The sequence below is a fragment of the Chitinophaga sp. genome (genome assembly GCF_039596155.1).
Taxonomy (GTDB): Bacteria; Bacteroidota; Bacteroidia; order Chitinophagales; family Chitinophagaceae; genus Chitinophaga.
Genome location: NZ_JBCNKF010000031.1, coordinates 57672 through 106838, shown reverse-complemented (window position 1 = coordinate 106838; position 49167 = coordinate 57672). Strand labels below are relative to the sequence as shown.

The window sequence follows — 49167 nt, the reverse complement described above, 5'->3', positions numbered from 1 at the left end:
TGGGAGTAGAAATTCCATCAACTGTCTATAGCTCTGATCCAAGTTTGTTGCTTCTTTAATGAGTTGCAAAGCAACAAATTTTTAGCATTCCCCCCAAGAATTCAACTTGATCCAGAATATACCGGATGAATTGAAGCTGAAATAAAAAAGGAAACGCGGGACATATATATCCCGCGTTTCCTTTTTATTTCTTTTCCTCTATATAATCCTTTTTCAGGTAACAGTGGTTGCGCTTTACCCGCTCAGGCAGGACAGAACTGATCCTGTAAACCAGCCATTCTGTTGCTGGTGTTGTCAAGGTGTAGGAATTGAATGGTAAGATTTGAGCGGGAAACGGGACTCGAACCCGCGGCCTTTAGTTTGGGAAACTAATGCTCTACCAACTGAGCTATTCCCGCTTCTATGCCAAATGTAATGATATTTTACAAAAGACCCTCTATCTTCTTCACAATCTCATCCCGATGCACATAAAACGTTTTCGGAAAATCCCAGCACCCCTCTTCATCCCACCTCTTCCTATCCTTAAAAAACTCCAGCAATTCCCTCAGATTTCCCTTATTCCTTGCATAAAACATCCTGTCCCCAACCGGAAACTGGTAATACAAATCCGCATTCACCACCGTCAACTTCCGATGGCTATACCCACAATGTTCACAGGAAGCTTTACCGGTGATTTTCCCGGGCTTGAACATATAACCCGTCATCTCACAGTCAGCAGCTAACAAAGCTTTATGGGAACAAGCAGGGCAGATGATATCTACATCTATTGGAAGAACACTCATAGCAATAAAAATGGGCAGCTGGTGAGGCTGCCCGTTTTAAATTCATTACTGTGCCATGCAAAATGATTCGTCACTCATTAGTAAGCTATTGACGACATAACGTAGTATCACATTAGTCCTTCAATCCATCATACAACGGAGTTTTTCTTCAACACGCTATCATTGACTCCAAAGGGAAAATTCCTTCCCCATGCATTAGCAATTTCATTTACTGGGCAATAGCAAATTTCTTTGCCAGCCAGCTATTCTTTAACGGCTGCAGCCAGTTTTCTTCTAATTCTTTTAATGTCAGCACTGTGTTGTTCAGGTAAATAGTATTTTCATCTATATACCCTTTCTCCAGTGCATAAGGCACCTGCATCATTGGCAGCAATTGCAGTTTTTCTTTCAACACAAAACCCAGCAACAACCTGTCAAAGAGATTCACGCTGTACTGACGCTCTATGCTCTTGATCACCCTCACCGAGCTATCTGTGCTGCAACCACTTACATGTGTATCAGTTTCATCCGCAATCACCAGGATCACCTGCTCAAACAACAGCTTCGCCCAGCCCTTCACAGGCGCACCATGTGCCTGCCAGTGAGCCGTGAATTGTTCCAGTTGTTCTGCAATCTCAGCCTGCTCTTTCTCAGAAAAAGGACGATTGCTCTGATATATCCACACCCGCGATGCAGGGTTAAAGTCAGTCGGTAGTATTTGTCGAATATCCATATCGCAAAATTACGAAATTCCTGATTTCATTAACTGACGAAAATCAGGTCTCACTATTTCAGAATTGTGCTGCTACGCCCCCGGCCGGTACAAATGTATTTGACAAAAAAACACGGTCAGGTAACCGTTCGGTACGTCAAAGCCGCTCAAATGCCATCGCCTGCACACACTTGTTTACTCCATTCCCTGCACGATCAACTCGGCTATATCCAACACTTTCACACTTTCCTCTTTCCCCTGTTCCTTCACCCCGTCCGTCAACATCGTCATACAAAACGGGCAATTCGCCGCTATCACACCTGCCCCCGTCTCCACCGCCTCTCTGCCCCGCTCAAAATTTATCCTTGTGTTCCCCTTCTCTTCCTCTTTAAACATCTGTGCACCACCTGCTCCGCAACACAGGCCATTACTCCTGCATCGTTTCATCTCCACCAGCTCCGCATCCAGCACTTCCAGCACCTTCCGCGGGGCCTCGTAGATCTCGTTCGCCCTTCCCAGGTAACACGAATCATGATAAGTAATCTTCCTGCCCTTAAAAGCACCGCCTTCCTTCATCCTGATCTTACCCTCGTCTATCAGCTGCTGCAAATAAGTAACATGATGCAATACCTCATAATTTCCCCCCAACTCCGGGTACTCATTTTTCAACGTATTAAAACAGTGAGGACAGGTAGTGACTATTTTCTGCACACCATAGTTATTCAATACCATAATGTTATTCTGCGCCATCATCTGGAATATAAACTCATTCCCCGCTCTCCGCGCCGGATCTCCCGTACAACTTTCCTCTTTCCCGAGGATCGCAAACCGTACCCCGATCTTTGTCAGTATTGTCGCAAACGCCTTTGTAATCTTCTGTGCACGCTGATCAAAACTACCAGCACAACCCACCCAGAAAAGGATCTCAGGTGTTTCACCACTGGCGAAGTATGTTGCCATCGTTTTTATTTCCATGGAATTTCTATTTATGCATTCATTTCAATTGCCCACTTATCCCGGTCATCAGGGCTGAATTTCCAGGGGGCCATGTTATTCTCAATGTTACTGAACATCATATTCCACTCCTGTGGCGCACTGCTCTCTTCCATTACCAGGTGTCTCCGCAGCTGCAATATGATATGTAAGGGATTTATACTCACCGGGCATTCCTGTACACAGGCATTACAGCTGGTACACGCCCGCAATTCTTCCTCACTGATATAATCACGAAGTAAGGTCTTACCTTCCGTATTTCCCAGTTTCCCGATTTCCTCCGCACGGTCACGGGTATCCATCATGATCTTGCGCGGGGAAAGTTTCTTCCCTGTCAGGTTTGCAGGACACGCTGCCGTACAGCGGCCACATTCCGTACAGCTATATGCATCCAGGATATTCTTCCAGGTCAGGTCCGGTACATCTTTTGCCCCGAATTTCGGCATCTCTGCCGCCGCAGGTGCTGTCGCCGCCAGTTCCGGTTGCAGCATCAGGGTGACTTCCTGCTGTACCGCCGGCATATTCTCCATCTTTCCCTTCGGACGAAGATCGCTGAAATAGGCATTCGGGAACGCCAGTATAATATGCAGGTGCTTGGAATATGGCAGGTAATTCAAAAACGCCAGGATACCCAGGATATGCAACCACCAGCAGCCCCGCTCTATTGCTTCCAGGGTAACCGGAGACAACCCGTCAAGTGCCCCCCTGAAAGCCCCGGATACCCAGAATGGCCCTACGTTCGCATGCAATGCCTGATCTGCGGCATTCATCGTCAGGAACAGCACCATCAGCACTATCTCCGTAAGCAGGATATAATTGGCATCTGACTTCGGCCAGCCATCCAGTTCATGCATCACAAGCCTGCGCACATGCACTACATTACGCCTGATCAGGAAAATGGCACAACCGGCAAGTACCAGTACTGCCAATACTTCAAAACAGCCAATCAATACCGGGTAGAAGGAGCCTAACAGCGGCATGAATAAGCGGTGCGTACCAAATATTCCATCCAGAATGATTTCAAGGATCTCCACATTAATGATCAGGAACCCCGCATATACAAAGAAATGCAGGATAGCTACCAACGGATTGCGGAACATTTTTTTCTGCCCAAAGGCCAGGAGAAACACATTTTTCCAACGTAGATCGGGGTGATCATTCAATGAAACATCTCTTCCAAGCAAAATATTAAGCCTGATCTGCCTGGCTTTGCGGTAAAAGAGGTACACAGCAATGGCGAAGGCAAATACAAACAGGATTTCCTGAATTATATGCATACATCAGATTTGAACTATTGCAATGTAACGAAAAAAGGTATATAGATATACCCCGGCTATAGGCAAACTATAATACTATATGTGCACCAGAATGATACTAAAAGGTCACTTCAATATCACCTCAATATCCCAAGGATATACAAGTGCCCTTCTGGTGTACTATTGGTGTACTATTAATGAGCCGATGGTAGTATCGTCACACTATCACCATTCTATCGTTACACTATCGGCAAAAAATCCCTACTTTTATCCCTTCAATTTATTTTGACATGGAATCAAAGAATGTGATCCTCACCCAGGATGTGATCGATAAAAAAATCAAACGCATTGCTTACGAAATATATGAGCATAACAGTGAAGAGCCGGAAATCATCCTGGCCGGGATCTGGGACAGAGGGACGATTCTCGCTGAAAAAATTGCGGCGATCCTGAAAGAGATCTCTCCCATTCGAATTAAAATGATTGAGCTGAAACTGGATAAACAACATCCGGATGCCGTGCAGATCTCCGAATCATTGGATTTCAATGGGAAAGTGATCGTATTGGTAGATGATGTGGCCAATTCAGGCAGGACCATGCTCTATGCCCTGAAGCCGCTGCTGGAATTTTTGCCGAAGAAAATTCAGACAGCTGTACTGGTAGACCGTAAACACAAGTCTTTCCCGCTGTCTGTGGACTTTGTGGGGTATTCTTTAGCGACTACACTGCAGGAGATGGTGATGGTCGATGTGGTAGGAGAGGAGATTCATTCTGCTTATTTACAATAATTTATAGGCCTCATCCCGGCAAACCTGGTGCTGGGACCATTGCCGGCAAACTGATTCAATGAAAAAAGCCTGTATCAATAAAGATACAGGCTTCTTTTATTCCGGTAACAGCCCGGAAAAAACGCAAAGGATGCAGTTTTATTCCGCTACTCCCTCTTGTTATTTATTTCAGTTGCATATCCTGGATGATCTGCTGGATCTTACCATCCAGCGCCTTCGTAGCCGCATCAAATCCTTCCGCGTTCTCCAGCTGTTGGTTTACGCTAAAGTAGAACTTGATCTTTGGCTCTGTACCTGAAGGACGGGCAGAAATCTTGCTGCCATCTTCCAGTACAAACTGCAGTACGTTAGACTTAGGCAGCGTGATGGGCTGTACGTCTCCGGTCTTCAGGTTCTTCACCTGCTGCAGCTGGTAGTCGTACGTAGTCACTACCGGTACACCGGCTATGGTAGCTGGTGGATTCTCACGGTAACCTTTCATCATCTCCGCAATTTCGTCGGCACCTTTCATGCCCTTCTTGGTGATAGAGATCAGGCTTTCCTTGTAATAACCATATTTTACATAGATGTCGATCAGCTGCTGATACAGGGTACGGCCCTGGCCTGCAGCTACCGCAGCCATTTCACAGATCAGTGCTACCGATGCAATCGCGTCCTTGTCACGTACATTGTCACCAATCATATAGCCATAAGACTCTTCACCACCGCATATGAACTGCTCCTTACCTTCCTTGGTACGGATCAGATCAGCGATCCACTTAAAACCGGTCAGTACATTGTAGCAGTTTACATTGTTCCTGGCAGCAAATACGTCAATCAGGTCTGAGGTTACGACGGTTTTACATACGTAATCCTTGTCGCCAGCCAGTCCCTTTGCACGACGGCCTTCTATTATATAATTGAAGAGCAGTACCGCAGTCTGGTTACCATTCAGGAGTATCCATTCTCCTTTCAGGTCTTTTACAGCAATACCTACGCGGTCAGAATCAGGGTCTGTACCCAGCAGGATAGCTGCATCCAGTTCTTTCGCTTTCTTCAGACCGATGCTCATCGCTTCGGATTCTTCCGGGTTAGGATACACTACAGTAGGGAAGTTACCGTTCGGCGTAGCCTGTTCTTCTACCACATGTACATTGGTAAAGCCAAAGCGTTTCAGTGTCTCAGGCACCAGGGTGATACCGGTACCATGAATTGGTGTATATACGATCTTGAGATCTTTCTGCGCAGCAATTGCTTCAGGCTGAATGCTCAGGCTCTTCAGCATCTGTATGTAAGCTTCGTCTATTTCTGCACCGATCTGATGAATGTTTGCTTCTCCACCTGACCACTTTACTTCGTCAACAGAGGTAATTTTCTCCACTTCGCGGATCACGTTTTTGTCGTGAGGCGGAATGAGCTGCGCGCCATCATTCCAGTAGGCTTTATAGCCGTTATATTCTTTAGGATTATGCGATGCTGTAAGTACGATACCCCCCTTACACTTCAGATGACGGATGGTAAACGAGAGCTCCGGTGTAGGGCGAAGACTTTCAAAAAGGTATACTTTGATACCGTTTGCAGCCATAACGTTGGCAGCCACTTCGGCAAAGAAACGGCTGTTATTGCGACTGTCGTGTGCAATCGCGATACTGATTTCATCCGTGAAAGCCTGTTTCAGGTAGTTGGCAAAACCCTGGGTAGACATACCTACCGTGTATTTGTTCATACGGTTGGTGCCTACGCCCATGATACCGCGGAGACCGCCGGTACCAAATTCAAGGTTACGGTAGAAGGCATCAGCCAGTTCATCGGGGTTGTCCTGTTGTAATTTTTTGATGGCAGATACCGTTTCCGCATCAAACTGGCCGCTCAGCCATTGTGATACCTTACTTTCAATTACATTATCCATAAAAATATTGGGTTTGTCTGAAAATTGTGTCAGATACAAGATTGTAAAATAAAGGATAAATCCTGAATTATGGACCTACAATTTGCGGCCCAATTGGACGGATATGCAATTATTGCACCATTCAACAGGTATGGGGATAAATAGAAATACCTATAGATTAGAGAAAATTGGGGGTATTAATTACTTTTGCGTGCATGAGGCGGTACGAAGATTCCTATAAACAAAAAGGATTACGCAAGCAACTGGTGGATAGTATTCTGCAAAAAGGCATCACAGACCAAAGTGTTTTAGCAGCTATCAACAATATTCCCCGGCATTATTTCCTTGATACAGCATTCGAAAGCATTGCTTATGAGGATAGGGCATTCCCTATAGGGGAGGGGCAAACCATATCTCAGCCTTATACAGTTGCTTACCAGACACAATTGCTGGAAGTAAAGCCATTCGAAAAAGTACTTGAAATAGGTACAGGTAGTGCCTATCAGGCTTGTGTACTGGCTGAACTAAAGGCGATGGTGTTCACCATTGAGCGCCAGAAACGCCTTTTTGACCTGGTAAAGCTCTTCCCATTTAAGTCCAAATACCCGAATCTCCGGTTCTTCTATGGCGATGGGTACGAAGGACTACCTACCTACGCGCCTTTTGATAAAGTGCTGGTGACCGCGGCAGCTCCTACGATTCCTGAGCGGCTCCTGCAGCAAATGAAGGTGGGCGGTAAAATGGTGATCCCTGTCGGCGGACAGGAAGTACAGCGCATGCTGCGCATTACTAAAGTGAGTGAAAGCGACTTTGAACAGGAAATGTTTGACAACTTTTCGTTTGTGCCAATGCTGGCAGGCAAAAAAGCCTGATGATGGGGTTTTATAACCTGTCGTGTTGTGGTTTTTTATCCTCAATTTCCGGCGTTTCTTCAGGATCGTCCTGTTTCTTCTTCCTTTTGAACAGGTTTGGATCCATCTTTCCAAAACGATAACGGATGTTCAACCTGATAAAGCGGGTCATCCTTTTACGGCTGTAATCCTGAATAAATGCTTCCGTCTCATAATGGGAGCTGTATTGCTGTGTATTCAGGATATCTGAGATATTCAGGGAAATAGCCAGTGCATTGTTCTTCAGCATTTCTTTCCGTACCCCCATGTCAATGCCGTTCATCGCCTTGAAGGTACCCTGTGGTTGCACACGGGGGGACCGGTAATGGGCATTCATCTGTATATTAAAACGGCCCGGCAGGCGGCAGTTGGAATTCACATTGATTCCCCATGAAAAATATTCATTACTGATAGTAGCACCGGTCAGTTTGCTATACTCCAGATTCAGGTTGCTGGATACATTCCAGCCTTTCAGGATGTGCAGGTTGTAAGTAAAATTTGCACCCCAGTCCTTGTCCGTTGCCAGGTTCATGGGTTTGGTGGTAGTGACCCCCGTAGTGGTGTCCAATACACTGATGCGGTCAATATCGTCATTGGCCTGTGAATAGTACACCCCTGTATTCAGGAAATCTTTTGAACCCGGATAATACCTTGAGTAATTCATTTCGAACTTATGGGTCAGGGAAGGGCGCAAAGCCGGGTTGCCGACACGGATATTTTGTGGGTCGGAATTGTTCACGTAGGGCAGAAGCTGGTCGAAATTGGGCCTGTCTATGCGGGTAGAATAGTTAAAGATCAGGCTTTGATCCTGGTTATGCGGCAGGTTATATTTCAGGAACAAACTCGGGAATACGTTGAAGAACTTATTGTTTACGGAGGTATCCTTGGTGTAGGAATAGCCATGGAGATAAGCCTGTTCCACACGGGTGCCTGCCATGTAGCCCAGGTTGCCGATGGCATTGGAAACATTGACGTAGGCGCCATAAATATCTTCCTTGTAATAATAGGTATTGGAAAGGATGCCGCTGGTTTCGTATTGCATCGTATTCCAGTCATACACCTGTGCATTATAATCGTTATTATTATTCCGCAATGTCGCCTTACCCCCGGTTTCGAACTTACCCTTTTTGCCAAATGGTGTGGTATAATCCGTTTGTATATTCCAGAACTTGTTCTGAGAGCGACCAGTATTGGCCTGCAAATCAGGATGAGCAGAGGTGTTATACCCCGTGAAGTAATTACTGTTGTTATTGCCCTTGTTATTACTAAAGCTCACGTAAGCTGTCCATTCTTCATTCTCGCGTTTCGTCGTATGCCGGAAGTTGAAGCTGGTGTTATTATTCGGATTCCTATTGCTGCTGGTGTTATGTCTATCCCCTGATTTCAGCGGATCTTTGGCCTGACCCAGGTAGTTCAGGGATATGTTGTCTTCGCTGTTGCCCTGACTGCTGCTGAAACCTTCGGAAAGCGTAAAGGTATTGTACTCATCCAGGTAGTAATCGAGTCCTATCCGGCCTCCATTCTGGTGACTGGTATTTTTATTATGGCTATCCTGTGTAAAGAACCAGGTGCCGGCGGTATCGGCAGTCAGGTTCTGACGATAGCTGTACCCCGATCCGGTAATAGATTCGTAGCGGCCGTTATAATTCCCGAAAAAGTTGAATTTTTTCAGGCGTAAGCTGGCATTGGCTGTACCATTCACCTGTCCTCTTGTTGCCACGCCGGCATTGAACATTACATTGTACCCGATTGCCTTGTCTTTTTTCAGTACAATATTGATTATCCCTCCACCACCATTGGCCTCAAATTTCGCAGAGGGATTGTTGATCACCTCCACCCTGTCTATCGTCTCTGCCGGAATCATTTGCAGTGCCGTTTTTGCATCTCCGAAAGGAGAGGGCTTGCCGTCTACATAGATGGTAACGCTTTTGCCACGGAGGGTAACGTTGTCGTCTATATCTACATCTACGCTGGGAATATTCTTTAATACATCAGTACCTGTACCTCCCTCGGCGGTAACGAAAGCGCCCGCATCGAAGACCTGCCGGTCTATTTGCATGGAAAAAGCAGGCTTTTCAGATTTCACCTCCACAGTAGCAAGCACTTTGCCGGTGGGGTGCAATTGTAAGGTACCGAGGGGTTTATTGGCAGTAATATTTTTGTAGAGTTTGTCGTATCCCATGAAGGTGATGCGGAGAATATACCGGCCGGGTTGTACTGCAGGAAATGAAAACGTGCCATCTGGTTGAGTATACATTCCCTTAAGCACGGAGGAATCCTTTTCCTGTAGGATGACTACAGAGGCATATTCTACAGGCTTGCCGGTGCTGGCGTCTACGGCTTTGCCCGAGAGACTGTTGGCTGATTGGGCGACTACAGATACATAACAGAGTGCCAGGACCACTGTTAAGATAAACGGGCAATACCGCATGGTTGATAAAAAAGTTGAGACCGTGACAAATATATTGGGAGTAGTGGGGAATAGGCGGGGGAATGTGATGAAAGGTGAGGATTCGGGGTGTGAGGGAGAAAAAGTTCTAAAAATATTTGGAAGTTGGGAATTCTTTTACTTATCTTTGCAATCCCAATTCAAACGGTGGTTGTAGCTCAGTTGGTTAGAGCACCAGATTGTGGTTCTGGGGGTCGTGGGTTCGAACCCCATCATCCACCCACCTTTAAAAAAGGACTTCTTGAAAAAGAAGTCCTTTTTTATTATATCAATTTCTTATGAGAAAAGAGTGATCAGCCAACAGCTCAATTATCGTTGTTTGATTTTCTCCAGATATTCCGTCTCATTTTCCTTCAACACCATATCATACCCCTTTCTATCCATAAATGCACGGGGATTATACCCGCTACCTGCCTTGTGCTTAACCTGAAGATCAAATTGGCTGGCATGTGATGCTAACCAGATATCAAATGACAGGCCTTTCATCGCCTGTAGGGTATACGCATAATCCTTTGCAATGCCCGGATAATTATGTAAACTGGAAAAAGGCTTATCAGTGACAATAGTAGGTATATTAGCGATCAATACCTTGTAGGACCTTGCTGAATCTTTTACCGTAAATAAAAAGCTACACGAGCCCTTTGTATGTCCGGGATGATGCAACATCACCAATTTGGTATTGCCAAGTGCGATCGTATCTCCATTCTGTAAAATCCTGTCCACTTTTATGGGTGCAAAAAGACAGTTGCTCCCACCATCTAAGTAATCCGATTGTCCGCCATCTGCAACCACCTGCGCATCTCCTTTGTCAATCATTAGCCTGGCCCCCGTCATTCTTTTTATTTCAGCCATCGCCCCCAGGTGGTCATAATGCGCCTGCGTATTTAGCAGGATCTTTACATCAGCAAGTTTGAATCCCAATGCTTCTATATTAGCCCTGATCATAGGTGCAGAGGACTGTAAACCTGTATTGATCAGTATATGGCCCTTCTCAGTCACAATGAGATAGCAAGCCAGTTCATAAGTGCCTACATAATAGAGGTTCCCGGCAATTCTAAAAGACGGGAAAGGCTTACTCCATTCCGGGTGATTATTCTTTGGTTCGACTACCTTTTGTGCAAAAGAAACAAACGCGAAAGATAGCAGGCATGTTACTAACAGTAACCGACATTTTAACAACATACAATTCGGCATTAAGTGAAGAGTGCTCAATATATGTTTAATAATTTAAACAGGCACCATGATTCCCGATATTCAAGTATATCGCCGGGCTGGCAATCCAATACCCTGCAAAATACCCCAACGAATTCCTGTCGAAAAAGCCTGTTCGCTGGTATTTTCTAAACAGGTTCTGTAAAAGAACGCCACAGTTAGAAAAATAAGATTGCTCAATATCTGGACGATGAACCAGCGCGCAGGAATTTTATCAGCATAAAGTGTAGGGGTAGGTGTGTGTTGTAAGAATGGTATGAACCATCGGATAGGATAAATTAATGCTTTCAGGGAAAAGAAATGGTAGCCAATAAATAAGGATGAAAAAATAATTTGCAAGTTTAAAAATATTATTATCTTCGCGCCCCGCACAGTTAGAAACGGTGTGAGAAAACGGTGGTTGTAGCTCAGTTGGTTAGAGCACCAGATTGTGGTTCTGGGGGTCGTGGGTTCGAACCCCATCATCCACCCACCCTAAAAAGGACTTCTTTAATAAGGAGTCCTTTTTGTTTTAGTAGACCCCTGTTTTGCGCCGGAAATGCTAATCTCAGGAAACGTCACTTCAAAGTCAATAAACCCGTTAATATTCCTCCCTCAGCGCATAAGGCCCGTAAATCATTCAGCCTTTATACTCATATACCAATAGTCACGGTACAGACAACTCTTCTCGTACTACAAGATAATATAAGAACAAAGGCTGCTATCTCCATTCTATTCTCTTTATTTACCTTTCATTTATAAATGCCTGCTGCAATATGTTAACCAGACCTATTCAAATCTTCCGAACCCGGCTATATCATCCGGACCTCTCTATATTCCAATTACAATTGTAGAAAAGTCATTACCCCGATAAATCATTCTCACCAGCAGATGAAGCAATCTTCCCCTCTAACCAAGGTGATCTTTCAAAGGGTATCACCACCAGGCGGCTCCACAGTGAGCCGCCTTTTATTTCAAACAAAAATTAGGTATACTTGTACGACAAAGGATGACCAATCAGCTACTATACGATGGAATGGACGAGAAAGCACTTTTTTTACAGGTAGCAGAAGGCGACGAAACTGCATTTACTATTATCTACCAGCATTTCATGCCTCTCCTGGCTGGTGCGATGATGCGCCTCCTTCAATCAGAAAAGGATGTGGAAGAAGCCTTACAGGAAGCATTCCTGCGGGTTTGGCTCAACAGGGACAGCATTCCCGGCATCACTAACCCCGGAGGCTGGGTACGACGAATAGTAATCAATGAATGTTACCGGCTGCTTAAAAAGAGAAAACTGCGTGACCGCCTGCAAGGAGATTTATCCTCCCTTGCAGCGGACGACTCCTTTGCTGACCAGTATAGTGCGATGCAACAGGTGGCGTTCAATGAAACCAAACGCATTATCCAGGAAGCAGTCGCTGAAATGTCTCCCCGGCAGGCTACTATTTATAATATGAGTCGTATACAGGGAAAAACGACCCGGGAAATTGCCGGCGCCCTGGATCTGAGTAATGATTATGTGAAAAAGACGCTGGCGACCGCTTTGGAAAAAGTTAGAAAAAAGCTGGTCGCAGCAGGGAAATTACTCCCCTCTGTGCTCTTGTGAATTAATTCCCTCTGTCCTCTTATGCCCCCCTTTCAACCATCCCTGAACGGGCAAAAAAAATATTTTCACCCCTATACCCCCCTTTTTCATTCCCGTGGGTCATTTATATATGGACCATCAAAGACTAGCTGATTTACTGAACCGATACGCCGACCATTCTATCACCATAGAAGAAACCGGGGAATTGCTTTCCTGGCTCGAAGCCAATCCCAATCATCCCATGGCGGAAGAAGTGGGAGAGGAGTTCCTGCTTGCCAACCAGCATGTGTCCACTAACCTGGAACCCTATCAATCTATCGCCAACAGCATCCTGGCCACAGACAGACCTGTCATCCGCAAAATTTATCCTATTAAACGCATACTTTCCTACGCTGCCGCTATTGCTTTATTAATTGGTGCATTATTATATAACCTGTTAAAAGAAGATCATCCTCCAGTTACCATTGCTCAAACGATCACGCCCGCCATTAACGGCGCGATCCTTACCCGCAGCAACGGGCAGCAGGTCAATCTCGATACGTTACAGACTACCAGCCTGGGTAAAGAAGACGGTACCGCCGTTAAATTAGATAAAGGATTACTGGCCTACGAAGGCGCCGGCAACAGCGGGAATATGGTCTACAATACCATCCAGACGCCCAATGGAAGAACTTTCCATGTCATCCTCCAGGATGGCACTAGCGTATGGTTGAATGCCGGTAGCTCCATTACTTACCCGGTTGCATTCAATGGTACATCAAGAGAAGTCAGCATCACCGGAGAGGTATATTTTGACGTAGCCCATGCAGCCACCCAGCCATTCAAAGTGAACATCGGCGACAAAGCATGGGTACAGGTACTTGGAACAGCATTTAATATCAATGCTTATAAAGACGAACCTTACATCGCCACCACCCTTGTTCAGGGCGCTGTAAAGACCGGCAATCAACAAAATGAAGCCATTCTTCATCCCGGCCAGCAGGCCATTGCCAACGCTGATGGTAGTTTGCTGTTAAAAGATGTGGAGACATCTGCCATCACCGCATGGCGCAATGGACTCTTCCATTTTGAAAACGCTTCCATCCCGGCAGTGATGCGCCAGCTAGCCCGCTGGTATGATGTAGAGGTACGCTACGAAGGTACACCACCTACCCGCACCTTCTCCGGCGAGATTGGCCGTGACCTTAGCCTGCAGCAGGTTTTAGATATTCTGAAAACAATGAGGATTCATTATACGATCAATCAAAGGGAAATTATTATTACAGAATAAAAAACCAACCATCTATTTATTTCATGCAACATTAAGAAGGGATAATACCAACAGTCAACTAAAATCAGTCCTGCCAGAAACAGGAACAAAGAATTGAATGAATAAAAAACCGGGGATTCAGATTGGACCCTGCCCCCGGTTCATATTCAGGCGATCTCTTAAGGAATTTCTACAGCTTAAAACTACCACCTAAACATTGCAAAAGTATGCAAATTAAGGCGTATTGCGGCTCCGTTTTTAAGGAGAGACCGCTGTTTTCAACCAAAATCATGTTAGTCATGAAACTAACAACTGTCCTCTTACTAGGCGCCTTCCTGCAACTGAGTGCCAATACAAACGCTCAGGTGATCAACTACACAGGAAAGTCTGTAAAACTGGAAAAAGTATTTGAAGCCATCAAAGAACAAACTGGCTACGTGTTCTTTTATGATGATGCTGATATTAAAAATGCCAACCCTGTAAACATACAGCTGAACGGCGCCACCGTAAGTAATGCGCTGCCACAGGTATTGCGGAACCAGCCATTTAATTTCAGTATACAGGGCAAGACAGTCGTTATCTCCCGCAAGGCAGACTTCTTCCCTATGGAAATGAAAAAGGACGGCCCTGTCACCGGGACCGTAATTGCTACTAATGGCCAGCCGCTCGCCGGTGCCACTGTAAGCATCAGGGGGAAGTCAGGAAATGTGCTCACCGATGGACAAGGGCATTTTTCAATCAATGCAACGAACAATGAAACGCTGATCATTTCGTATGTCGGTTACAGCCGTATTGAAATTCCTGTATCAAAACTGGATGGCCTAACAACTGGGAAGGCGGAAAAAACTATTGGTGGTAACTTCACCCGGATCGCTTCCGGTGAGTTACTGATTGGCCTCGAGCCGGTAGTAACATCGCTCGATGAAACGGTCGTTACAGGTTACCAGGTACTACGTAAGTCTAGTGTAGCTGGTTCTGTAAGTGCTGTGAAAGCTTCAGATCTATACCTGAATGGAGTGAACAGTATTGAGCAGGCATTACAGGGAAAGTTGCCAGGTGTAGTGATAACAAATTCCTCGGGTCTTACCGGCGTAAGACAGCAAACCCGTGTTCGTGGTACCTCCACCTTATTAGGTTCGCAGGAGCCTGTATGGGTCGTCGACGGAATTATTCAGCAGGACCCGTTACCTTTCAGAGCCGCAACGCTAAACTCCCTGGGAGACATTAATAAAGATAACTTCGATTACATCCGGAATTTTGTTGGGAACTCTATCGGCTGGCTCAACCCTAATGACATCGATGAAATCACCGTACTCAAAGATGCTTCCGCCACTGCTATCTATGGGGTGAGAGCGGCAAATGGCGTGATTGTCATCAATACCAAAAAAGGACAATCAGGACCTGCCACCATTACTTATTCAATCAATTCCAGCGTGAGTGACAAAGTAAATTATGACAGGCTTGAAATGATGAATTCTAAACAAAGAGTGGCGGTATCCAAAGAAATATACGCGCGTGGCCTGGTTTCGAACAATATCGATAACAATGTAGGATATGCAGGTGCGCTTTCCCAATACCTGAGTAAACAGATTACTGCAGCAGAATTCGATGCCAGGGTGGCTAGAATGGAGACCGTCAATACCGATTGGTTCAGGTTACTATTCCGGAATCCAATAAGCATGAACCATAACCTGAGCATCTCCGGTGGCAGCCAGAATACCCGCTACTATGCCAGTTTTGGATACAACATTACAAACGGTACTGCTATCGGCAACAGCAGTAAAGCCTATTCAGGCAATTTTAATATTACCTCCCGGCTCTCCTCTAAACTAAACGTTGGTTTACGACTTTCTGTGAGCAACCGGGTAATAAACGGTTTTTATATCGTTAGCCCGTACGATTATGCATCTGGTACCAGCAGGGCCATTGAAGCCTATACCACTGCCGGCGACCTGTCTTTTTATACAGCACCCAGCGGCTACCAATATAATATCCTCAATGAAAGAGATAATAGCGGTCTTCGTACCAGCACACTCTCCGCAAATACTACCATCGATGTAAACTATCAGGTCCTTCCCGGTCTGGTCTTCCAAAGTTTATTCGGATATAATACCAGCAGTACAAATGGAGAGTCTTATGCAACCGAGCGAACAGAATACATCGCGAAACTCAGGAAATTTGATTACGGTACGGCGAAACCGACCGATGCTGCTTACATCAATAGTCAACTACCGGTAGGTGGCGAACTGAATGATGATGACAACCGTACAGTGATGTGGAACTGGCGTAACAGTCTTTCCTATAGCCATGTCTTCGCAAAAAAACATGCATTGACAGCCATGGTAGGTCAGGAAGCGAACAGCAGCAGGGTGAACGGCCTTTCTGCCCGTACACTTGGTTTCATCTATGGCAGAGGTAAATCATTTGTTAACCTGCCGCTGACATACACCGCTAATAATACCGCTAATCCGCTGTTACAGGCCAATACACATCTGTATACCGACAACCTGGTGAATAACCTGGGCCTGTATGCAACTGTTAACTATGTGTACGACAATCGCTATGCCATCAATGCAAGTGTACGTTCTGATGCCTCTAACCGATTTGGCCAGTTCACCGGCGAAAAATTCAACCCTGTATGGGCAGGTGGTGTACGCTGGAATGCCGGCAGGGAAAAGTGGTTTGACCATAGCGGCTGGATGTCTGATATGAGTATCCGCTCCAGCTTCGGCTTTCAAAGAAATATCGTATCCAGCGTAAGCCCTGACCTGATCATCAAAACACCAACAGGTGCTGCGGGTAACTCTGTAGACCAGCAGACAGGCGAGTCCCTGCTCACACTGAGCAAACTTCCTTATGCAGACCTGCGTTGGGAAAAAAATACCTCTGTCAACCTGGGATTTGACCTCAGTATCTTCCGGGGCCGCGTACAAACCACTGTTGAATACTACTGGAAGAAAGGAAGGGACCTCATTACACTACTGCCCGTGCCGGTAGAATATGGTGTCGACAATATGCCAATAAATGGAGGATCGATGATTAACCGTGGTATAGAAGTCAGCGCTTCTTTTGTGCCTGTACGTACCCGTGATTTTACCTGGACAATGAGTGCCAGTACGTCTAAAAACTTTAACCAGATTAACAGGACCGGTACGCAGTTATCTTCGTTCCGCACCGCAGCCAGCGGAACTTTCTACAAACAGGGGTATCCTGTGACAGGGTTCTGGGCGTTTGACTACCAGGGAATTAATCCACAGAATGGTTTGCCCATCATTAATCTGGCAGTCCCTAAAGATGCGGATTCACTAAATGATCCTACCTCTTATATGCGCTATATGGGAAAAATGGATCCATTGGTGACCGCTGGTGTAGGCATGAGTTTCCGCTATAAAAGGCTCACACTCGCTACAGATCTGTACCTGCAGGTAGGCGGGAAAAAATTCCTGAAAGCGGCCTACCCACTGAACCCATTGTTGCCAAGAGAAAACGAAAATCTTTCTGCTGAACTATTGCAGCGATGGACACCTGACAATGTCGGCGCACAATTCCCGGGGCTGCCGGATAACAGGATCCCTTATACAAAACTACCGAATGGTAAGACTGCACTGGTGTATGATATGTACAACTATAGTTCAGCGCGTGTTGTCAATGCAAGTACGCTGAGATGCAATAACCTGTCGGTTGGATATATCATTCCCGAAACGGTATTGAAGAAACTGAAGTGTAAATCGATGAACGTATCCGGTGGCGTATCGCAGGTGTTTTCGATTGTAAGTAAAGACTACAAAGGAAGGGATGCTGAAGTTGCTACAGGAGCACAACCCCGTACCCGTACATACACTTTATCTGCCTCAGTTAGTTTTTAACCGTCAAACAGCACAAGCATGAAACAACTTATTATATACCTTTTTTCAATTTGTCTGCTGGCCAGTTCCTGTAAGAAATTTCTGAAGGAGTCCAGTCCGGATGAAATTAAACCGACAACTACCGACGATCTCTATGCACTGATGATCAGTGATGCTTATCCCTATATCTCCTCTATGGAAGATTTCTCTGATCTGCTAACGGATGACATTCGGAGTTATGGCATGCCACGTACTTCCGCAGGTGCCATCAATACTACCTATACCAGTTATTATACAAATGGACAGGGTGTTTTCAGGTTTGACCCGATGGAGCTGGATGGCTCGCAGGGTACCGCAGGAAAAGCATTAAATGCATGGACCAATTGCTATAATAAGATCAAGGGATGCAATATCATTATTGACTATGTCAATAATGTGTCCGGAACCACAAAAGATAAAAATGCTTTGGTGGGGCAATCGCTGCTACTGAGAGCATTTTATTATTTTAAGTTGGTGCAGTTATATTGTGCACCATATGGTGCTAATGCTGAAAATGTCCTGGGAGTACCATTAATCCTGTCTATGCAGGTAAGCGATGAGCATATCGGGCGCAGTACCCTGCAGCAGACATACGACCAGATAGAACAGGATCTTACCCAGGCAGCCGGCTTGCTGGCTGCCAACTATACTGCACCTAACGCATTCCGTGTAGGTAAGATAGCTGCCTATGCGTTGCTTTCACGTATGTACCTGTATAAAGGTAACTGGGACAGGACCATCGAATATGCTGAAAAAGTATTGGACGAACGTTCTATACTGACTGATATGAGCCTTGCCACTGGCAGCATGTCTATCTACGACCAGGCTACAAGTTCGGAAGTGATCTGGCAGTATGGATTCAATCCTACCAGCGCAATATCGTTTTTTCCTTCGCCGAATAGTTATACTGGTATACACGCACCTTATGAGGTGTCAGATGAATTAGCACAACAGTATGAAAGCAAGGACCTGCGCTTTAAATTTTATTTTTATAAAACAACGGTCTCCGGTGCTGAATACAAAACCCGCAGTGCAAAAATAGGTGTCAATAGCAAGTCGGGCGACAAAGGTATCCGTGTTGCTGAAATGTACCTGAATGCAGCAGAAGGACTGGCCAGGCGGTATCAGTCAGGCGGGAACGGTGCTGATCGTACTGCCGCACTACAATATCTCAATACGCTCAGACAGAACAGGTTCTCCGCTCCATATACAACTATCGATATCCAGGATGCTGACTCGCTGGTAAGGTTTACGCTTGCTGAAAGAAGAAGAGAGTTATCACTGGAAGAGACTTTCAGATGGGCTGATATCAAACGACTGGGATTGGCAGTCACGCACAATTTTATTGATGCAGACGGCAATAGTACAATTTATACCCTGCCTGCCAATAGCCCGCTATATGCGTTACCAATTCCAGCAACTGCTGTAGATAGAAACAATAAACTCATTCAAAATCCCCGTTAAAAATGAAGTTAACAATCTATATATTTCTTTTGTTGCTACTGGTTGCCTGCAACAAAAAAGAAGAAACGCTTACGCCGTCCGCCAGCCAGGCATACGCATTACCGCAGGGTAATCATGACTATGATACCACTATCATGGGCTATTATAATAAATACGGCAGCTACTTCCTGTACAAATTTTCTGACAGGGATGCGTATTGGACACCTACTGGCTGGAAGAATCTTCGTTATGATTCTTCCTTATCTGCGTGGACGGACGGCTTCAGGGTACAGCTGGCAGATGAAGCCTATGTAGGTGCGCAACTCGCAATCATCCAGCGCCTGTGGTTCAGATACTATTCAGATAAATTCCTGAAAAATTTCTTACCTGTCAAAGTGCTTTTGTGTTCAAAAATAGACTCCGCCATTTTTACTTATGATTTTTCAACTACACCCACTACGATCGTGGTGAAAACAAAAGATGTAGGTGCCTGGTATAGCTACGATAAAATCTGTGTGAACTTTGGAAGTGACAAAGTAATGAGCATGACACCGCAGGACTCCGGGTATATGACCTGGAAGCTCTCAATGGTTTTTATGAATGAAATATTTGCGATGAAACCAGTTACACCCACCGATGATTTTTTAAAGATCACGAGTTATACACCCCAGTTTACCAGCCAGCAGCAGGCCTATACGGCGGGGTCTATTACTACCTATTACAATGCATCTGCGCAGAATGACTGGAATAACTATATGCTGGCAATGGTCAGTTGCTCAGAAGAAGCGCTGAACAGGAAGGTCGCGGCCACCAGTTCCGCTTCCAATATAGGTATACTCAATCCCATCAAGGATACCAATGGGAAAATAAAAAAACGTTACGATATCGTCCGTAACTATTTCATCAATAACTATAATGTAGACCTGCAGGCCATCGGTAATGCCGCTATCCCGCAATGATTGAAGAAAGATGACCACTTTAAAGCAATTAATTCTCACCTGCATGTTACATGCAGCCCCCCTTGCTTTGTCTGCCCAGTCAGTGGATAGCATTCCTGCTGTGGAAAGCCTTATTAAACCCGGCACCGTGCAGCACAAGGGGATGTGTAATATTTTTGTACAGGATGGCAGGTATCTCATGGAAGTGCCCGATAGTATCTATGGAAGAGATATCCTGTCCGCTATCACTATTGTGCAGGGGGCAGCATTGGTAGAACGTCCGCCTGATAAAAAGTACGGGTATGCCGGTGACGCAGTGTTTGAAAGAGTGATCCGTTTTGAAAAAGCCGGCAAAAGACTCAATATTGTGCAACCTGTCTTCCAGAATGCCAATGATTCTACTACTATTTACTATAAGGTGGCTAACGACAAGATACTGCCGGTATTATTGTCGTTTCCTATAAAAGCCCAAAGCGACCATTCCGTGCTGATTGATTTCACAGATGTGCTCACAGGCGACGGTGATCTTTTTGCCCTGAAAGGCGCGAAGAAGGAACTGGGACTGGGAAGCATGGATGCAAATAAATCAGCTATCCTGAGCATCCGCTGTTTTCCCGGCAACATGAACTTTCGTTCCCTTCGTACCTATGGCCCGGGAGAGAATAAAACAAGTTCTGCATGGGAAGTAGGGGCGTCCTGGATTTTGTTACCTGAACAACCAATGCCCCAGCGGTTTGCAGACAACCGGGTAGGATATTTTACTGTGACCGTCCGTGACTACGATCATTATGCTGATCATCCCAGGGCAATACAGCTTGCGGCACGCTGGGACCTGCGTCCCAAAGCAGCAGATGAACAGCGCTACCTGGCTGGTGAACTCGTAGAACCTGAACATCCCATCGTGTTTTATATCGACAGGAATACACCTGCCTACCTGCTGCCTTATTTCATAAAAGGCGTAAATGCATGGCAGGCAGCATTTGAAAAGGCAGGTTTTAAAAATGCAATCTATGCGTTGCCTGAACCGACCAATCAGGATACCAGTTATGCCATGGAAGATGTGCGGTTTTCCTATATTTCCTACAAAGCTTCCCCAATCCCTAATGCCTATGGCCCCCATGTATGCGATCCCCGTTCCGGCCAGATCATCAGCAGCCGGGTAGCCGTCTTTCACAATGTAATGGATCTTGTGCAGCGTTGGTATTTTTCCATGTGCGCAGCAACTGATACTGCTGCACGGCGTTATCCACTCAGCCATGAAGTAATGGGCCGGCTGGTACAGGGAGTGATCACCCACGAAGTAGGACATACCCTTGGATTAAGACACAACTTTGGAGGAAGTGCATGGTATGAAGTTGATAGTATCCGCAAACCTGCTTATGTAGCAAAGTATGGATTTGGCGCTTCCATCATGGACTATATGAGATTTAACTACACGGCACAGCCGGAAGATCATATGCCGGATACATTACTGATGCCGGGTATTGGTGTGTATGACAAGTTTGCAATAGAATGGGGGTACCGATACCTGCCACAATTTACAACCCCCAAAGCGACTTCTGATTCACTGGAACATTGGGTGACGCAGCAACGAAAAGATATCCGTTTACGCTTTGGTACGGAAAGTGATCTCATGGACCCCCGCTATCAATCTGAAGATGTAGGCAGTGATCCCGTCAAAGCAAGCCGCCTTGCCATAAAAAACCTGCAGTTCACCATGCAGCATTTTGATGAATGGATGAAATCTTCAGAGAGTGATCCTGCACATTACAGGCAACAATACAGGAGCCTGCTGGGGCGCTACCACGATTATATCCTGCATGTATTCCGTGAAGTGAGCGGCAGGTACAATAACCGGGAAGCAAAGCCAGAAGAAGGACTACTGTCATACGAGACCTTACCCCGGGCCAGGCAGGAAGCAGCTTTTACCTTCCTGGAAGAATATATGTTGAATTATCCACAATGGTTATTCGATCCGGTGGTCATGCAAAAAGCATCATTTGAATTTGACAGGGATGGTATGGAGCCTTTCAATATATCTCTATCGAGACTGATAATGGCTTATACCCAGATAAGTGATAACCTGCTCGTACAACCGGATGGATTCAGCACAAAAGAGTTGTTTGAAAGATTATATACCGACATCTACAGTAAATCGCCCGTTACTACGTTCAACAGGGAACTGCAGCGTACTTTACTTATCAAGGCACTGGCCATCGTGGAAACACCCTCTGGTTTTGGCAACGACGTAAGTGTACAGCTGATGGGTATGATAGATAAAATAGCAGCAAAAAGTAAAAAGGAACTGCAGACTACCAGTGATCTCCTCATTAAAGCGCACTGGCAGTCACTGGCAGATATGATCAGGATTTGGGAAAAAGGAGACGCCTCCGCACTGGCAACAAGTAAATAAAAAATTATTGTAGTAATGAAAAGATATTTGATCACAGCATGTTTGCTACTATACGTCGCATTGGCTGCAGCGCAAAATAAATCACCACAGTCTTATAAAGTATTTTACAAAGATGGTATGAAAAAGATGGATGGAGATTATACTGTGTACCAGAAAGATAACCATTATTATCTCGAAATACCTGACGATGCATTGGGAAAAGATGTATTGGTAATGGGGTATATCAAGAGAGGATACTCTGCTGCAGTGTCAAAATCCTCCGGTATTATCAGGTTTAGTAAAGGCATTAACAATTCGCTGAATGTAGTTCGCATCCGCTTCAGTGAAGGGGCCAGTGGAGATATTAACGGTGATATGGAACAAGTGCTGAAAGCCTCCGGTTTGCAGCCTGTTAATTATGGCTATCCCGTGGTTGCTACCGGGAAGAAAGAACATAGTTATATCATCGATATTTCGCGCCAGCTATTGGAAGGTGGCGACTGGTTCCCTTTCCCGGATATTACATTCCTGAGCCATCCTGATCCGGAAAGGTCAGTAGTAGAAGATATTCAGACAAACGAAAAATCTGTGAGGTTTACTGTAGAGCGTTCGCAGACTGATTACAACAAAGACTTTCTGACTGGCAGGGATATGGACCTGGCCAATACTTACGAAGTAGAACTTTTGTTACAGCAGCTGCCTGATGAGAAGATGCCACGCAAACTGGCAGAAAAAGAATCGCCTTTCGAAACATTTACATTCATGGACTATGGCCGGGCGGCATATACTGCCCGGAAAACTTCTTTTATTCATAAATGGAATATCAATAATAAAATTGGCGTAGCGCTGGACCCCAATATCCCAGGTTTCTTCAGGAAATATATTGAGAAGGGCGTGCTGGCATGGAACGAAGCATTTGGTAGCGAAGTACTGAAAATTGTAAAGGACCAGGCGCTAAGCCCGGGCCGTATACTGATTAATTGGGGTAATACAAATACAACGCCTAAAATTGCAACGGTAGAACATCCTGAAACAGGTGAGATCCTGACCGCCAGGATCAATGTGACCGAAGCGGTAACCAGTCAGCTGATGCTTCGGTACCTGGTGCAATGTGGAATGATCGATAACAGGATTGTAAAGGATATCAGGAATGCAGCAGTGCAGGGAGAGATTATGCAATGGCTCATCACAAAAGCTGTAGGGGAGGCTTTAGGCCTCCGTGCGAACCTGAGTGGAAGTTATGCTTATACCACCACCCAGCTGCGTAACCCCGCCTGGATGAAAACGCATCGCTTTTCCGCCTCCATTATGGATGACCTCGAATTTAATTATGTAGTACAACCGGAAGATGGGATACCAGCGGCAGCATTAATGCCCGGTATAGGTGAAGCCGATATCGCTGCTATCAGGTGGGCATATGGAAACGGCCCGATGCCTGTTTTCCTGCCTGAGGACTCTTTAAGCCCCATTACACAACACTACGACCTGGCATCTGATAAAATCATGGCTGCTACACTGGCCATAAAAAACCTGCAACGCATTTTCCCGCTGCTTGACACCATCAGTACCCAGCTCGATGGCACAGAAGATCTTTTTTATAGCAATGGATCACTGTACGGAGCAGCATTAGTCAGCTATGAAAAATACTGTATGGATGTAGCCGCATTAATTGGTGGTGCATCCCGGAAGCCTGCAGGTATTGGAGTCGAAAAAATTAAAACCGATGCTGCTACTGAAAAACAGGCATTGGCATTCCTGCAGCAATATGCGTTCTCCGGCCCGGCCGACTGGATAAAGGTAAACGGTACTCCACAGGGCCGTATTGTGAGAGTACAGGAGGCATTTATCCATATGCAGATGAATATCCTCAAATCATTGATCGACATCCGAAAACTGGATGAGGTGGCAGATGTCAACGAGCTATTTGGTTTTATTGACAGGAATGTATTCCACGATTTCAATAAAGATAAAGTACTGACTACACAGGACCGCAACCTGCAGCTGACATTTGTATACAACCTCTCACAGGCTGCTTACAAAGCGAATATCAGTGGCGGCCTGAATGATGCAAATACGTTGCTGCATTTTTACTTTATTGAAACAATGAAAAAAATAGACGAGCTGGCGAATACCCATCCGGATATGTTATCGAGAGAAAACTTCCGACTGATGAAAATGAAGGCAGCAAGAGAATTTTTTACTAAGATAAAAGCCTGATGATGAAACAACTTATTTATTTCATACTATTCATACACGCTTTCTTCCCACTTACGGCGCAGAACCGGGAAATAGCCTTCGAACATGATGCATTGTCAACCCTGCTCGAAAGAGCAGGCAGGGAGCATAAACTGGTATTCGTAGATTGTTACACCACCTGGTGTGGTCCGTGTAAGGCAATGGCTGCAACTGTTTTTAAACAGGATACCGTAGCTGATTTCTTCAACAGCCAGTTAATTTCCTTAAAAATAGATATGGAAAAAGGCGAAGGGCCGGATATGGCAAAGAAATACAGGATATTAGCATATCCTTCTTACCTGCTGCTAAATGAAAAAGGTGAAATGGTGTACAAATTCATCGGCGCAATGCCTGCGAAGGAGTTTTTGAAGCGGGTATCGGAAGGTATGGATCCCGGAAACAGGATCGCATCGGTTTTCCGCAGGTATGAAGCCGGTGACCGTAGTCCCGGATTAATGAGGGAATACATCGTATTGTCTCTCGCTAATAGGGAAGTAAAACAGGGGAACCTGCTCAATGAAGAATATATGCGGTCATTGACAGCGAAAGAGAAACTGTTGCCGGAAAACTGGTTCCTCTTTGGTGAGAATAAATATGCACGTGACCTGTCAGATATGCACAGCCCGAATTTTAATTACCTGGTTGAACACTGGAAAGAATTTGCAGCAGCAAAGGGGCTCGATTCCGTCAATAGCAAAATATCGGCGGTTTTTTTCAATCTGACAAGCTATTGTCTCCGGGGATATTATCAGAAAAATATTGGGTATAAAAAGGATGACTTTGGTATTTATCGAAAGCAGATTAAAAATACCCGTGTACCCGATAAAAAAGATCTGCTGGTAATGATGGATATGGCGGAAGCGGCCTGTCTACGCGATACCATGCGTGTTACCAACCTGCTGGCCGACCACATTACCAGCTTCAGTAGTCCGAACATCAATATTGTATTTGACTACCTGTCACTCGTCCCTTCTTTTAAAAGAAAAGCATTTCCCCGCTGGGAAGAAATTATGAAAGATGCCGCTACTTATTCTAAAAATACTTTCCTGGTAAACCATGTTAAAACCTATTTTTAAATACTGCTGGCTACTATTACTAACCTACAGTCTGCATGCGCAGGATACTGCGGTGACGCCGGAAAGTAATACCAAAGATGCCTACTACGATGCACCCAACCTGGCCAGGCAGATAGGTACAATGACCGTTGTACCTTTCTTTGTAAATGATGCTGATCAATGTTGGTTTGGTGCTGATAAAAACTATTACCTGGTAGATTTTAAAACAGGAAAACGTCTTTGTATCTCTGATAAACAATACATAGGCGGGCTACTCGGCAAAGTGTTGCAACAGCCGGTGGACACGGCTGCTATCAGGGTAGATATGCCCGGTAAGGAGAACATGGGTGTCCATTACAAAAACGCTTATTTTGCATATAGTTTGGCGACCGGCAAACTAGCTCCTGCGAAGCAATCCGATTACGCCGGACACGACTGGCGGATTGGGTTATCTCCTGATAAAAAATGGCAGCTGTTTGCGAAGAACCATAACCTGTTTCTCCGTAAAAATACTGACAGTTCCGTATTGCAGCTATCCCATGACGGGCAGGTATATCACTCCTTCAATATCAATGAGAATGACAGCGATAGTACCCGCGAATCGACAACGGATGCCGTCTGGATAAAAGGAACTTCCAGGTTCTACATAGTCCGGAAAGACCGGCGTAAGGTCGGCACTATGACAGTGCTGTATAGTTTACACACTCCCCGGCCCAGGTTGGAAACCTATAAGTATGAACTGCCTGGCGACAAAGACGTCACCCAGTATCAATTGTATCTTGGCGACGCGGAGAAAGGTACTTTAATGCCTGTGAAGACCGGAACATGGAAAGACCAGGAGGTAGAAGTTGTGTATGGTGGCAGCAAGGTATATTTTCTCTGCAAAAAGCGTACAAGGGATGAGATTAAACTTTGTTCGGTAGATTGGGAAGGGAAGATAGAGGAGCTGATCCATGAGGTAAGCCGTCCTTTCATTAATGATGACTTGTTTTCTGTAACTATCCTTAACGATGGAAATGATATTCTATGGTGGTCGGACCGCAGTGGCTGGGGACATTATTATTTGTATGATGGTGCCGGTCTGCTGAAAGGCGCCATTACACAAGGTGAATGGACAGCAGGGAAATTATTGAAAGTAGATACCGCATCACGACAGCTGTATTGCTATGGTTATGGCAGGGAGGAAGGCTTCAACCCCAATTATTCCCTGTTATATAAAGTTCACCTGGATGGAAAAGGGATCCGTTTGCTCACCCCTGAAAATGCGCACCACGAAATCTTTATGGCTCCCGGAAATAAATACTTCGTTGACAACTATTCCCGCATAGACCTGGAGCCCCGCACCACTATCCGTAGCACGACTACCAACTGGCAGCGGGAGATCTGGAAACCCGATCTTTCCCGCCTGTATAATTATGGCTGGAAAAGACCTGAAATGTTTACCCTCAAAGCCGCCGATGGCATAACAGATCTTTATGGCCTGATGTGGAAGCCTTTTGATTTTGATAGTACCAAAAAGTACCCGGTTATATCACAGGTGTATCCCGGTCCGCAAACTGAAACAGTTTGGAATACATTTACTGTACTTGACAGGTATAACAATACAGCGCTTGCCCAAACAGGATGCATTGTGGTATGTATGGGACACAGGGGCAGTTCTCCCTATCGCAATAAAGCTTATCATACTTTTGGATATGGTAATCTTCGTGATTATGCTTTGGAAGATGACAGGCATGGAATCATTGAACTGGCTGCCAGATATCATTTTATTGATACCTCCCGTGTCGGTATCTTTGGTCATTCCGGCGGTGGTATGATGGCGGTCGCTGCAATTTGTACCTACCCTGATTTCTACAAGGTGGCAGTTGCTTCTTCCGGCAATCATGATAACAACATATATAACCGTACCTGGGGCGAAACTTTCCAGGGAATTGATTCCGGTTTTACTTTCAATGTAGCGGTGAACCAGCAGCTGGTGTCGAAATTGAAAGGACATTTATTATTAGTCACCGGCGAGGTGGATACAAACGTACATCCTGCAGCTACATATAGGATCGTAAATGCATTGATACTGGCAGGAAAAGATTTTGACATGTTGGTTTTGCCGGGCCAGAGTCATACATACGAAGAGCCTTATAAATCCTATTTTCAAAAGCGATTACGAGCATACTTTAAATTCCACTTATGAAAAGAAAAGGCGAGTCTGCAACGACTCGCCTTTTTCTGAATAGCTTATTCATCCGCTTTTACAAACTTCATACTGCTCGTGGTCCCATTCGCTTTCCTGAGAATAAGCAGGTAGACACCATTGGGTAGCTGGGATATCGCCAATGTGACACTTTTTTTCGTCAGCATATCGTCTCTTTTCAGGTAAGTCCTGCCATCCAGGCGATGGATCTCCATTGTCTTCCAGTTAGATAACTGGTCAACCGTAAGCGTGGTATTCGCCGGGTTGGGATAGAGCCGCGGGCCGGTAGTGATGCCGGGATCAGGGTCGACAGCAGTAATCACATCTACCTGGAAAGTGAGTGGATTACTGGACACCTGCGTGGCCGTCAGGCAACCCGTCATACTGCTGGTGAGCAGGCAAAGGAGCTTATCTCCTGTTTTCCCCGGCATATAACTAAGTGTGCTGCCGGTGTTGACATTTGCCCAGGAATGCTTACTGGTACTATCCATCCATTGATAGGAGGGAGCCGCACCACCGTTGGTGATAGTGGCGCTCAGTGTAGTGGATATGTATTGTCTCAGGGAAGTAATACCACTGATAGCGATCGTAGGCGTATAAGAGGTATCCACCTGGAGATAATGTACTTCAGCACTGTCATTACCGGCGATACATCTGAAACGGTATCCTGAATAGCTGGTTGAAGCGTTCGTCAACGTATAGGTCGGTGAAGTAGCACCACTGATATTTGTATACCCGCTACCCCTATTCTGCTGCCATTGATAAGCCGCAGCCGTAACAGTGGTTGTAAAGCTGACGTTTGTGCCCGCACATGCAGTGACGGTGTCTATCTTCGTATACGTAATATCCAGGAGGCTCAATGAAGCAAAGGTACTTCCTGCACCGACTCTTAAATAGATATCCAGTGAATCGACACCTGAAATACCTGCATAATTAATCGCCCTGTCATAATCCGGACTTGCACCGGTACCATATCTCGTTTCCACGCTTTTAGCTGCTGACCAGTCTTCACTGGCTAACCGGCTTTCCAGTATCCTGGGAGTTGTAGCGGCATCCAGTCTTGCTCCCCATAATTTGAAATTGTAGATCCTGTTTTTAGAGAGTCCTTTTATCCCAAGTACTACACCATCGGGATTGATTGTGTTATGCAGAAACATATTATCCACCAATGCGCTGGCGGGATAATCTCCCACGCCTGCGGTAAAGCCATTATTATTAACAGCTCTTGTCGTAGCAGATGTATTGTAAGTACCATCCGGCGCACCTGATATTTTCAAAGAAACAGTCGTTATACTATCGCTGGTGGTGACCAACCGGCTAATGGTGGCACCATCTCTGAAACCTGCCGATCCACCACTACCATACCAGTTATTCCAGTAATTGCCGGAAGCATCCGGAGAAGAAGTGGGCTGGCCCATGGCAGCGCCGGTAGGTAATACGGTATACACCCCATCACCCCCCAGATCTACCAATATCCTGTTTGGATTGCGTATACTTGTACCTGCCGGTGTATTGGTCGCTGCCAGTGATACAATATTAGAATAGCCCGAATAAGTGCCGTCAGTATACTTCGTTCTAACCCTGAAATACCGGGTGGTTGTAAACGTAACTGTGTACGTCTTCTTAACCATATCTGTCACAGTGTCAAAGCTTGTCCAGGTGCTGCCATCAGCAGAGATCTCAATCAGGTAATTTATCACACCTGTAATTGGCTGGAAGTATTGATTCCATCTGGCAAAAAGGCTGTCGGCAATAAACTGGTTGCCGTTGGCATTTAAATGTACACCGTCGCCGGCGTTATAGGCTGGATTGATCTCAGCATCGGTCGTAGCCGAAGGATTAACAACCGTACTGAAACCTTCTACATACCTGGTGGGCCATGCCGCCCGGATACTATCTGCCAGCACTTTCAATTGTGTTTGCTGGGCAGCATTGAAAGTAGACCTGGGTTGTGTAGTTTCCCAGAATACAGGGATTCCGTTACTGACTGCGAGGGCATCCAGGTACCGGAAGTTGGCCATGATAGCTGCATTGGTCAGTCCATTTGCCACATCGTTGGTAGGCAGTGAAATGAAAATAAAGTCCGGGTTACAATTCAGGGCACTATCAATATTGCTACCCTTAGTACCTCCCCTGGCAGCGGGCATCAGGTTCGTACTTGAATACCCCGCCACAGCCAGGTTGATCCAGGTAGGACCAGATGTATTGTTGGTCAGCCAGGTATTGATCTTATCACCCAGGCGATCAGGATAAGATAATGCATATCCTGCCAGTGTCGAAGAGCCCAGGCCTACTACCCGTGGGTTGTTTGCCAATGTTTTATTGTTTGTATTCCAACGCAGTGTAAAGGTATTGTCACTGTTCCTGTAGACTCCTGCATGCAAAGTAGTATCGTTGGCGTTTGCTGTGAGGCTGGTCATACATAATACCAGCACAAATAAATAGTATCGCATAGAAAGGAATAAAATTAGTCTATATGGGCAATAATATTGTAGTAATAGTTGGATGTAAGATTGTTGTAATGTTTCTGTCCTCCCGCAAAAAGCTGTAAATTCAATACCAGCCAAAATCTTTGTCATGCAAGTTATCAGGAATCTTGTTCAGGTCCTTTATTTTTTTCTCCCGTTAAGTGTAGCTGCACAATCTGTACAGATCATCACGAATCATGTGGGGTACGAGTATAATCTTCCCAAACATGCTATAATTAAGGCAGACGCCAAACAGGCTATCGATAAATTTGAATTGATTGCCGCTCATACAGGTCAGACAGTCTATGAGGGTGCCGCCATATACAGTGGTCCTGTCGATCAATGGAAACATTGGGTATTCTGGACGATAGATTTTACACCTTATACCAGTTATGGCGATTATTATATCCGGCTGCTGGCAGATGGGAAAGTAATTCAATCGTATCCTTTCAGTATTAATAAGAACGTATTGGAGCAGGCGACGGTTTCAGATGTGATCTATTATTTTAAAGGACAGCGGTGTACGGGACTCTTTGATGAGGCAGATCGGCATCTGGCTGTAGACGGTAAGGTCGTAGATGCGCATGGTGGCTGGTATGATGCAACCGGCGACTATGGCAAGCATTTGTCGCACCTGTCTTTTTCTACTTATTTCAATCCGCAACAGATTTCACTCACGGCTTATAGTCTCTTCAAAACATATACATTACTACAACAGAAGCCCGGTACTGACTATCGTCAATACCTGAGAAGAATACTGGACGAAGCTACTTATGGGGCAGATTACCTCGCACGCATGCAGGCAAAGAACGGGTCTTTTTATCGTTCTGTCGCTGCGCCGGGTCCTGGCAAACTGGCTAAGGACAGGCTGATCCGCGCGGAGGATAAAGGCTACCGGATCAAGCAGTCGAAAGAGCAGTCTTATAGTGGCACTGCGATGGATGAACATAACTGGCGCAGCTACCAGTGTAGTTATCGTTCCGGAGGAGGTTTATCTATAGCCGCGTTAGCCATGGCAGCCGTGATCGATTCTAATGATCAATATTTAAAAGCGGCAGTCAATGCATTTAACTTCCTGGAAAAGGAGAATGCCCGTATGACAAACGATGGTAAGGAAAACATCGTAGATGATTATTGTGCACTCACTGCAGCAACGGAGCTATACAAAGCAACAAAGGAGGAACGCTTTCTGAAAGCTGCCGGCAAACGTGCCCTGGCGTTAATGAAGCGACTTTCTGATACCGGATATTTCATTGCGGATGATAAGGATCGTCCTTTCTTTCATCCTTCTGATGCAGGATTGCCGGTGGTGAGTTTACTTCAGTATTATCAGATAGCCGACCCGGTTATGCAGCAGAAAATACGAAGTGCAGTGAAGAAGAATATGACATATGAGTTATCCATTACGCATGCGGTGAAAAATCCATTTGGGTATAGCCGGCAATACACGCAGGACACTGCCGGCATCAGGAAGTATACCTTTTTCTTTCCACACGGTAGTGAAGCAGCTCCATGGTGGCAGGGAGAGAATGCAAGGCTGGGAGCTATGGCAACAGCGGCGCGAATGGCAGCACAATTATTCAAAACGGATCAACCATTGCATGATAGTCTGGCATCATTTGCACTGGATCAGCTGAACTGGATACTGGGACTGAATCCATTTGATGCCTGTATGTTGCAGGGTACGGGACACAACAATCCCGCATATGGTTTCTTTGGTACGTTTGAATATACAAATGCGCCCGGTGGCATAGTAAATGGAATTACATCAGGATTGGAAAACGAGGCGGATATAGACTTCAATTTATCGTACGCAGTTACAGGAAAAGATTATGACTGGAGATGGGCGGAACAATGGTTGCCGCATGCAGCGTGGTATTTATATGCGATTGCGGTAAAGGAATAATAAAAAAATCCCGCCTTGTGGTAAGGCGGGATAGCTATTTTAAGCAGAAACTGATTCTTCTTTTTCTTTTGCAATCTTCACTTTCTCTTTTCTCATCACCCTTGAGTACAGGGATAATTTTGGATTCCAGATAAACAGCCAGATGAGCTTAGACCATGACTGATGTGACAGTAAAGAGTCGTAATAAGCAGGCGCTTTTTCTTTGATCTGTGGCAGTTTATTCCATGGAATGGAAGGAAAGTCGTGGTGTTCGTTATGGAAGCCCACATTGAATGCCACTTTATTCAAGGGACCATAGTAGCTGTAAGTTTCCTGAACGGGATCCAGCGTCAGGTAGTGTTCCTGTATCCAGCGGGCGCCCAGTGGGTGTAAACCTACAGAGAAGAAGAAGCTGGCCAGCATGAACACGAATGCTTTCGGACCGATGAGCATGATGATGGCGACATCGAAAGTCAGCTGAATGATCCAGTTCAAAACTACATAACGGTCGAACAGTTCGATGTTCAGACGGGCAGTACGGGTCACCTGGAATACTGGGAAGAACAGGAACCACATTGCTTTGTAGAGTGGATTGTTGCTAACCAGTTTAGCTTCCCAGAAGTCAGGCAGATCTGCATCCAGATCATGTTCACCCTGGTAAGCGTGATGCTTGAGATGATATTTCTGGAAAGATGCGGAGCTGGCAAAGATATGCGGCAGGTTGGCAATCATACCCGCCAGCATGTTGGGCAATTTACCTTTGAAGATAAGGCCGTGGCTGGATTCGTGGATCATTACCCACAGGGCATGGCTGATGAATGCACCTACCAGATAGGCAGCGCCAAAAACCAACCACCATGAGTGGTCATTGACCCAGTATGAGAGGGCAACCTGTGCGCCGACAAGTCCAAGAATGAGGAATATGGTGTATGGGTTTTTTCCTACGAGTTCCCTCATCTCCGGGTGTTCTTTAAGGATTTGTCTAACTCTCACATGGTGCGGATTCGGATCCGTACTCCAGGTAAAATCGGTAGGCTTGTTAGTCATGCGTTGTTTATGGATTTTTTGAATTTGTTTTAATGTTGTAGGTAATTCCGCCAGCTAATTCGCACTATAGGTCTCACATGATAGCTGCTTTGGCAAAGAAATACTTCATCGGGCAAAATATAAAAAATAATCTATATACTATTGATCTTAGTTCGCCGAAGGCCAAAATAATTGATTCTTTTTATTTTACAAGCAGACTCACACGAAAAATATGCATAGAAGACCGCTTGTTGACCTATTTTAACATTTCTCTGGAACGAATAGCCGGGTTTGCCTGCGGCTGTAAAATTTGAAATGGATAATTACTGATTTGGTGTCTTCCCAAAAATGGTTAGATTTGCATGCTTCCCATTTAATTCAACATACTACTCCCATTAATTAATTTATTGTAAAACAGCTATTTGTACCCTATTGCCGGGCACATGTGCAATTGTCATACGGCATTGTCATGCGAGCAGGCACAGGCGAAGTATGTGTAAAAATTTTTAATTAATTGATCAATTATATGGATAAGCTAAAACTGAAATTACAGGAGTACTATCAGCGTTGTCAGCAACCAGATTTGCGGACGAAGGCCGGCAGGGAGGAGGCCGGTGGTGCAGTTGTGCTGGAGATGGAAAATGATATTCTGCTACAGTTCGGCTTGCCCACATCCAAGCGTTTTGTGCAGATCTTACACGACTTTGCCAGTCACCGTCAGCTGAGTGATCAGCTGCTGGACTATGTAAGTAAGAAGCTGAGAGCGGCAGCCCGCAAATACCTGCTGGCCCCGGTGGTATCTGACATTGACCAGTTGCTGCAGGCCGCCGAACAAAAGCGTAGCCCGTATGACCTGCTGCCGGAACTGGGATACCCGGTCAACGATTTTTCGATCTTCCTGATCTCGGAAATATTATACCGACGCAATATGCCAGCTGAAGAAGTGCTGGAAGAACTGAAAAAAGCGCAGCACGGTGATGTATGGGACGACCTGCTGTCACTGGGCAATGTAGCGAACTATATGCAGCACGAACTGTACAATCGCCTCCGCATGCAGGACCTCCGCATGATGGATGATTACCTCCAGTCCGTTCGCCGGCAGCAAAAGGAAAAAGTGGCCAAGAAGGAAACGCCTGATGCCGAAGCATACACACCTAACTATCGCATGGTTAGCAAAATACTGGTGGAAGATATCGTGTTTGATGAACATGCTAATCCCAGCCTGATTGGTAAACTCAAAGCAGGCAGCCGCCTTAGCAAGATCACCATCAGTATGGAAATGTCTGCCCTGCACCAGGTCCTGGTGAGCGCAGGTGAAAAAGGTGCCCTCATCAGCAGCCAGCTGAAAAAGCAAAAGAAACACCCGCCGGTAATTGATATCCGCACAGAACTGGGGGATGTACTCACTTTAGATAATTGCTATCTGGAAGTGTATAAACCCCAGCACAAGCGTGGACAGCAATGGGTAGAAGCCAGAGAACCGTTCTTCTACTTACATAAAATCCTCTCTAAAAAAGAGTTTGAAAAAAAGAGTAAGGCCGAAGATGTAAAACAAAAGATCCAGGAATGCCTGAACCTGATCGGCGGGTCTTACGGTTACTACCAGCGGATGCGTAAACTCGGTATCACTGATGAAGAAGCGAAACTGAGAGCAGGACTACAGGATGAATTGTTGTTTAAACTCAGCACTTTCCTGCATAAGTTAAAGGACTAACCTTCACACCATACAAATCAAAAAGGGGCTACCATTCGGCAGCCCCTTTTTTTAGTTGGTTTTTGATACCTGTAATTGTAGATACCTTGAGTTTTCCCCCTTATAGCAAATAAGTTATTTCAAATGACAATCTTAACCTAACCCTCAACCCCCAGATCCAGATACCCTGCGCAGGATATCTGGAACCCGGAAGTAAAGGACAACGTGCTTTTGCTTTTATCTATACAAACATAGCGCTTAAACTTATGGAACTTGGTTAATACCCCGTTAAGTCCTTAGTTAATTACATGTTAAACGGATCGATTTGATACTATATCGTTTAATGTGATCAGTTAGTACTCATCTCCGGATAAAATTTTTTTCATCCTGTCGCCTACAAACGGCTGCCAGCAAATAGTATTGACTATTTAATCCCTCACCACATTATTTCATGTAGTCTTCTTCCAGTAAATACCGGTAAGGAGCATATGCATGGTGTACAAAAACATTTTTGCCATCAAAAGGGAACTTCCTGTCGTAATCTGCCGTAGGTGCCAGTATAACGGGTACGCCTGCGGGCGTATAATTATGGCTTTGCACTAACGGGGACAGTTTATATTCAGGCAGTGTTTTTTTTACAAAACTATACAGCTGTTTACCCAGTACCCTTTGCATACGGCGGCTTGCTCTCTTACTACTGTTGTCCAGCCGGCCGTACATATAGTTCACGACTATTCTTACAGGCAGCGACTGTTTACGCAGCGACTTTTTTATGTACATAAATGGGTTCGGGTTGCTGAAATCGCGGGTGGTCTGTAACGAAAATGGTGATTCCGGTACCCAGTCGCGTGTACTCACTATTCTGAATCCCCAGCCATTGCGGGTCACGAAATCATAATCGTAAGCGTAGTTCAGATTCCCCGGTTTGGGGGCGGCACTGCTATAAGTTTTGATGGTGAGGTCTTTGGGGAATGAGGGATCATCTATATATTCCAGGTAGGAGCGCAGCAGGAAGCTAATGGCTGCTCCCTGACTGTGACCGGTAATGATAAATTCACGTATGCCCTGCTGGTAGCGCTCCTTGATCTTTGCGACGATGTCGCCGGCCATTGAGGCTACTGCCAGCGTCCAGCCTGCATGTACATATGCATTGCTGTCCCTGGAAAAGCGGTAGCTAAAGTTTGTGCTGTCATTCAGCCGGAACTGGCCAATGGCAGGAATCATACCGGCATGAAAGTTTTCCAGCCAGGATTCTTTATTACCCACTGTTCCCCGGATGCAGATCACCGCCACCTTGTCGTGGTAGGTCCAGAGGTCCCAGCGGTTATGCAATCCCGTTTCTTTGGAGCGGTAAATGAGTTTGGAATTTTCCGGCGGTGGTACCTTGTTGGTCCACGGGGTATCTGCTGTGAGGAAGCAGATGGCCAGCATGTCTGCATATTCTTTGGGGTCAAATCCCGGTTTGAGGTACTGTCCGTAACTGGTATTCCAATAAAGGCCCAGTATGGGCAGCAACAATAAAAGTCCCTTTCTGATCATCAGGTAATAATTAGCTGTTTACGAGATATCCTATGCAGGAATAGTGCCGGTCAGAGTAATTTCGCAGCAGCGTCTTCCCAGTTTAATATACGATCGTATCCCTCGATATGGATATTGTGAGGGCCGGTAAACAGGAGGGGTTTGCCTTTGAAGAACTGGAAGTTCCTGATAAGGTCATCGATCATATAATCTGTCTGCACCAGGCTTTTATCACCGCAAAGGCAGTACTGCCGCCAGGTAAGAAAGGGGAAGTGCTCCTGTAGCCAGCTGACTTTATCCATCAGGGAATTGGGGAATTCCATGGCAGCAGAAACAATATATACTTTGTATTTCTCATTGAGTGCAGCGATCACCCTTTGCGCATCGGGGTACACGGGCAGGTCGCGAAAGAACCCAGGGGTATTGAGATATTGATGAATAATCCCTTTATGTTCAGGAGGAACGGCTTCGGAGAGTGATTTGCCCCTGAGCTGGTCTTCTGTAAAGAGGGTACCATAATCCCGGTAATACCAGGACCGGGCCTTGGTGATGGGATCTGCGATGGTTTCATCCATATCTATGGCGATAGATGGCATGTATTGCATTCTGGAGAGTTTACGAAACGATAGATGAATAAATATAAATAAAAAACGCTTCGACCGCAGGCCGAAGCGTTTTTTATTTAACATGTATGATTAATAAAGCTGTTCAACACGACCCAGGCTGCCATCTTCCGCCATACCTTCTACCACTACCCTGAACCTTCTTGTAAAGTCGTTATTATAAAAAGAAATGCGTGCTGTATGTGTCAGCGTGTCTGCAATCAGGTTCGGATTCCAGTACAGTGTAAGACGTTTATCCTGCAAAATGTGGATCTCCTTACGTACTGTATAATCCGGTGCATAGAATTCTTTTACGATATCATAACCCGCTTTGCGGTATTTGTCAAATCCACGTGTATCTACATCCGCTTTGCTATCACCGCCACGTCTCAGGTATACTGCGATTGCACCGCCACTACCACCAAAACCACCGGCAAAGGTAGGACGTAATACCTTGATGTACGCAACATCCTGGATGTTGATATTATTCAGCATCGGTACGCTGGTTGGCATCTCATTCAGGAACAGCACCGGAGAACCACCCCGCCACTGCATAGCAGGCGTAGTAGGATCGGTTGTATTGATGATCAGACCGGGTACTTTAGACTGCAGGTATTGGAAAATGCTGATGGCACCATTATCCGATTTTGTCAGGTCAAATGAATAACCATCTCCTGAGCTGAACATACCCGTGGTATAACGGGATTCAATTACTTCAGTTCTGGTCAGACGTTTATCCTTTACGTTGTACTCCTGCAGGAAGATCTGTTTCTGCTGGATGGATTTTGATACGGCATTGTTCTCATTTACCGTATTCAGGAAGCTGTTCAGCACTGTATTTTCAATTGGCTGTGGCTCTCTGAAAGGATAAGGCATCGTAGCCGTCGTCTGTGTCTCAAAGAAGTGAGGCTCAAACTTTACGTTGACGTCTTTCCAGGCTTTATTCATATCGTTTGCACGATAAAATACGTTGATGGTATCAACGAACTGCAGGCGGTCTACTGCAAATTCACCCTTGTCGTTCGTAGTAACAGAAGAGAAAGCGGTAGAAGTATCAACCGGCTGTTTCAGGATGAAATCCACCTTACCGTTTGCGAGTGGTGCAGTACCCTTGTTGATAGTAGCAACACCTTTCAGCAGCAGCCCCTGTTCATAAGGATACCTGATCTCTGGCAGGTAATTGTGGAGGATCTTTTCCCAGCTGAACCTTCTCCAGCCATTCGTCATCATGATCAGGTCAAGTCCCTGCAGGGTGGCAGGATCCATATCTTTGAAATACTGAGCAGGATTTGCGATATAACCTTTCAGATCAGAAGTCATCAGCAGGTTAGAGAGAATGTTATTCTGATCATCGGACAATACTACGTTGTCAGCATCCGTGATAGCTACAGACAAGCTGGTGAGCAGGGTATCAGGTACTTTTACCTCGATCACATTTTTCTGCCTCGGCTGATTGTTGATCTTCAGACCCTGTAAAGTCAGTTGCAGCTGATCAGGCTTGCGGATAAATGCCAGGCGTTCTGCCAATGGCATACCATCAGCATTGAAGATCGTGAACTGTACAATACCTGAAGGCAGTTTAGCCGTTGGAATGAATCCACTTAACTGACCTTCTGCTGCATTCAGCTTTGCTTTGTAGATAACGTGCTGCTGCATGGATGCTACAATCAGCATATTGTTATAGACAGGATTATCTTTAGTAGCAGGCAATGTCTGGTAGAAAATGCGCGTGCCCTTGTTGAATATTTTAAGTCCCACACCCGCTGTCTTCAATACTGGCAGCAGTACAGTTTTTTGTTGTCCTTTACTTGTCTGAACGATAGCTTTATAAGTTTCCCCTGCTACAGGAGTCAGGTCAAACATACCCATACCGTCGCGGGTAGTTTTGATTAATGCAACTGTTTCCCCTTTCAGGTTCTGCACAATTCCATTCACTTCGATAGGGTAACCTAACTGGTCAATCGCTTTGAAAGCAACACGACCGCCCACACCTGCGATCATATTACCCCCTTCAGGGAAGAATTGACAAGCGAAGTCATTGCCAGCAGGTTTAGATGGCAATTGGCCCGGGTGAGCCGAATCAAAGATCTCAATATCCTTGTAGAATAGGTATTCGGCATCAAAGTTCAGCATCCAGGCAGTATATGCACGGATCTGGTACTGGCCGGCTGGCATTGTTTCCGGAACTACAAACGCACCGGAACCAGTAGCACCACCTATGGAAATAAGTTTCTTTTGAACGATATTCCCACCTTTGTCAATCAATTCTACATACAGGTTCGTTGCGGACAGGGAAGGTTGGCCTTGCAGCAATACGTACGCTTTGAACCAGATAGTTTCACCCGCACCATAGTAGTCTTTGTCTACCTGCAGATAAACCTTCTCCTGGGGAAAACGTTTGCTGTACTGTTCCAGGGCTTGCGTAATTTTATCCTGCCATTCATCGGCGGGATAAAATGCAAGGGCTGCTGTGATTCCCATCAGACATAATGGGAGCAACCACTTTAAGCGATTTTTTTTAGATTTCACAGATTGCATGTGGAAACTTATTTGCGACAATATAGTATACAAAAATATAATATGCAAAATAGTATGAAAAAATAATATATACAAAAAATCCAACTAGTGTTTTATAAACTAAATTGTTATAAACTTTCTTAGGATATTGCAGGCGGAAAAAGGTTAAGAAAATATCAGTTTAACGATCAGGTGTAATTAAATGAAAGACAATAGATTAGTAGTTATAGGGGGTGGGGCAGCCGGTTTCTTCTGTGCAGTGAATGCCGCAAGAATGGCAAATTCATTGGAAGTCATCTTGTTAGAGAAAAGTAGTAAACTGCTTTCAAAGGTGAAAGTTTCTGGTGGCGGAAGGTGCAATGTAACCCACAACGCCCCCGATATATTATATATGTCAAAGCGTTATCCAAGGGGGCAGCATTTCGTAAAGAAGTCTTTTGGCCATTTTTTCGTGCCTGACACTATTCAGTGGTTCCAGGAGAGGGGAGTCGCATTAAAAGCCGAACCTGATGGTCGTATGTTTCCCGTCACCGACAGCTCGCAGACGATTATTGATTGTTTACTCAGGGAGGCAGATAAATATCGCGTTCAGATCAGCACCAACAAGGCCGTAACCGGGTTGGAAAAAACAGCTGATGGATGGAAAGTATTGCTGGAAAACGAAGCTCCTATTGAAACGAAGTTCGTTTTTGTCGCTGCCGGTGGTTATCCGCAGGTAGATAAATTCAATTGGTTGCAGGCCACCGGCCACGGGATCGTACCACCCCTGCCTTCCCTTTTTACATTCAATATGCCGGGCAATCCTATCATTTCCCTTATGGGCGTTAGTGCGATTGCCGCAGTGAAGATTGCCGGGACCAAACTACAGGAACAGGGACCAGTGCTCATTACGCACTGGGGATTAAGTGGACCCGCTATTTTGCGGACGTCCGCCTGGGGAGCACGGGAGCTGGCAGCGCTACAATACCAGTTTACCGCCATTGTCAACTGGCTGCCGGATCAAAATGAAAACAGTCTGCGCGAAGACCTGCAGGCACGCCGCTTTGAACTGGGAGGACAAAAAATCTACAACAAAAATCCTTTTGGCCTTCCCCAGCGCCTGTGGCAATTTATGCTCGGGCAATCTGGTATCGGGGAAGATGCACGTTGGGCAGATGTCCCTTCCAAAGAGCAAAATAAACTCATCAAACAACTGGTAGCCATGGAATGCCCGGTGAAAGGCAAGACCACTTTCAAAGAAGAATTCGTGACCTGTGGTGGTATCAAACTAACGGAGATCGATCCCAATACCATGGAAAGTAAATTATGTCCGCACCTGTATTTTGGCGGTGAAGTAATGGACGTGGATGGTATCACAGGTGGGTTCAATTTCCAGCATGCCTGGAGCAGTGGTTACGTCGCAGCACAGGCTATCGCACATAAATTGGGCTGACTGGACAGTCAGCCCCCTGAAAACACTAAACTAAATTAATCATCAAATCTTATACGTGCACATGATCAGGCTCGGCAACTGTTACACCACAGTGTCCGGATCGCATGCTTTTAACAAGGATAGCCGGATGCTTTTGCCTGCCTCATTTGTTGCTTGTGTATTTGTGTGATGGTGCAAATGTAGCTGACGGATTTGTATAGCGCAAAGCAATATTATTTATTATCGGATAGAGGAAATTTATAGGCTGCTACTTTCCCGGTTGCTTTACAACGGCCCAAACTAAAAACGCTTTTGCCACCGGCAAAAGCGTTTTTAGTTGTTATATTCTCTTTTAAAAATAGTTAATACCGGGCGGATAATCCTCTTCCAAAGCTTGTAACAACCTGTCAAAATCATCCTGGTTATTTAAAAAATCTACTTTGGTCGTGTCGACCATCAGCGTTTTTACCGGATGCTGTTTTATATACTGCATATACACATCCTGCAGATCTCCCAGGTAACTATCAGGAATTGACTGCTCATAAGACCTGTTCCGATTCTTAATGTTCTGTTGCAGTTTCGTGATCGGTGCATTCAAGAAAATCAGTAATTCCGGTTGCAACAACTGCGGATTGATAATATCAAACAACTTCTGGTACAGGTTATATTCTTCGTCCTTCAGTGTCACCTTTGCAAACAACAAGCTTTTTATAAACAGGTAATCTGAAATGAAAAAGTTGTTGAACATATCCTGTGTCTGCAACATATCTTTCAGTTGCTTATACCGCTCTGCCATAAAGAACAGCTCCAGTGGAAAAGCATATTGCTGCGGTTTTTCGTAGAACTTAGGCAAAAATGGATTATCCGCAAATTCCTCCAGTATCAGATGCGCACCAAAATGCTTTGCCAGTCTCGTTGCCAGCGTCGTCTTACCTGCACCTATATTTCCTTCAATTGTAATGTATTTATAATTCATCTGGCTTGCTCCTGTAACTGATATTTATGGGCTGGTAATGTATCCGGGCATGCTGCCAGCAGGGCGCTGACATCTTTTTGTAAAACCGGGTGGATCCAATCGGGTACAATTTCTGCCATTGGCACCAGTACAAACCGCCTGTTCGCCATCTGCGGATGTGGCACCTTCAGGGCCGGCAAATCGATCACCTCATCGTTATAAAAGATGATATCTATGTCTATCACCCGGGCTCCCCACTTCTGTTGGCGTACCCTTCCCAACTGCCGTTCTATATCCAGGACGGTCTCCAACAGCTCCTCAGCTCCCAGGTCCGTAGAGATCTGCAACGCCTGATTCAGGTAATCCGGCTGTTGAACATGCCCCCACGCGGCGGTTTCATACAAACCTGATTTTTTTTCAACTGTTCCCGCCCGCTTATCTATTTGCATCACAGCCTGTTGCAGGTTCTCTGTGCGGTTGCCCAGATTACCACCTATAAGTAATATTGCTTTATTCATGTATCTTCAACGGCCCAAAAGTAGACATAATCTTTATTTTTGGGAAAAGCAGTTTTCCTTAATCTCAAAATATGCGTAGTTTCTTTAAGATCTTTTTCGCCACATTACTTGCACTCATTGTCATTGGTGTTTTGGGAATCTTCATCCTCCTGGGACTCATTGGAAGTGCTTTATCGCCTGATAAAGTGGTTATTTCCCCTAATGGTGTACTGGTATTGGAAACATCCCAGGAATTCAGTGAACAGAAAGTCGCCAACCCACTCAGCATGCTCACCAAAAAAGGGGATGATGGAAACCCCGGTTTGTTCGACGTCATCAGGCTGATCGACAATGCTGCCCAGGACGACAATATTAAAGGTATTTACCTGAAAACGGAAGGCAACGCCAATGGTTTTGCAACCAATCAGGAAGTCAGAAATGCACTTACCCGCTTCAAAGCTGCTGGTAAGTGGATTTATGCCTATGGCGAGAATATGAGCCAGCAGAGTTACTTTGTTGCCTCCGTTGCCAATAAGGTATATCTCCACCCTAAAGGAGGCCTTGATTTCAACGGTTTCTATTCGCAGGTTACCTTCCTGAAAGGGCTGCTGGAAAAGCTGGAAATCCAACCCCAGATCTTTTACGATGGCCGTTTCAAAAGCGCTACCGAACCACTGCGCGAAACGGAAATGACCGAGGCTAACCGTATTCAGACAAATGCTTACCTCGGTGACCTGTATGGCAACTTTCTCTATAATATTGGGCAGAGCCGTAAAATAGACACCGCTACCTTACATCAATATGCCAACGATGGCGCTATCCAGCATGCAGACGATGCTGCCCGCCTGAAACTGGTGGATGGCCTGCGCTACGACGACCAGGTCATGGATGAGATCAAAACCCGCCTGAACCTGAGTGGTACTGACAAGGTGAATTTCGTGACCCTGGGTAGTTATCTGAATGCCAATGAGCACCGTTTCAAAGACAACGATGCCAGTATCGCTTTAATCTATGCACAGGGTAGTATTGTAGGTGGGGATAGTGAGAAAGAGAGCGTGATCAGCAGCGACCGTTACATCAAACTGATCAGGGAAGCCCGTCAGAATAAGGATATCAAAGCCATTGTGTTCAGGGTAAATTCTCCCGGTGGTAGTGCCCTCGCGTCAGAAAGCATCTGGCGTGAACTGACCCTGGCTAAGAAAGATAAACCAGTGATCGTTTCCATGGGGGATTATGCTGCCTCCGGTGGTTATTACATCTCCTGCATGGCCGATTCTATCTTCGCAGAACCGAATACCCTCACCGGTTCTATCGGTGTGTTTGCCGTAATTCCGAACCTGGGTAACTTCTTCAAAAATAAACTGGGTGTTACATTCGACGGTGTGAAAACTGCACAGTATGCTGACCTGGGTACTGCCAGCCGTCCGATGACAGATGCTGAAAAACGCTTCATCCAGAATGGTGTGGATACGACCTATGCCGTGTTCAAAGCAAGGGTGGTAAACGGCCGTAAACTGAGTGGTGCGGTTGTAGACAGTATCGCACAGGGACGTGTATGGAGTGGTGTACAGGCAAAGGAACTGGGACTGGTAGACCGTATCGGTGGCATCCAGGACGCGATTGCCTGTGCCGCCAAAATGGTACATGCCGGCTCCTTCAAAGTGAAAGAGTATCCTGAACCCCAGGGAGGTCTTGAAAAAGTAGTAAGAAGCCTGGGCGGCGATATGCAATCCAGTATCGTGAAAAAAGAACTCGGCGAGAACTACGGCCTGTACGAACAGGTGAAGCGAATAAAGGAAATGAATGGCCAGGTACAGGCCAGAATTCCTTTTGACATTGAGATCAGATAGAATTGTCACTTAAAATTTACTTAAAACCTGCCCGCTGTGGCAGGTTTTTTTATACAACTTAGATAAAACAGTAGTAGTTTTACGCGATTTTTTAGCAACTAAATAGGCTTATGGCGGTGAAATATAGTCAGGGGACAGCATTGCTGGCCATGGCAAAAGCAAGTTTGAAAGCAATATTGAGAAGTCCTTCGGCAGTAGTGTTCAGCCTGGGCTTTCCATTAGTGATTTTACTTTGTTTTGGCTTTATCGGAGATAGTACTGTATCTGTTAAGGTAGGTGTTGACAGTGCGACCGATACACACAGCTACCTGTACCAGCAGTTATTAAAGGAGAAAAGCCTGAAGCTGGTAACAGATAAGACAAATGCAGAATTGCAGTCAGAGCTGAAAAAGGGGCATATCACCGCCATCCTGAAAGTAACGGAATTACCTGCTGCAGACAACATTCCTTCCAATGCCATACAGGTATATACTTCTACTGCCGCCGTTGAAAAGATCGGTGTATTCAACGCCATCCTGAATGGGGTGATCCGGAATGCAGATGCGAAATATTATAGCCATGCCTCTGTTGCAAAAGTAGCACCGCTGATTACCCTGCCCGGTCGCCGGTATACCACCATCGACTTCATTCTGCCAGGTTTGCTGAGCTTCTCGCTGCTCAGTGCCGCCGTATTCAGTACTGCCTTCCTCTTCTTTGGCCTGAGGCAGACGCTGGTGTTAAAACGTTTCTTCGCTACGCCTATCCGGCGCTTACATATCGTATTGGGTGAATCACTGGCCCGGTTGGTTTTCCAGATCACCGGCGCTATCCTCATCATTGCAATCGGATATTTCTTCTTTGGGTTCACACTGGTACACGGGTGGAGTACTTTCTTCGAAATGTTGGTCCTGACAGCACTCGGCGTCGTGGTGTTTATGGGCTTTGGGTTCGTCGTGAGCGGACTAGCCAATAGTGAAAGTACCATTCCGCTTTTTGCCAATATCATTACACTGCCACAATTCCTCCTGGCAGGTACTTTTGTTGCTGTAGATGTATTTCCCGGCTGGTTACAGGTGATTTGCCGCATTATGCCACTCACGTACCTGAACGATGCTTTCCGCAAGGTAGCATTTGAGGGCCTGCATTTGTGGAACCTTGGGTTGGAACTCGGGGTGATCACACTGTGGGGTATCATTATCTATGCAGTGGCCGTGAAGGTGTTCAGATGGGAATAACAGCCCTTCTCCGATAGCATGCTCCGGTAGAAATAAGTCTCCTTCCATGCGTGTTTTCCCGCGGGAATAGTCGCTTTTTTTTCCTAACTTTTAGGTATGCAAGCCTTTTTTATTCTCCTGGGCGCTTTGGCAGTGATCATCCCTGGGTGTTTCATTGTTAGCCTGTTTTTACCGGCTACGGTGAAGGTGGTGCGTGTCAGGGTCATTCCCGCCGCTCCAGCTGCCGTATTTCACCAGATCAATACTGTCCGTAACTGGGAGAACTGGTCCCCCTGGCACCGGATAGATCCCCACATAAAGCTGCTGTATACTGATACAGAAAGTGGGATAGGAGCCGCGTATAGCTGGGAAAGCGACAACAGGCAGATTGGTAAGGGAGCGATGATGATCACGAATTCCCGGCCGGATGAGTTTATTGCTACTGATATGCACTTCATGGACCAACGATTGGCCAAGGCTACTTTTAAACTGGAACCAGTAGCTGGCGGAACGACGGTGACCTGGACAATGACTGCAGAACTGGGCTATAATCCCTATAAAAAATTCATGGGCTTACTAATGGACAAATGGGTAGGAAGGGACTTTGAAAAAGGCCTGGCTAATTTAGAAACTATTCTCCTTTCTCCTTTGCCAAAATAGAACGAGATTTGCAAACTTAACAGTCTGGACTTGTTCATATGCGATTAATTAAACTAGCCTTGATCAGCGCCGTCTTTTTTGGTGTGCTGCTTTTCCTGATCTCCCTCTTATTTCCTGCCAATGCGATCGTTGAACGCTCGGGTGTCATTGATGCCCCTATGTCTACCGTTTATGCAGAGTTAAACGATCTGAGCAAATGGCCGGCCTGGAATCCCTGGGCTGCCAACGAAACTGCACAGCATAAGAAATTTTCCGTTCCTTCCACCGGGCAGGGGGCTTTCTTCACCTGGACGGGTGTTCAGCACGAAGATCCCATTTCCGGAAAGGTAACTATTCTGGAAAGCCATCCTGATAAGGGACTTACGTATAAAATGACCTTCAATGCCATGCGTCCTGTAGATGCATTCTTTGAACTCAAGCCTGCCGCCGATGGCAAAGCAACAGCTATCATGTGGCGCCTCGAAACTCACCTGGGTTACTGGCCATGGTGGAAATTGCGTGGATTCATGGCAGACAGGTTGACCGGTCCACAGCTGGAAGCTGGGCTCACACAACTAAAAAGTATCTGCGAAAGCGGGAAATAATAGTAAAGCCCTCTTCTGCCGGACAGAAGAGGGCTTTGAACATACCTATAAAATACACAAACGGTAACGACCGCTCCCCCTTAATGCAGTAATTTTCCATAAATTTTCTATTCTTTATGAAACAATTCCTCTTAATCTTTGCACTGCTGGCTTCTACAAGCAGCCTTGTATCTGCACAGGAAAAAAAGCCGGCAAGCCCTCGTGTAACTGCTGAGGGAAAAAATGTAAAAGTTGCTTATGGTCAGCCTTCTAAGAAAGGAAGAGTGATCTTCGGCGAACTGGTACCTTACGATAAAGTATGGCGCCTGGGTGCAAACGAAGCAACTGAAATCACTTTTGCTAAAGATGGTAGCTTCGGCGGTAAAGCCGTAAAAGCAGGTACTTACACCCTGTTCGCTATCCCTGCTAAATCAGAGTGGACTTTCATCCTGAACAGCGACCTGAAACAATGGGGTGCTTACAAGTATGATTCCATCAAAGTAAACAATGTACTGGAAGCCAAAGCACCGGTTACAAAGACCAAAGCACCGGTTGAAAAACTGACTATCACTTTGCCAGCAGGTAAAATGGTTGTAGAATGGGATGAAACCCACGTGGAAGTGCCAGTGAAGTAATGAGCAATGTATTTTATTGTAAAAGGCCGCCTCAATTTGAGACGGCCTTGGTTTTTATAGGCTCCATTTAACTGACATATTTATCTGCCTGCCATCCACAGGCCCCCACAGGGGTACAAAAGAAGGATCGCTCACTGATCCTGTATATAATGGTGTATGCTTACCCTGCCTCACATCAAACAGGTTCTCTCCGTTTAATACCAGCGTAACATGACTACCTATTTGCCTGGATACCATCGCTGCCCAGAACCAATAGTTGGGTGCTCTCTCATTGTTGTATAAATACTGGTGACCATTCCAGGCACTTTCGACCCCCATCCGCCATTTACCTTCTATCTCATACGCCAGCGTTGCAGCAAATTTATCCTGTGGTGCAAACGGCACGTAGTCTGTATGGATCTTTGCAATGGTATGATTATACCCCAGGTACAATTCCACATCATCCAATCCCATTCTCACATATGTATCTGTACCTGCACTCCGCAAAGGAGCTGCCTGTGTTTGCAATTCATACAGATTATCACTTCTCAGCACAGGTAAGATCGGATGTTTCACATAGGTATAATAAAATGCCTGGTTCAATGTCAGATCCAGTTTGCCGATCGTTGTATGATAGTTGGCGTCAAAATTCACCCCCTTACTTCTCTCTGCTGTCAATCCTTCCGGCATAGCAGCCAGCATTTTATATCCCAGCAGTTGTGTCTGTGTGGTGAAGATAGCAGCTGTCTTATACCCGGTACCGGCACTCAGCCGGATAGACAGGTCGGTGACTGGTTTATACACCATCGCAAGCCTGGGCAGCAGGAACCAGCCGTATATGTTGTGATGGTCTGCCCGTAACCCGCCTTCTATCATGAATTGCGGGGTTATCTGAATCCCATCCTGCGCAAAGAATCCAACTGTATTATATGTATAATTACCTATCCGGCTACTGTCATGCTGATCCCTGGTATAAGCCTCACTGGTATTATTCATTCCCAGTACCGCACCATGCCATTTATAACTGGCTTCTGTATAAGTGTTCAATTGCCGGCCTTTCAGTAAGAAACTCCCTTCTGTATGCAGCAGGTCGTAGAGACTGGCATTGCTCTTTATCGTAAGGGCTTTATGAGTCAGTTGCAGGTCTAAGCTGTTACGGTTACTATTGTTCTTTTCTGTATAAAAGGCACCTCCCCCTGCACGTTGCTCAAATGTGCCCTGGTAACCGGCCGTAAAGGTGGTGGACGGATTCAGGTACCAGAAAAATCTGGGATGCACAAGGTATTGTCTTAACTGCGGCACATCACTAAATCCATCTTTGTTCACGTCAGTGGCATTCTGGTGAGTTACACCTCCAAAGAACGTAAATCCCGTCCGCCTGAATTTTTGTGCGTAGAAAATATTCGCATTGTTCTCCTTCAGTGTACTCCGGTTCAGCAAGATGTCGAGCGTTGGTTCCTGCCCCGGCGTTTTGGAGATAAAATTGATCATCCCCGCAATCGCCCCTCCTCCATACAAGGTAGAAATGGAACCCTTAATGATCTCTATCTGCTTTAAATCCAGCGGGGGGATGGCCAGTACGCCAAAATTGCCGCTCAACCCTTCGTACAGGGGAAGGCCATCCCTCAAAAGCTGGGTGTATTTTCCATCCATCCCCTGCATGCGGATGGCATTATTACCACTGATGGCAGAAGTATTCTGGATATGGATCACCGACAGGTCACCCAGCAATCCTGCCACATTACCTGGTTTGATGCCGCCCTCTTCCTGCATATCCTCGGGTCCTAACACTTCCACCTTCATAGGCAGGTCCTCGATGCGGCTATTGGTGCGGGT

34 protein-coding genes and 3 tRNA genes (1 of these 37 cut by a window edge) are annotated in these 49167 nt (G+C 45.7%); 21 read left to right on the top strand and 16 right to left on the bottom strand.

Annotated elements, in window-relative coordinates:
- Positions 1 to 325 precede the first annotated feature (325 nt).
- The 5 genes from ABDW33_RS25175 to ABDW33_RS25155 form a co-directional block, all read right to left on the bottom strand.
- Positions 326 to 398, bottom strand: a tRNA-Gly gene (locus ABDW33_RS25175).
- Positions 399 to 422: 24 nt separating this feature from the next.
- Positions 423 to 782: a hypothetical protein gene (locus tag ABDW33_RS25170; RefSeq protein WP_343692867.1), complete on the bottom strand. Its 360-nt coding sequence runs from the start codon at positions 780 to 782 to the stop codon at positions 423 to 425.
- Positions 783 to 990: 208 nt separating this feature from the next.
- Positions 991 to 1494 (bottom strand): hypothetical protein, encoded by a 504-nt coding sequence (locus tag ABDW33_RS25165; RefSeq protein ID WP_343692866.1) that lies wholly within the window; start codon positions 1492 to 1494, stop codon positions 991 to 993.
- Between the two features lie 174 nt (positions 1495 to 1668).
- Positions 1669 to 2448 (bottom strand): (Fe-S)-binding protein, encoded by a 780-nt coding sequence (locus tag ABDW33_RS25160; protein WP_343692865.1) that lies wholly within the window; start codon positions 2446 to 2448, stop codon positions 1669 to 1671.
- Between the two features lie 11 nt (positions 2449 to 2459).
- The gene (locus ABDW33_RS25155) at positions 2460 to 3743 is read right to left on the bottom strand and encodes a (Fe-S)-binding protein (RefSeq protein WP_343692864.1); all 1284 of its coding nucleotides are present in this window, start codon (positions 3741 to 3743) and stop codon (positions 2460 to 2462) included.
- A gap of 269 nt (positions 3744 to 4012) precedes the next feature.
- Between ABDW33_RS25155 and ABDW33_RS25150 the strand changes: the two genes are divergently transcribed.
- A complete protein-coding gene (locus ABDW33_RS25150) occupies positions 4013 to 4510 on the top strand; it encodes a phosphoribosyltransferase family protein (protein ID WP_343692863.1) in 498 nt (165 codons plus the stop codon).
- Positions 4511 to 4673: 163 nt separating this feature from the next.
- Here ABDW33_RS25150 and ABDW33_RS25145 read toward each other — a convergent pair whose 3' ends face one another.
- Entirely contained in the window at positions 4674 to 6398 is a 1725-nt protein-coding gene (locus tag ABDW33_RS25145) for a phospho-sugar mutase (protein WP_343692862.1), read from the bottom strand.
- 194 nt (positions 6399 to 6592) lie between these two features.
- On the opposite strand from ABDW33_RS25145, the gene ABDW33_RS25140 reads away from it, so the two are divergent.
- A complete protein-coding gene (locus ABDW33_RS25140) occupies positions 6593 to 7249 on the top strand; it encodes a protein-L-isoaspartate(D-aspartate) O-methyltransferase (RefSeq protein ID WP_343692861.1) in 657 nt (218 codons plus the stop codon).
- A gap of 10 nt (positions 7250 to 7259) precedes the next feature.
- Here ABDW33_RS25140 and ABDW33_RS25135 read toward each other — a convergent pair whose 3' ends face one another.
- A complete protein-coding gene (locus ABDW33_RS25135) occupies positions 7260 to 9698 on the bottom strand; it encodes an outer membrane beta-barrel protein (protein ID WP_343692860.1) in 2439 nt (812 codons plus the stop codon).
- A 165-nt stretch (positions 9699 to 9863) separates the two neighbouring features.
- Between ABDW33_RS25135 and ABDW33_RS25130 the strand changes: the two genes are divergently transcribed.
- Positions 9864 to 9937: transfer RNA gene (locus ABDW33_RS25130), tRNA-His, on the top strand.
- Between the two features lie 88 nt (positions 9938 to 10025).
- Here the strand turns inward: ABDW33_RS25130 and bla are convergent.
- Positions 10026 to 10898 (bottom strand): subclass B3 metallo-beta-lactamase, encoded by an 873-nt coding sequence (bla, locus tag ABDW33_RS25125; protein WP_343692859.1) that lies wholly within the window; start codon positions 10896 to 10898, stop codon positions 10026 to 10028.
- Between the two features lie 426 nt (positions 10899 to 11324).
- Here bla and ABDW33_RS25120 point away from each other — a divergent pair.
- The 10 genes from ABDW33_RS25120 to ABDW33_RS25075 all read left to right on the top strand — a co-directional run bounded on the left by ABDW33_RS25120 (position 11325) and on the right by ABDW33_RS25075 (position 27879).
- A tRNA-His gene (locus tag ABDW33_RS25120) sits at positions 11325 to 11398 on the top strand.
- A 518-nt stretch (positions 11399 to 11916) separates the two neighbouring features.
- Positions 11917 to 12516: a sigma-70 family RNA polymerase sigma factor gene (locus tag ABDW33_RS25115; protein WP_343692858.1), complete on the top strand. Its 600-nt coding sequence runs from the start codon at positions 11917 to 11919 to the stop codon at positions 12514 to 12516.
- A 109-nt stretch (positions 12517 to 12625) separates the two neighbouring features.
- The gene (locus ABDW33_RS25110) at positions 12626 to 13765 is read left to right on the top strand and encodes a FecR domain-containing protein (protein WP_343692857.1); all 1140 of its coding nucleotides are present in this window, start codon (positions 12626 to 12628) and stop codon (positions 13763 to 13765) included.
- A 278-nt stretch (positions 13766 to 14043) separates the two neighbouring features.
- A complete protein-coding gene (locus ABDW33_RS25105) occupies positions 14044 to 17610 on the top strand; it encodes a SusC/RagA family TonB-linked outer membrane protein (RefSeq protein ID WP_343692856.1) in 3567 nt (1188 codons plus the stop codon).
- An 18-nt stretch (positions 17611 to 17628) separates the two neighbouring features.
- Positions 17629 to 19092 carry a RagB/SusD family nutrient uptake outer membrane protein gene (locus tag ABDW33_RS25100; protein WP_343692855.1) on the top strand — a complete coding sequence of 488 codons (1464 nt, stop codon included), beginning with the start codon at positions 17629 to 17631 and terminating at the stop codon, positions 19090 to 19092.
- A gap of 2 nt (positions 19093 to 19094) precedes the next feature.
- The gene (locus tag ABDW33_RS25095) at positions 19095 to 20030 is read left to right on the top strand and encodes a putative zinc-binding metallopeptidase (protein WP_343692854.1); all 936 of its coding nucleotides are present in this window, start codon (positions 19095 to 19097) and stop codon (positions 20028 to 20030) included.
- A gap of 43 nt (positions 20031 to 20073) precedes the next feature.
- Positions 20074 to 22422 (top strand): zinc-dependent metalloprotease, encoded by a 2349-nt coding sequence (locus ABDW33_RS25090; RefSeq protein WP_343692853.1) that lies wholly within the window; start codon positions 20074 to 20076, stop codon positions 22420 to 22422.
- Between the two features lie 15 nt (positions 22423 to 22437).
- Positions 22438 to 24618: a zinc-dependent metalloprotease gene (locus tag ABDW33_RS25085; RefSeq protein WP_343692852.1), complete on the top strand. Its 2181-nt coding sequence runs from the start codon at positions 22438 to 22440 to the stop codon at positions 24616 to 24618.
- Positions 24618 to 25712, top strand: coding sequence for a thioredoxin family protein (locus tag ABDW33_RS25080; RefSeq protein ID WP_343692851.1), 1095 nt, complete (start codon positions 24618 to 24620; stop codon positions 25710 to 25712). Before ABDW33_RS25085 ends, ABDW33_RS25080 begins: the two co-directional genes overlap by 1 nt.
- Positions 25693 to 27879, top strand: a complete 2187-nt coding sequence (locus ABDW33_RS25075; RefSeq protein ID WP_343692850.1) for a DPP IV N-terminal domain-containing protein — start codon at positions 25693 to 25695, stop codon at positions 27877 to 27879. Before ABDW33_RS25080 ends, ABDW33_RS25075 begins: the two co-directional genes overlap by 20 nt.
- A 44-nt stretch (positions 27880 to 27923) precedes the next feature.
- Here the strand turns inward: ABDW33_RS25075 and ABDW33_RS25070 are convergent, their stop codons facing one another.
- The gene (locus ABDW33_RS25070) at positions 27924 to 30332 is read right to left on the bottom strand and encodes a GDSL-type esterase/lipase family protein (protein WP_343692849.1); all 2409 of its coding nucleotides are present in this window, start codon (positions 30330 to 30332) and stop codon (positions 27924 to 27926) included.
- 124 nt (positions 30333 to 30456) lie between these two features.
- On the opposite strand from ABDW33_RS25070, the gene ABDW33_RS25065 reads away from it, so the two are divergent.
- Positions 30457 to 32253, top strand: coding sequence for a glycoside hydrolase family 9 protein (locus tag ABDW33_RS25065; protein WP_343692848.1), 1797 nt, complete (start codon positions 30457 to 30459; stop codon positions 32251 to 32253).
- A 39-nt stretch (positions 32254 to 32292) separates the two neighbouring features.
- Here ABDW33_RS25065 and ABDW33_RS25060 read toward each other — a convergent pair whose 3' ends face one another.
- On the bottom strand, positions 32293 to 33279 hold the full coding sequence (locus ABDW33_RS25060; protein WP_343692847.1) for a fatty acid desaturase: 987 nt from the start codon (positions 33277 to 33279) through the stop codon (positions 32293 to 32295).
- Positions 33280 to 33784: 505 nt separating this feature from the next.
- On the opposite strand from ABDW33_RS25060, the gene ABDW33_RS25055 reads away from it, so the two are divergent.
- Positions 33785 to 34972, top strand: a complete 1188-nt coding sequence (locus tag ABDW33_RS25055) for a hypothetical protein (protein WP_343692846.1) — start codon at positions 33785 to 33787, stop codon at positions 34970 to 34972.
- A 423-nt stretch (positions 34973 to 35395) separates the two neighbouring features.
- On the opposite strand, the gene ABDW33_RS25050 is transcribed toward ABDW33_RS25055, so the two are convergent.
- From ABDW33_RS25050 to ABDW33_RS25040, 3 genes are all read right to left on the bottom strand, one after another.
- Positions 35396 to 36490 carry a lipase family protein gene (locus ABDW33_RS25050; protein ID WP_343692845.1) on the bottom strand — a complete coding sequence of 365 codons (1095 nt, stop codon included), beginning with the start codon at positions 36488 to 36490 and terminating at the stop codon, positions 35396 to 35398.
- Positions 36491 to 36540: 50 nt separating this feature from the next.
- Complete coding sequence (locus ABDW33_RS25045; protein ID WP_343692844.1) at positions 36541 to 37074, bottom strand: 5'(3')-deoxyribonucleotidase; 534 nt, start codon at positions 37072 to 37074, stop codon at positions 36541 to 36543.
- A gap of 90 nt (positions 37075 to 37164) precedes the next feature.
- Positions 37165 to 39552, bottom strand: coding sequence for a hypothetical protein (locus ABDW33_RS25040; RefSeq protein WP_343692843.1), 2388 nt, complete (start codon positions 39550 to 39552; stop codon positions 37165 to 37167).
- A 238-nt stretch (positions 39553 to 39790) separates the two neighbouring features.
- Between ABDW33_RS25040 and ABDW33_RS25035 the strand changes: the two genes are divergently transcribed.
- Positions 39791 to 41020: an NAD(P)/FAD-dependent oxidoreductase gene (locus ABDW33_RS25035; protein WP_343692842.1), complete on the top strand. Its 1230-nt coding sequence runs from the start codon at positions 39791 to 39793 to the stop codon at positions 41018 to 41020.
- A gap of 331 nt (positions 41021 to 41351) precedes the next feature.
- On the opposite strand, the gene ABDW33_RS25030 is transcribed toward ABDW33_RS25035, so the two are convergent.
- Complete coding sequence (locus tag ABDW33_RS25030) at positions 41352 to 41975, bottom strand: deoxynucleoside kinase (RefSeq protein ID WP_343692841.1); 624 nt, start codon at positions 41973 to 41975, stop codon at positions 41352 to 41354.
- Positions 41972 to 42472, bottom strand: a complete 501-nt coding sequence (gene folK / locus ABDW33_RS25025) for a 2-amino-4-hydroxy-6-hydroxymethyldihydropteridine diphosphokinase (RefSeq protein ID WP_343692840.1) — start codon at positions 42470 to 42472, stop codon at positions 41972 to 41974. Before folK ends, ABDW33_RS25030 begins: the two co-directional genes overlap by 4 nt.
- A 71-nt stretch (positions 42473 to 42543) precedes the next feature.
- Between folK and sppA the strand changes: the two genes are divergently transcribed.
- From sppA to ABDW33_RS25000, 5 genes are all read left to right on the top strand, one after another.
- On the top strand, positions 42544 to 44301 hold the full coding sequence (gene sppA, locus ABDW33_RS25020) for a signal peptide peptidase SppA (RefSeq protein WP_343692839.1): 1758 nt from the start codon (positions 42544 to 42546) through the stop codon (positions 44299 to 44301).
- Between the two features lie 110 nt (positions 44302 to 44411).
- Positions 44412 to 45515 carry an ABC transporter permease gene (locus ABDW33_RS25015; RefSeq protein ID WP_343692838.1) on the top strand — a complete coding sequence of 368 codons (1104 nt, stop codon included), beginning with the start codon at positions 44412 to 44414 and terminating at the stop codon, positions 45513 to 45515.
- A gap of 96 nt (positions 45516 to 45611) precedes the next feature.
- On the top strand, positions 45612 to 46154 hold the full coding sequence (locus tag ABDW33_RS25010; protein ID WP_343692837.1) for an SRPBCC family protein: 543 nt from the start codon (positions 45612 to 45614) through the stop codon (positions 46152 to 46154).
- A gap of 59 nt (positions 46155 to 46213) precedes the next feature.
- Positions 46214 to 46738 carry an SRPBCC family protein gene (locus ABDW33_RS25005; RefSeq protein WP_343692836.1) on the top strand — a complete coding sequence of 175 codons (525 nt, stop codon included), beginning with the start codon at positions 46214 to 46216 and terminating at the stop codon, positions 46736 to 46738.
- A gap of 116 nt (positions 46739 to 46854) precedes the next feature.
- A complete protein-coding gene (locus ABDW33_RS25000) occupies positions 46855 to 47352 on the top strand; it encodes a DUF2911 domain-containing protein (RefSeq protein ID WP_343692835.1) in 498 nt (165 codons plus the stop codon).
- Positions 47353 to 47406: 54 nt separating this feature from the next.
- On the opposite strand, the gene ABDW33_RS24995 is transcribed toward ABDW33_RS25000, so the two are convergent.
- Positions 47407 to 49167, bottom strand: partial view of a TonB-dependent receptor gene (locus ABDW33_RS24995; RefSeq protein WP_343692834.1) — the 3' portion only. 120 nt of this gene lie beyond the right edge of the window; the window shows 1761 of its 1881 coding nt (coding positions 121–1881); the start codon falls outside the window, past its right edge; it ends in the stop codon at positions 47407 to 47409.

Bases quoted from the DNA above. Each gene is read 5' to 3' on its own strand.
- ABDW33_RS25075 (WP_343692850.1), top strand. From the start codon at position 25,693: ATGTTAAAACCTATTTTTAAATACTGCTGGCTACTATTACTAACCTAC.
- ABDW33_RS25110 (WP_343692857.1), top strand. From the start codon at position 12,626: ATGGACCATCAAAGACTAGCTGATTTACTGAACCGATACGCCGACCAT.
- ABDW33_RS25105 (WP_343692856.1), top strand. From the start codon at position 14,044: ATGAAACTAACAACTGTCCTCTTACTAGGCGCCTTCCTGCAACTGAGT.
- ABDW33_RS25010 (WP_343692837.1), top strand. From the start codon at position 45,612: ATGCAAGCCTTTTTTATTCTCCTGGGCGCTTTGGCAGTGATCATCCCT.
- ABDW33_RS25000 (WP_343692835.1), top strand. From the start codon at position 46,855: ATGAAACAATTCCTCTTAATCTTTGCACTGCTGGCTTCTACAAGCAGC.
- ABDW33_RS25155 (WP_343692864.1), bottom strand. From the start codon at position 3,743: ATGCATATAATTCAGGAAATCCTGTTTGTATTTGCCTTCGCCATTGCT.
- bla (WP_343692859.1), bottom strand. From the start codon at position 10,898: ATGTTGTTAAAATGTCGGTTACTGTTAGTAACATGCCTGCTATCTTTC.
- ABDW33_RS25170 (WP_343692867.1), bottom strand. From the start codon at position 782: ATGAGTGTTCTTCCAATAGATGTAGATATCATCTGCCCTGCTTGTTCC.
- ABDW33_RS25080 (WP_343692851.1), top strand. From the start codon at position 24,618: ATGATGAAACAACTTATTTATTTCATACTATTCATACACGCTTTCTTC.
- ABDW33_RS25040 (WP_343692843.1), bottom strand. From the start codon at position 39,552: ATGGGAATCACAGCAGCCCTTGCATTTTATCCCGCCGATGAATGGCAG.
- ABDW33_RS25140 (WP_343692861.1), top strand. From the start codon at position 6,593: ATGAGGCGGTACGAAGATTCCTATAAACAAAAAGGATTACGCAAGCAA.
- ABDW33_RS25015 (WP_343692838.1), top strand. From the start codon at position 44,412: ATGGCGGTGAAATATAGTCAGGGGACAGCATTGCTGGCCATGGCAAAA.
- ABDW33_RS25145 (WP_343692862.1), bottom strand. From the start codon at position 6,398: ATGGATAATGTAATTGAAAGTAAGGTATCACAATGGCTGAGCGGCCAG.
- ABDW33_RS25150 (WP_343692863.1), top strand. From the start codon at position 4,013: ATGGAATCAAAGAATGTGATCCTCACCCAGGATGTGATCGATAAAAAA.
- ABDW33_RS25035 (WP_343692842.1), top strand. From the start codon at position 39,791: ATGAAAGACAATAGATTAGTAGTTATAGGGGGTGGGGCAGCCGGTTTC.
- ABDW33_RS25090 (WP_343692853.1), top strand. From the start codon at position 20,074: ATGTTACATGCAGCCCCCCTTGCTTTGTCTGCCCAGTCAGTGGATAGC.
- ABDW33_RS25100 (WP_343692855.1), top strand. From the start codon at position 17,629: ATGAAACAACTTATTATATACCTTTTTTCAATTTGTCTGCTGGCCAGT.
- ABDW33_RS25045 (WP_343692844.1), bottom strand. From the start codon at position 37,074: ATGCAATACATGCCATCTATCGCCATAGATATGGATGAAACCATCGCA.
- ABDW33_RS25135 (WP_343692860.1), bottom strand. From the start codon at position 9,698: ATGCGGTATTGCCCGTTTATCTTAACAGTGGTCCTGGCACTCTGTTAT.
- ABDW33_RS25030 (WP_343692841.1), bottom strand. From the start codon at position 41,975: ATGAATTATAAATACATTACAATTGAAGGAAATATAGGTGCAGGTAAG.
- ABDW33_RS25115 (WP_343692858.1), top strand. From the start codon at position 11,917: ATGACCAATCAGCTACTATACGATGGAATGGACGAGAAAGCACTTTTT.
- ABDW33_RS25095 (WP_343692854.1), top strand. From the start codon at position 19,095: ATGAAGTTAACAATCTATATATTTCTTTTGTTGCTACTGGTTGCCTGC.
- sppA (WP_343692839.1), top strand. From the start codon at position 42,544: ATGCGTAGTTTCTTTAAGATCTTTTTCGCCACATTACTTGCACTCATT.
- ABDW33_RS25160 (WP_343692865.1), bottom strand. From the start codon at position 2,448: ATGGAAATAAAAACGATGGCAACATACTTCGCCAGTGGTGAAACACCT.
- ABDW33_RS25165 (WP_343692866.1), bottom strand. From the start codon at position 1,494: ATGGATATTCGACAAATACTACCGACTGACTTTAACCCTGCATCGCGG.
- ABDW33_RS25070 (WP_343692849.1), bottom strand. From the start codon at position 30,332: ATGCGATACTATTTATTTGTGCTGGTATTATGTATGACCAGCCTCACA.
- folK (WP_343692840.1), bottom strand. From the start codon at position 42,472: ATGAATAAAGCAATATTACTTATAGGTGGTAATCTGGGCAACCGCACA.
- ABDW33_RS25065 (WP_343692848.1), top strand. From the start codon at position 30,457: ATGCAAGTTATCAGGAATCTTGTTCAGGTCCTTTATTTTTTTCTCCCG.
- ABDW33_RS25060 (WP_343692847.1), bottom strand. From the start codon at position 33,279: ATGACTAACAAGCCTACCGATTTTACCTGGAGTACGGATCCGAATCCG.
- ABDW33_RS25085 (WP_343692852.1), top strand. From the start codon at position 22,438: ATGAAAAGATATTTGATCACAGCATGTTTGCTACTATACGTCGCATTG.
- ABDW33_RS25055 (WP_343692846.1), top strand. From the start codon at position 33,785: ATGGATAAGCTAAAACTGAAATTACAGGAGTACTATCAGCGTTGTCAG.
- ABDW33_RS25050 (WP_343692845.1), bottom strand. From the start codon at position 36,490: ATGATCAGAAAGGGACTTTTATTGTTGCTGCCCATACTGGGCCTTTAT.